The 56,548-nt window shown below is 70.7% G+C and carries 52 protein-coding genes and 1 pseudogene (1 of these 53 cut by a window edge); 40 read left to right on the top strand and 13 right to left on the bottom strand.

Features of this window, described 5'->3' with window-relative positions; all coding sequences use genetic code 11:
* The 8 genes from ACZ6CZ_RS27150 to ACZ6CZ_RS27115 all read left to right on the top strand — a co-directional run.
* Positions 1-432, top strand: the 3' portion of a protein-coding gene (locus ACZ6CZ_RS27150) for an aldose epimerase family protein (RefSeq protein WP_469026132.1). 357 nt of this gene lie to the left of the window's left edge; 432 of the gene's 789 nt are visible here — the last part of the coding sequence; its start codon lies off the left edge, out of view; the stop codon is at positions 430-432.
* A 10-nt stretch (positions 433-442) separates the two neighbouring features.
* Entirely contained in the window at positions 443-1,015 is a 573-nt protein-coding gene (gene pyrE, locus ACZ6CZ_RS27145; RefSeq protein ID WP_469026130.1) for an orotate phosphoribosyltransferase, read from the top strand.
* Between the two features lie 145 nt (positions 1,016-1,160).
* Complete coding sequence (gene fbaA / locus ACZ6CZ_RS27140) at positions 1,161-2,183, top strand: class II fructose-bisphosphate aldolase (RefSeq protein ID WP_469026127.1); 1,023 nt, start codon at positions 1,161-1,163, stop codon at positions 2,181-2,183.
* 119 nt (positions 2,184-2,302) lie between these two features.
* The gene (locus ACZ6CZ_RS27135) at positions 2,303-2,716 is read left to right on the top strand and encodes a DUF3151 domain-containing protein (RefSeq protein WP_469026125.1); all 414 of its coding nucleotides are present in this window, start codon (positions 2,303-2,305) and stop codon (positions 2,714-2,716) included.
* A gap of 149 nt (positions 2,717-2,865) precedes the next feature.
* Positions 2,866-3,714 carry a tryptophan 2,3-dioxygenase family protein gene (locus ACZ6CZ_RS27130; protein WP_469026122.1) on the top strand — a complete coding sequence of 283 codons (849 nt, stop codon included), beginning with the start codon at positions 2,866-2,868 and terminating at the stop codon, positions 3,712-3,714.
* Positions 3,707-4,930: a kynureninase gene (kynU, locus tag ACZ6CZ_RS27125; protein ID WP_469026120.1), complete on the top strand. Its 1,224-nt coding sequence runs from the start codon at positions 3,707-3,709 to the stop codon at positions 4,928-4,930. The genes ACZ6CZ_RS27130 and kynU overlap by 8 nt, the downstream gene beginning before the upstream one ends.
* A gap of 202 nt (positions 4,931-5,132) precedes the next feature.
* On the top strand, positions 5,133-6,032 hold the full coding sequence (locus ACZ6CZ_RS27120) for an alpha/beta hydrolase (protein ID WP_469026118.1): 900 nt from the start codon (positions 5,133-5,135) through the stop codon (positions 6,030-6,032).
* A gap of 52 nt (positions 6,033-6,084) precedes the next feature.
* Entirely contained in the window at positions 6,085-7,290 is a 1,206-nt protein-coding gene (locus ACZ6CZ_RS27115; RefSeq protein ID WP_469026115.1) for a cytochrome P450, read from the top strand.
* A gap of 25 nt (positions 7,291-7,315) precedes the next feature.
* Here the strand turns inward: ACZ6CZ_RS27115 and ACZ6CZ_RS27110 are convergent, their stop codons facing one another.
* Complete coding sequence (locus tag ACZ6CZ_RS27110; RefSeq protein ID WP_469026113.1) at positions 7,316-8,155, bottom strand: diacylglycerol kinase; 840 nt, start codon at positions 8,153-8,155, stop codon at positions 7,316-7,318.
* Between the two features lie 212 nt (positions 8,156-8,367).
* Here ACZ6CZ_RS27110 and ACZ6CZ_RS27105 point away from each other — a divergent pair, with 212 nt between their 5' ends.
* Both ACZ6CZ_RS27105 and ACZ6CZ_RS27100 read left to right on the top strand, forming a co-directional pair.
* On the top strand, positions 8,368-9,651 hold the full coding sequence (locus ACZ6CZ_RS27105) for an adenylosuccinate synthase (RefSeq protein WP_469026111.1): 1,284 nt from the start codon (positions 8,368-8,370) through the stop codon (positions 9,649-9,651).
* Positions 9,652-9,752: 101 nt separating this feature from the next.
* Complete coding sequence (locus ACZ6CZ_RS27100; RefSeq protein WP_469026109.1) at positions 9,753-9,965, top strand: hypothetical protein; 213 nt, start codon at positions 9,753-9,755, stop codon at positions 9,963-9,965.
* A 17-nt stretch (positions 9,966-9,982) separates the two neighbouring features.
* Here ACZ6CZ_RS27100 and ACZ6CZ_RS27095 read toward each other — a convergent pair whose 3' ends face one another.
* From ACZ6CZ_RS27095 to ACZ6CZ_RS27085, 3 genes are all read right to left on the bottom strand, one after another.
* Positions 9,983-10,633, bottom strand: coding sequence for a hypothetical protein (locus ACZ6CZ_RS27095; protein ID WP_469026106.1), 651 nt, complete (start codon positions 10,631-10,633; stop codon positions 9,983-9,985).
* A 181-nt stretch (positions 10,634-10,814) separates the two neighbouring features.
* Positions 10,815-11,507, bottom strand: coding sequence for a GntR family transcriptional regulator (locus ACZ6CZ_RS27090; RefSeq protein WP_469026104.1), 693 nt, complete (start codon positions 11,505-11,507; stop codon positions 10,815-10,817).
* Positions 11,508-11,597: 90 nt separating this feature from the next.
* Positions 11,598-12,950 carry an aminotransferase class III-fold pyridoxal phosphate-dependent enzyme gene (locus ACZ6CZ_RS27085; protein WP_469026102.1) on the bottom strand — a complete coding sequence of 451 codons (1,353 nt, stop codon included), beginning with the start codon at positions 12,948-12,950 and terminating at the stop codon, positions 11,598-11,600.
* Positions 12,951-13,172: 222 nt separating this feature from the next.
* Between ACZ6CZ_RS27085 and ACZ6CZ_RS27080 the strand changes: the two genes are divergently transcribed.
* Entirely contained in the window at positions 13,173-15,254 is a 2,082-nt protein-coding gene (locus ACZ6CZ_RS27080) for a serine/threonine-protein kinase (RefSeq protein WP_469026099.1), read from the top strand.
* Between the two features lie 104 nt (positions 15,255-15,358).
* On the opposite strand, the gene ACZ6CZ_RS27075 is transcribed toward ACZ6CZ_RS27080, so the two are convergent.
* Complete coding sequence (locus ACZ6CZ_RS27075) at positions 15,359-16,108, bottom strand: SLATT domain-containing protein (protein WP_469026097.1); 750 nt, start codon at positions 16,106-16,108, stop codon at positions 15,359-15,361.
* A gap of 401 nt (positions 16,109-16,509) precedes the next feature.
* On the opposite strand from ACZ6CZ_RS27075, the gene ACZ6CZ_RS27070 reads away from it, so the two are divergent.
* From ACZ6CZ_RS27070 to ACZ6CZ_RS27040, 7 genes are all read left to right on the top strand, one after another.
* On the top strand, positions 16,510-16,854 hold the full coding sequence (locus ACZ6CZ_RS27070) for a YbaB/EbfC family nucleoid-associated protein (protein ID WP_469026095.1): 345 nt from the start codon (positions 16,510-16,512) through the stop codon (positions 16,852-16,854).
* 119 nt (positions 16,855-16,973) lie between these two features.
* Positions 16,974-17,573, top strand: a complete 600-nt coding sequence (recR, locus tag ACZ6CZ_RS27065) for a recombination mediator RecR (protein WP_469026092.1) — start codon at positions 16,974-16,976, stop codon at positions 17,571-17,573.
* A complete protein-coding gene (locus ACZ6CZ_RS27060; protein ID WP_469026090.1) occupies positions 17,566-18,225 on the top strand; it encodes a DUF5063 domain-containing protein in 660 nt (219 codons plus the stop codon). The genes recR and ACZ6CZ_RS27060 overlap by 8 nt, the downstream gene beginning before the upstream one ends.
* A gap of 92 nt (positions 18,226-18,317) precedes the next feature.
* Positions 18,318-19,595 carry an aspartate kinase gene (locus tag ACZ6CZ_RS27055; RefSeq protein WP_469026088.1) on the top strand — a complete coding sequence of 426 codons (1,278 nt, stop codon included), beginning with the start codon at positions 18,318-18,320 and terminating at the stop codon, positions 19,593-19,595.
* On the top strand, positions 19,595-20,671 hold the full coding sequence (locus ACZ6CZ_RS27050) for an aspartate-semialdehyde dehydrogenase (protein ID WP_469026085.1): 1,077 nt from the start codon (positions 19,595-19,597) through the stop codon (positions 20,669-20,671). The genes ACZ6CZ_RS27055 and ACZ6CZ_RS27050 overlap by 1 nt, the downstream gene beginning before the upstream one ends.
* A gap of 402 nt (positions 20,672-21,073) precedes the next feature.
* A complete protein-coding gene (locus ACZ6CZ_RS27045; protein WP_469026083.1) occupies positions 21,074-21,817 on the top strand; it encodes a SigE family RNA polymerase sigma factor in 744 nt (247 codons plus the stop codon).
* Positions 21,818-21,930: 113 nt separating this feature from the next.
* Positions 21,931-22,974 (top strand): hypothetical protein, encoded by a 1,044-nt coding sequence (locus ACZ6CZ_RS27040; RefSeq protein ID WP_469026303.1) that lies wholly within the window; start codon positions 21,931-21,933, stop codon positions 22,972-22,974.
* 42 nt (positions 22,975-23,016) lie between these two features.
* Here the strand turns inward: ACZ6CZ_RS27040 and ACZ6CZ_RS27035 are convergent, their stop codons facing one another.
* Entirely contained in the window at positions 23,017-23,850 is an 834-nt protein-coding gene (locus ACZ6CZ_RS27035; RefSeq protein WP_469026080.1) for an SURF1 family protein, read from the bottom strand.
* A 133-nt stretch (positions 23,851-23,983) separates the two neighbouring features.
* Between ACZ6CZ_RS27035 and ACZ6CZ_RS27030 the strand changes: the two genes are divergently transcribed.
* On the top strand, positions 23,984-25,816 hold the full coding sequence (locus ACZ6CZ_RS27030) for a S9 family peptidase (RefSeq protein WP_469026078.1): 1,833 nt from the start codon (positions 23,984-23,986) through the stop codon (positions 25,814-25,816).
* 142 nt (positions 25,817-25,958) lie between these two features.
* Here ACZ6CZ_RS27030 and ACZ6CZ_RS27025 read toward each other — a convergent pair whose 3' ends face one another.
* On the bottom strand, positions 25,959-27,875 hold the full coding sequence (locus ACZ6CZ_RS27025; protein WP_469026075.1) for an NAD-binding protein: 1,917 nt from the start codon (positions 27,873-27,875) through the stop codon (positions 25,959-25,961).
* A gap of 420 nt (positions 27,876-28,295) precedes the next feature.
* On the opposite strand from ACZ6CZ_RS27025, the gene ACZ6CZ_RS27020 reads away from it, so the two are divergent.
* The 7 genes from ACZ6CZ_RS27020 to ACZ6CZ_RS26990 all read left to right on the top strand — a co-directional run bounded on the left by ACZ6CZ_RS27020 (position 28,296) and on the right by ACZ6CZ_RS26990 (position 36,928).
* Complete coding sequence (locus ACZ6CZ_RS27020; protein ID WP_469026073.1) at positions 28,296-28,964, top strand: Crp/Fnr family transcriptional regulator; 669 nt, start codon at positions 28,296-28,298, stop codon at positions 28,962-28,964.
* A 135-nt stretch (positions 28,965-29,099) separates the two neighbouring features.
* On the top strand, positions 29,100-29,939 hold the full coding sequence (locus ACZ6CZ_RS27015) for a hypothetical protein (RefSeq protein WP_469026070.1): 840 nt from the start codon (positions 29,100-29,102) through the stop codon (positions 29,937-29,939).
* Complete coding sequence (locus ACZ6CZ_RS27010) at positions 29,932-32,235, top strand: hypothetical protein (protein WP_469026068.1); 2,304 nt, start codon at positions 29,932-29,934, stop codon at positions 32,233-32,235. Before ACZ6CZ_RS27015 ends, ACZ6CZ_RS27010 begins: the two co-directional genes overlap by 8 nt.
* A complete protein-coding gene (locus tag ACZ6CZ_RS27005; protein ID WP_469026065.1) occupies positions 32,232-33,305 on the top strand; it encodes a hypothetical protein in 1,074 nt (357 codons plus the stop codon). The genes ACZ6CZ_RS27010 and ACZ6CZ_RS27005 overlap by 4 nt, the downstream gene beginning before the upstream one ends.
* Positions 33,298-34,863 carry a DUF4407 domain-containing protein gene (locus ACZ6CZ_RS27000; protein WP_469026063.1) on the top strand — a complete coding sequence of 522 codons (1,566 nt, stop codon included), beginning with the start codon at positions 33,298-33,300 and terminating at the stop codon, positions 34,861-34,863. The genes ACZ6CZ_RS27005 and ACZ6CZ_RS27000 overlap by 8 nt, the downstream gene beginning before the upstream one ends.
* 85 nt (positions 34,864-34,948) lie before the next feature.
* The gene (locus ACZ6CZ_RS26995) at positions 34,949-35,470 is read left to right on the top strand and encodes a Pycsar system effector family protein (RefSeq protein ID WP_469026060.1); all 522 of its coding nucleotides are present in this window, start codon (positions 34,949-34,951) and stop codon (positions 35,468-35,470) included.
* Positions 35,471-36,268: 798 nt separating this feature from the next.
* Complete coding sequence (locus ACZ6CZ_RS26990; protein ID WP_469026058.1) at positions 36,269-36,928, top strand: HAD family hydrolase; 660 nt, start codon at positions 36,269-36,271, stop codon at positions 36,926-36,928.
* On the opposite strand, the gene ACZ6CZ_RS26985 is transcribed toward ACZ6CZ_RS26990, so the two are convergent.
* Entirely contained in the window at positions 36,909-38,183 is a 1,275-nt protein-coding gene (locus ACZ6CZ_RS26985; RefSeq protein WP_469026056.1) for a transcriptional regulator, read from the bottom strand. The genes ACZ6CZ_RS26990 and ACZ6CZ_RS26985 overlap by 20 nt on opposite strands.
* Positions 38,184-38,933: 750 nt before the next feature.
* On the opposite strand from ACZ6CZ_RS26985, the gene ACZ6CZ_RS26980 reads away from it, so the two are divergent.
* The 8 genes from ACZ6CZ_RS26980 (at position 38,934) to ACZ6CZ_RS26945 (ending at position 47,397) form a co-directional block, all read left to right on the top strand.
* The gene (locus tag ACZ6CZ_RS26980) at positions 38,934-39,509 is read left to right on the top strand and encodes an HAD-IA family hydrolase (protein WP_469026053.1); all 576 of its coding nucleotides are present in this window, start codon (positions 38,934-38,936) and stop codon (positions 39,507-39,509) included.
* Complete coding sequence (locus ACZ6CZ_RS26975) at positions 39,494-40,351, top strand: hypothetical protein (RefSeq protein ID WP_469026051.1); 858 nt, start codon at positions 39,494-39,496, stop codon at positions 40,349-40,351. Before ACZ6CZ_RS26980 ends, ACZ6CZ_RS26975 begins: the two co-directional genes overlap by 16 nt.
* Positions 40,348-42,393, top strand: coding sequence for an aminotransferase class I/II-fold pyridoxal phosphate-dependent enzyme (locus tag ACZ6CZ_RS26970; protein WP_469026049.1), 2,046 nt, complete (start codon positions 40,348-40,350; stop codon positions 42,391-42,393). Before ACZ6CZ_RS26975 ends, ACZ6CZ_RS26970 begins: the two co-directional genes overlap by 4 nt.
* A gap of 11 nt (positions 42,394-42,404) precedes the next feature.
* Positions 42,405-43,451, top strand: coding sequence for a tryptophan--tRNA ligase (gene trpS, locus ACZ6CZ_RS26965; protein ID WP_469026046.1), 1,047 nt, complete (start codon positions 42,405-42,407; stop codon positions 43,449-43,451).
* A 17-nt stretch (positions 43,452-43,468) separates the two neighbouring features.
* Positions 43,469-44,557 carry a hypothetical protein gene (locus ACZ6CZ_RS26960; RefSeq protein ID WP_469026044.1) on the top strand — a complete coding sequence of 363 codons (1,089 nt, stop codon included), beginning with the start codon at positions 43,469-43,471 and terminating at the stop codon, positions 44,555-44,557.
* On the top strand, positions 44,554-45,522 hold the full coding sequence (locus tag ACZ6CZ_RS26955; RefSeq protein ID WP_469026042.1) for an LLM class flavin-dependent oxidoreductase: 969 nt from the start codon (positions 44,554-44,556) through the stop codon (positions 45,520-45,522). Before ACZ6CZ_RS26960 ends, ACZ6CZ_RS26955 begins: the two co-directional genes overlap by 4 nt.
* Positions 45,519-46,271 carry a TylF/MycF/NovP-related O-methyltransferase gene (locus tag ACZ6CZ_RS26950; RefSeq protein WP_469026039.1) on the top strand — a complete coding sequence of 251 codons (753 nt, stop codon included), beginning with the start codon at positions 45,519-45,521 and terminating at the stop codon, positions 46,269-46,271. The genes ACZ6CZ_RS26955 and ACZ6CZ_RS26950 overlap by 4 nt, the downstream gene beginning before the upstream one ends.
* 742 nt (positions 46,272-47,013) lie before the next feature.
* Positions 47,014-47,397 carry a hypothetical protein gene (locus tag ACZ6CZ_RS26945; RefSeq protein WP_469026037.1) on the top strand — a complete coding sequence of 128 codons (384 nt, stop codon included), beginning with the start codon at positions 47,014-47,016 and terminating at the stop codon, positions 47,395-47,397.
* 324 nt (positions 47,398-47,721) lie between these two features.
* Here ACZ6CZ_RS26945 and ACZ6CZ_RS26940 read toward each other — a convergent pair whose 3' ends face one another.
* From ACZ6CZ_RS26940 to ACZ6CZ_RS26930, 3 genes are all read right to left on the bottom strand, one after another.
* Entirely contained in the window at positions 47,722-48,039 is a 318-nt protein-coding gene (locus tag ACZ6CZ_RS26940) for a winged helix-turn-helix domain-containing protein (RefSeq protein WP_130336712.1), read from the bottom strand.
* Positions 48,040-48,320: 281 nt separating this feature from the next.
* Positions 48,321-48,947, bottom strand: a complete 627-nt coding sequence (locus ACZ6CZ_RS26935) for a hypothetical protein (RefSeq protein ID WP_469026034.1) — start codon at positions 48,945-48,947, stop codon at positions 48,321-48,323.
* Positions 48,948-49,315: 368 nt separating this feature from the next.
* Positions 49,316-50,134, bottom strand: a complete 819-nt coding sequence (locus ACZ6CZ_RS26930) for a DUF4365 domain-containing protein (RefSeq protein ID WP_469026031.1) — start codon at positions 50,132-50,134, stop codon at positions 49,316-49,318.
* A gap of 1,489 nt (positions 50,135-51,623) precedes the next feature.
* On the opposite strand from ACZ6CZ_RS26930, the gene ACZ6CZ_RS26925 reads away from it, so the two are divergent.
* Positions 51,624-52,430, top strand: coding sequence for an IS5 family transposase (locus tag ACZ6CZ_RS26925; protein ID WP_469026028.1), 807 nt, complete (start codon positions 51,624-51,626; stop codon positions 52,428-52,430).
* Here ACZ6CZ_RS26925 and ACZ6CZ_RS26920 read toward each other — a convergent pair.
* The gene (locus tag ACZ6CZ_RS26920) at positions 52,348-52,878 is read right to left on the bottom strand and encodes a hypothetical protein (protein ID WP_469026300.1); all 531 of its coding nucleotides are present in this window, start codon (positions 52,876-52,878) and stop codon (positions 52,348-52,350) included. The two genes, ACZ6CZ_RS26925 and ACZ6CZ_RS26920, sit on opposite strands and share 83 nt — an antisense overlap.
* A 71-nt stretch (positions 52,879-52,949) precedes the next feature.
* On the opposite strand from ACZ6CZ_RS26920, the gene ACZ6CZ_RS26915 reads away from it, so the two are divergent.
* Entirely contained in the window at positions 52,950-54,038 is a 1,089-nt protein-coding gene (locus ACZ6CZ_RS26915; protein ID WP_469026025.1) for an outer membrane protein assembly factor BamB family protein, read from the top strand.
* Here the strand turns inward: ACZ6CZ_RS26915 and ACZ6CZ_RS26910 are convergent.
* Positions 54,028-54,378: pseudogene (locus ACZ6CZ_RS26910) on the bottom strand (transposase); the annotation flags it as partial. The gene ACZ6CZ_RS26915 and the pseudogene ACZ6CZ_RS26910 overlap by 11 nt on opposite strands.
* A 97-nt stretch (positions 54,379-54,475) precedes the next feature.
* On the opposite strand from ACZ6CZ_RS26910, the gene ACZ6CZ_RS26905 reads away from it, so the two are divergent.
* The 4 genes from ACZ6CZ_RS26905 to ACZ6CZ_RS26890 form a co-directional block, all read left to right on the top strand.
* Complete coding sequence (locus tag ACZ6CZ_RS26905) at positions 54,476-54,718, top strand: hypothetical protein (RefSeq protein ID WP_469026022.1); 243 nt, start codon at positions 54,476-54,478, stop codon at positions 54,716-54,718.
* Positions 54,628-55,119 (top strand): ISL3 family transposase, encoded by a 492-nt coding sequence (locus tag ACZ6CZ_RS26900; protein WP_469026019.1) that lies wholly within the window; start codon positions 54,628-54,630, stop codon positions 55,117-55,119. The genes ACZ6CZ_RS26905 and ACZ6CZ_RS26900 overlap by 91 nt, the downstream gene beginning before the upstream one ends.
* An 83-nt stretch (positions 55,120-55,202) precedes the next feature.
* A complete protein-coding gene (locus ACZ6CZ_RS26895; protein ID WP_469026017.1) occupies positions 55,203-55,712 on the top strand; it encodes a hypothetical protein in 510 nt (169 codons plus the stop codon).
* A 339-nt stretch (positions 55,713-56,051) separates the two neighbouring features.
* Positions 56,052-56,548 (top strand): SMI1/KNR4 family protein (locus ACZ6CZ_RS26890; RefSeq protein ID WP_469026014.1); only part of this gene is annotated, 497 nt, incomplete at its 3' end.

Below are 56,548 nucleotides of genomic sequence, written 5' to 3'. Positions count from 1 at the left end.
GGGGACGCGCTGACGCTGACGATGTCCGTGGAGGCGTACGAGTCGTCGTTCCCGGCGCAGATCGGCTGGCACCCGTGGTTCAACCGCAACCTCGGCGGCGAGGACGCGCGGCTGGACTTCGAGCCCGCCTGGCAGGAGGAGCGCGGCGACGACCATCTGCCGACCGGCCGCCGCATCGACCCCCGGCCCGGCCCCTGGGACGACTGCTTCGGCATGCCCGGCGGCGTCGACGTCACCCTCACCTGGCCGGGGCAGCTGGAACTGACCGTGGCCAGCCGGGAGGAGTGGGTCGTCGTCTACGACGAGCAGGCCGAGGCCGTGTGCGTGGAGCCGCAGACCGGACCGCCCAACGGGCTGAACACGCTGCCGCGCCTGGTGACGCCGCTGGAGCCGCTGGAGGCGACGACGACCTGGGGCTGGCGGCGCCTCTAAGCTGGGCGGCATGACGGACGTCGACGAAGTAACACCGCCAGGCACACGTGGCGCGCTGCTGCACCAGATCAAGGACAAGGCCGTGGTCCACGGCAAGGTGACCCTGTCGTCGGGCCTGGAGGCCGACTACTACGTCGACCTGCGCCGCATCACGCTCGACGGGGAGGCCGCCCCGCTGGTCGGCCAGGTGCTGCTGGACCTGACCGCGGACCTGGAGTTCGACGCGGTGGGCGGGCTGACCATGGGCGCCGACCCGGTCGCCGGCGCCATGCTGCACGCCGCCGCCGCGCGGGGCCGCCGGCTGGACGCCTTCGTCGTGCGCAAGGCGGCGAAGGCGCACGGACTCCAGCGGCGCGTGGAGGGACCGGAGATCGCGGGCCGGCGGGTGCTGGTCGTCGAGGACACCTCCACCACCGGCGGTTCACCGCTGGAAGCGGTGCAGGCCGTGCGCGAGGCGGGTGCCGAGGTCGTCGCCGTCGCGACCATCGTCGACCGCGCGACCGGCGCCGCCGAGAAGATCCGGGAAGGCGCGGGCGTGCCCTACCTGTTCGCCTTCTCGAAGGACGAACTGGGCCTGGACTGACGCGCCCGGCCGGCCTGGGCCCGACCGGAGCGTGGACCACCGGTCCAGGTCTGGAAAGATGGGGCGACGACGATGACGTCGCCCCCAAGGTCTAGGTCAGGGCCGTAGCAGCAGAACGCAACCCGCACACCCAAGGAGCGGACAGATGCCCATCGCAACCCCCGAGGTCTACAACGAGATGCTCGACCGGGCGAAGGCAGGCAAGTTCGCCTACCCGGCCATCAACGTCACCTCGACCCAGACCCTGCACGCGGCCCTGCGCGGCTTCGCGGAGGCGGAGAGCGACGGCATCGTCCAGATCTCCACGGGCGGCGCCGAGTTCCTGGGCGGCCAGTACAGCAAGGACATGGTGACCGGCGCGGTCGCGCTGGCCGAGTTCGCGCACATCGTCGCCGACAAGTACCCGGTCAACATCGCGCTGCACACCGACCACTGCCCGAAGGACAAGCTCGACGGGTACGTACGGCCGCTGATCGCGCTGTCGAAGAAGCGCGTCGACGCCGGTCTCGCCCCGCTGTTCCAGTCGCACATGTGGGACGGCTCGGCCGAGACCCTCGCCGACAACCTGTCGATCGCGCAGGAGCTGCTGGAGCAGGCCCGCGCCGCCCGGATCATCCTCGAGGTCGAGATCACCCCGACCGGCGGCGAGGAGGACGGCGTCTCGCACGAGATCAACGACTCGCTGTACACCACGGTCGAGGACGCGATCCGCACCGCCGAGGCCCTCGGCCTGGGCGAGAAGGGCCGCTACCTGCTGGCCGCCTCCTTCGGCAACGTGCACGGCGTGTACAAGCCGGGCAACGTCGTGCTGCGTCCGGAGCTGCTGAAGGAGCTGAACGACGGCGTCGCCGCCAAGTACGGCAAGCAGTCGCCGTTCGACTTCGTCTTCCACGGCGGCTCCGGCTCCAGCGAGGAGGAGATCCTCACCGCGCTGGAGAACGGCGTCGTGAAGATGAACCTCGACACGGACACCCAGTACGCCTTCACCCGTCCGGTCGCCGACCACATGTTCCGCAACTACGACGGCGTCCTGAAGGTCGACGGCGAGGTCGGCAACAAGAAGGCCTACGACCCGCGGACCTGGGGCAAGCTGGCCGAGGGCAGCATGGCCGCGCGGGTCACCGAGGCCACGCGCCACCTGCGCTCCGCGGGCAACAAGATCAAGTAAGCGAGCGGTGCCCGACGGCGGGCCCGGCGGCCGTGCGTGCCACCGGGGCCGCCGTCGCGTGCCCGGGCTTCCCGTGCCCCTCGGGGCGCGCACCCGGGTGCCTGCGACAGACTGACCCCATGACGATTCACGAGAACCTCCTCGGCGGCCCGCCCCCCACCCATCTGCCCGACGACCCCGAGCCGCGCGAGCTGCTCGCCGCGGGCACCGCGCCCGCCGACGTCGCCGGCAGGTACCCCACCTCCTCGCTCGCCTGGGCCCAGCTGGCCGACGACGCGTTCGAGCGGGGCGCGGTCGTCGAGTCGTACGCCTACGCCCGTACGGGCTACCACCGCGGCCTGGACGCGCTGCGCCGCAGCGGCTGGAAGGGCCACGGCCCGGTGCCCTGGGAGCACGAGCCGAACCGCGGCTTCCTGCGCGCCCTGCACGCCCTCGCCCGCGCCGCGCAGGCGATCGGCGAGCAGGAGGAGTACGCGCGCTGCACGCAGTTCCTGAAGGACTCCTCGCCGGCGGCGGCCCAGACGCTGGGCTGAGCGGAGCGGACCGTTCCGGTGGGCCCGTCCGGGCGGGCGGGCCTTGCCGGAACCGGCCCGATTGCGGAGGATGCCTGGTGGGGACCGGGGCCCCCGTGCCGGAATCGGCAGGGGCGGACCGCTACCCGGAGCACCAACAGGAGACAGCGATGTCGCAACAGGCTCGCCCCCTGCCCGAGGCAGCTGAGCCCGAGACCCCGCATCTCGATTTCGCGGGTACGACGCCGTACGAGGACTACGTCAAGGCGGACGTGCTCACCCATCTCCAGCACACCCTCTCCGACGACCCCGGAGAGATGGTCTTCCTGGTCACCACCCAGGTGATGGAGCTGTGGTTCACGTGCATCGTGCACGAGTGGGAGACCGCGTCCCGCGCCCTGCGCGCCGACGACATCCCCACGGCGATCGCCGCGCTGAAGCGCTCGGTGCGTGAGCTGGAGGCGCTGAACGCCTCCTGGAAGCCGCTCGGCCAGCTCACCCCGGCCCAGTTCAACTCCTACCGCGGCGCCCTGGGCGAGGGCTCGGGCTTCCAGTCGGCGATGTACCGGCGCCTGGAGTTCCTGCTCGGCGAGAAGTCCGCGTCCATGCTCGTCCCGCACCGCGGCGCCCCGCGCGTCCACGCCGAGCTGGAGAAGGCGCTGCACGAGCCCAGCCTCTACGACGAGGTGCTGCGGCTGCTGGCGCGGCGCGGACACGAGATCCCGGCGTCCGTGCTCGACCGCGACGTGGCCCTGCGCCACGAGCCCTCCCCGGCCGTCGAGGCCGCCTGGACGGCCGTCTACGCCGGTGACCAGAACGGCGAACTCGCCCGCCTCGGCGAGGCGCTGACGGACGTGGCCGAGCTGGTGTGGCGCTGGCGCAACGACCACCTGGTCGCCACCCGCCGCGCGATGGGCGCCAAGACCGGCACCGGCGGCTCGGCCGGCGTGGCCTGGCTGGAGAAGCGCGCCCGCAACAACGTCTTCCCGGAGCTGTGGACGGCGAGGTCCCATGTCTGAGCGGACCGAACGAGCCGAGCGGACCGGACCGGACGAACTCACCGAGCGGGCACGGCGGCTGGACGCGGCGGACGAACTGGCCGACTGCCGCGCCCGGTTCGCCCTCGACGACGTCGTGTACCTGGACGGGAACTCGCTGGGCGCCCTCCCGGCACACGTCCCCGCCCGCCTCGAGGACGTGGTGCGCCGCCAGTGGGGCGAGCTGCGCATCCGCTCCTGGGAGGAGAGCGGCTGGTGGACGGCGCCGGAGCGGATCGGCGACCGGATCGCCCCGCTGGTCGGCGCCGCCCCGGGCCAGATCGTGGTCGGCGACTCCACCAGCGTCAACGTGTTCAAGGCGCTGGTCGGCGCGGTGCGGCTGGCGGGGGAGGAGCGCGACGAGATCCTGGTGGACGCCACCACCTTCCCCACGGACGGCTACATCGCCGCGTCGGCGGCCCGCCTCACCGGCCGCACCCTGCGGCCGGTGGCCCCGGACGAGGTGCCCGCGGCGCTGGGCCCGCGCACCGCGGCGGTCCTGCTCAACCACGTCGACTACCGCACCGGCCGGCTGCACGACCTGCCCGCCCTCACCGCCCGCGTCCACGCCCACGGCGCCCTCGCGGTCTGGGACCTGTGCCACAGCGCGGGCGCCCTGCCGGTGGGCCTGGACGAGCACGGGGTGGACCTGGCGGTCGGCTGCACCTACAAGTACCTCAACGGCGGTCCGGGCGCCCCGGCGTACCTGTACGTCCGCCGGGAGCTGCAGGACCGCTTCGACTCCCCGCTGCCCGGCTGGAACTCGCACGCCGAGCCGTTCGGGATGGACGCCGCCTACACGCCCGCGCCCGGCGCCCGGCGCGGCCGCGTCGGCACCCCGGACATCCTGTCCATGCTGGCCCTGGAAGCGGCCCTGGAGGTCTGGGACGGCGTCCGCGTCGACGCCGTGCGCCGCAAGTCCCTGGCCCTGACGGACTTCTTCCTGGAGTGCGTCGCCGCCCAGGCGCCGGCGGGCCGGGTGGAGTCGCTGACACCGGTCGCGCACGAGCGGCGCGGCAGCCAGGTCGCCCTGCGCTGCGACGACGCCGGTGAGGTGATGAAGCGGCTGGTGGAGCGCGGGGTGGTCGGGGACTTCCGCCGTCCCGACGTGCTCCGCTTCGGCTTCACGCCGCTGTACGTGGGCTTCGCGGACGTGGAGCGCGCGGCCCGGGTCCTGGGCGAGGTACTGACCGGCTGACCCCGCGCCCGCACCGCGGGACCCGGGCGGCGCCCTGCCCCGCCCGGGTCCCGCGGTGCTCTGCGCCGGCAGTGGACCGGTTGGCCCCGCCGTGGGTGACATCGGCATGTCGCCGCACGTCATGGGGCTGGTACCGTCCCGCCGGCGGCCGAATCCCCCACCGGGTCCGCCGATCCACGTCACGCCCCCTGAGAGGTTGAGCATGCCGGACGACGCCGCCGCAGCCCGGGCAGCCGCCGAGGAGGAATCGGCCTTCTCGCACCCGCCGGTCGCCCCCGACGCCACCGCGGCCTACGGCGGCCGTCCCGACCAGGTGATCGACTTCTACGCCCCGCGCGGCCCGCGGGCCTCCGCCGCCGAGGCCGCCTCCGCGCCGCTGGTCGTGGTCCTGCACGGCGGCGCCTGGCGGGCCCGCTACGACCGGCTGCACATCACCCCGTTCGCCGGCCACCTGGCCCGCCGCGGCTTCGCCGTCGCCAACGTCGAGTACCGCCGCGGCGGCACCCCGGCCGACGCCGCCGGCACCGGTGCCGTCCCGCCCGCCGGCCGCTGGCCCGACACCTTCGACGACGTCGCGGCCGCCCTGGACGCCCTCCCCGCCCTGGCCCGCGAGGCGCTCCCGCAGGCCGACCCGCGCCGCACGGTGCTCACCGGGCACTCGGCGGGCGGTCACCTGGCCCTGTGGGCGGCGGCCCGGCACGTGCTGCCCGCCGACGCCCCCTGGCGCACCGCCGGCGCCCCCGCGCTGCGCGGTGTGGTCGCCCTGGCCCCCATCGCCGACCTCACGGTGGCCCGGAAGCTGGCCGTCTGCGAGGACGCGGCGGTGCAGCTGCTCGGCGGTGAGCACACCTTCGCCGAGCGCCTGCCGTACGCCGACCCGGCCCTGCTGCTGCCCACCGGCATCGCCACCACCCTCGTCCAGGGCGGCGCCGACCGGGACGTCCCGCCGGCGGTCGCCGAGGCGTACGCGGACGCAGCGGCCCGGGCCGGTGAGGTGGTGGGCGTGACGCTGCTGGCGGACGTGGGCCACTTCCCGCTGATCGATCCGGCGGCGGACGCCTGCGCGGTCGTGGCCGAGGAGATCGCCCAGCTGGCCTGGTGAGCGGCGCCCGGGCCTGGTCAGCGGGGCGGGCGGCGGGTTAGCGTCCCTGTCCATGGCAGCCTTCGACCCGTGGGACCCGGCCTTCCTCGCCGACCCCTGTCCCGCCTACGCCGAGCTGCGCGCGCGGGGGCGCGTGCACTGGTTCGAGCCCACGAACCAGTGGCTGGTGCCGCACCACGCCGACGTCTCGGCGCTGCTGCGCGACCGGCGGCTGGGGCGGAGTTACCGACACCGGTTCAGCCACGAGGAGTTCGGGCGGACGGCGCCGCCCGCGGAGCACGAGCCGTTCCACGTGCTCAACGACCACGGGATGCTCGACCTGGAGCCGCCGGACCACACCCGCATCCGGCGGCTGGTGTCGAAGGCGTTCACGCCGCGGACCGTCGAGCGGCTGAAACCGTACGTGCGGACGCTGGCGCGGGACCTGGTCTGCGGGCTCGTCGCGGCGGGCGGCGGTGACCTGCTGACGGACGTGGCCGAGCCGCTGCCGGTCGCGGTGATCGCCGAGATGCTGGGCATCCCGGAGTCCGACCGGGCCCCGCTGCGGCCCTGGTCGGCGGACATCTGCGCGATGTACGAGCTGAACCCGTCCGAGCGGACGGCGGCGCGGGCGGTACGGGCGTCGGTGGAGTTCTCGGACTACCTGCGCGAGCTGATCGCCGAGCGCCGCGGGCGGCCGGGCGACGACCTGATCTCCGGGCTCGTCGCCGCGCACGACGAGGGCGACCGGCTCACCGAGCAGGAGATGATCTCGACCTGCGTACTGCTGCTCAACGCCGGTCACGAGGCCACCGTCAACGCCACGGTCAACGGCTGGTGGGCGCTGCTGCGCAACCCCGGCCAGCTGGCCGCCCTGCGCGCGGACCACTCCCTGGTTCCGTCGGCCGTCGAGGAGCTGATGCGCTACGACACCCCGCTCCAGCTGTTCGAGCGCTGGGTGCTGGACGACATCGAGATCGACGGCACGGTCCTGCCGCGGGGCGCGGAGGTCGCCCTGCTGTTCGGCTCCGCCAACCACGACCCGGCCGTCTTCACCGACCCCGGCCGGCTGGACCTGGCCCGCGCGGACAACCCGCACATCTCCTTCAGCGCCGGCATCCACTACTGCATCGGCGCCCCGCTGGCCCGCCTGGAGCTGGCCGCCTCCATGACCGCCCTGCTGGAGCTGGCCCCGGACCTGGCCCTGGCGGCGGAACCGGAGCGCAAGCCGAACTTCGTCATCCGGGGACTGGAAGGGCTGGCCGTGACGACGGGCTGAGCCGGTGTGAGCGTGCCGGCCGGGCTCACGGGGAGGGCACCGTGAGCCCCCAGGCGCCCTCCATCACGCGCCAGGTGCGTCTGCGGACCGGGCCCGACACGGCCGCGTCGGCCCGGTAGCGGAAGTCGGCCCCGGTGACGGTCACCGTCCGCCCCGACGCCAGCAGCGGTGCGGCCTCCGCGCCGAGCGACACCGGCCGGACCTCCACCTCGGCCACACCGGCCGTGCCCGCGGTCACCGAGACGCCCTCCACGGGCCGGTCCAGGCCGATGACCGTCTCCCCGTCGACCTCCACCCGCAGCCGGGTCGGCCCGGGCGCCGGCACGGCCGTCAGGAGCCGGGTGGGGCGCGGGGCGAGGGTGCGGACGAGGGAGCGGCAGCGCGTGCGCAGCCCCGGGCGGCCGGAAACCGCCCCCGCCGGCTCCAGCACCGCCGCCTCCCGCGCGGACACCGGCGGGATGCACAGCGCGCCCAGCACCACCCCGTCGCTGTCGTCCACGAGCAGGTCCGCCCGGCGCTCGACCCCGTCGAGGACCGCCCGCGCCGCCGCCACCGCGCCCGTCGGCACCCCGAGGGCCGCCGCCAGCGCCGCCTCGCCCACCGGCACCACCGACAGCACGCATCCGGCCAGCTCCCGCTGCCGGTGCAACAGGGTCACCGCACGCACCAGCGCCCGGTCGTCACCGATCACCACGGGCCGCCGGGAACCCCGCCGGCCCAGTGCGCGGGCGAATTCCTCGGGCGTGTCCGGGAGACACAGTTTCGTGGCCGCACCCGCGCTGAGCACGTCTTTCGCGATCCGTACGGACTCCCCGTCCGTCTGCCGGGCCACCGGATCGACGATCACCAGCAGCTGATCGGACATCGCGAAGGTCGCCACCTCGGTCCTGCCTCGCTTCCTCGGGTAGCATCTTTGTGCAAGAGCCCCTTGCGCTATTGCGCCAGGGGCTTCGTCTATTCCGGGGCATCCGGTCCAACGGTTGTGCGGCCAGCGACGGTCGCGGTGGCACGCGGCGGTGAACCTTACGCCCATGCCCCTGGCCTTGGACATGCCCCGCCCGGAAGGGGTGTACGCGCGTGCCCGCACTTGTGCTGCTCGGTGCTCAGTGGGGTGACGAAGGCAAGGGGAAGGCCACCGACCTGCTCGGTGGCTCGGTGGATTATGTCGTCCGCTACCAGGGCGGCAACAACGCCGGCCACACGGTGGTCGTCGGTGACCAGAAGTATGCACTTCACCTCCTCCCGTCCGGAATCCTCTCGCCCGGATGTACGCCGGTCATCGGAAACGGCGTCGTCGTCGACCCGTCGGTCCTGCTCTCCGAGCTGAGCGGTCTGAACGAGCGCGGCGTCGACACGTCGAAGCTCCTCATCAGCGGAAACGCGCACATCATCACGCCGTACAACGTGACCGTCGACAAGGTGACGGAACGCTTCCTCGGCAAGCGCAAGATCGGCACGACCGGCCGCGGCATCGGCCCGACCTACGCGGACAAGATCAACCGCGTGGGCATCCGGGTGCAGGACCTCTACGACGAGTCGATCCTGACCCAGAAGGTCGAGGCGGCCCTCGACGCCAAGAACCAGATCCTCACCAAGCTCTACAACCGGCGCGCGATCGCCGTGGAGCAGGTGGTCGAGGAACTGCTCGGCTACGCCGACAAGCTCGCCCCGTACGTCGCCGACACGGTCCTGCTGCTCAACCAGGCCCTGGAGGACGACAAGGTCGTGCTGTTCGAGGGCGGCCAGGGCACGCTCCTCGACATCGACCACGGCACGTATCCCTTCGTCACCTCGTCGAACCCGACCGCGGGCGGCGCCTGCACCGGCGCCGGCGTGGGCCCGACGAAGATCAGCCGGGTCATCGGCATCCTGAAGGCGTACACGACCCGGGTCGGCGCCGGGCCCTTCCCGACCGAGCTGTTCGACGCGGACGGCGAGGCGCTGCGCCGCATCGGCGGCGAGCGGGGCGTGACGACCGGCCGGGACCGCCGCTGCGGCTGGTTCGACGCGGTGATCGCCCGGTACGCGACCCGGGTGAACGGCCTGACGGACTTCTTCCTCACCAAGCTGGACGTGCTGACCGGCTGGGAGGAGATCCCGGTCTGCGTGGCGTACGAGATCGACGGCAGGCGCGTCGAGGAACTCCCGTACTCGCAGACGGACTTCCACCACGCCAAGCCGGTCTACGAGACGCTGCCCGGCTGGTCGGAGGACATCACGAAGGCCAAGTCGTTCGCCGACCTGCCGAAGAACGCGCAGAACTACGTCAAGGCGCTGGAGGAGATGTCCGGCGCCCCGATCTCCGCGATCGGCGTGGGCCCGGGCCGGGACGAGACGATCGAGATCAACTCGTTCATCTAGTCCGCGGGCACCCTTGCCGCGCGTGCGTCACGAGCGCCCGCCGGTCCGCCCGAGGGCGTGATCGGCGGGCGGTCCCGCGTCGTGCGCGGTGCAATCGGACTATGGACGTCCACCGGAACGCGCGGTGCCGGGGGCCCTACGGCGGCGAGGGCGGCGCGGCCCGGGGCACGGACTGCCCGGACCCGGCCGTCTTCGAGGTCGTCCGGCACGGCCGGGACCCGCTGGAGGTGTGCCCGGTGCACCTCGGGCCCTCGCTGCTGCTGGCGAGCGGGGTGCTGTGGCCCCCGGTGATCAGGTTGATCGGCCGCCCCTGACGGACGGGCGCCCAGGGTCAGCTGAAGACGATCATCGAGCCCTGCGCCAGGCTCCGGGTCGCCGCCGCGTGCAGCCCGAGCCACACGTGCCGCTCCCGCGCGAACGGACTGGGGTCGTACGGCGGCGGGACCGCCGGTTCCTCCAGCTCGGTCGGGCCGGCCGGGGGCCGGGGCGCGGCCGGGGGGCTCGCCGGGTCGATGCCGAGCGAGGGCGCCACGTACTCCAGTTCCCGCAGCAGCGTCCGGGAGGAGCCCAGCGGGCCGCCGCCGGCCAGGAGTTCGTCGTTGGACAGCGGGTGCGGGAAGTCGACGGGGACGTACGCGCCGGCGTGGTCGTAGTGCCAGACCAGGTGCGACTGCTGGGCCGTCGACTCGAACATCTCCAGCAACTGCTCGTAGTCGCCGCCCAGGTCGTCCACCGGGGTCACCGGCAGGCCGCAGACCTGGAGCAGGTAGGCCCGGCGCAGGAAGTGCAGCGCGTCGTAGTCGAAGCCGGCCACCGGGGCCACCTCGCCGGACAGGCCCGGCATGTACTGGTACACCGGCACCGGCCCGAGCCCCGCCTCGGCCAGCGCCTTGTTGTATTGCGCGAGTTCCTCGGCGAACGGGTTGTCGGGGGTGTGGCACAACACGTCGACGAGCGGTACCAGCCAGAGGTCACAGGCCAAAAGAGGGCTCCTCGAAGAATCGTCAGCGGCGCGGCGGCCGGTGATCGGTGGTCAGGAAGAGTAGCCGTGGAGCAGCCGGGAAGCAGTCGGAGGGTAGCCGGTGCGCAGCCCGCCCGGCTTCCCCGTGCCCCACCCATACCCAGCCCCCGCGCCCTGAGACGTCACCGTCCGGGGCCGGCGTTCACCGCGCCGCCAGCCGCTCGATCAGCTCGACGCAGTAGGTGTGGTACGCGGCGACGGTCGCGCGGGCCTCCTCGGCGTCCCGGCGGGCCAGCGCGTCGACCAGTCCGGTGTGCCCGGACCACAGGTGTCCGCGCAGGTCGGACAGGCGGCGCAGGTGCTGGACGGTGCACACCCAGGACTGCACGCGCAGCCGGTGCAGGAACCCGGCCAGGTAGGGGTTGCCGTACAGGTCGCTCAGTTCGCGCCAGAAGCGCAGGTCGTAGCCGATGAGGATGGCGAGGTCGCCGGCGGCCGCGGCGCGCTGGGCCTCCTCGCCGCGGCGCCGGACGGTGGCGATGGCGGCCGCGGTGCGCGGGTCCTCGGGGCCCTGGAAGACCGGGTGGCCGTCGAGCAGCGCCCGGAACATGCCGTCGGTGACCAGGGTCCGGGCCTCGACCATGCGGCGGAAGTCGTCGAGGGAGTACTCCGGGACGCGGAAGCCGCGGTGCTGGTCGGCCTCCAGGATGCCCTGCGCGGACAGGTCGACCAGCGCCTCGCGGACCGGGGTGGCCGAGACGCCGTACTGCTCGGCGATCTCCTTGACGGTGAACTCCCGGCCGGGCCGCAGCCGGCCGGCCAGCACCTCGTCCCGCAGCGCGTCCGCGATCTGCTGTCGCAGGGTGCTGCGGGTCACGGCGCCGTTGCCGGGCATGGTCTCGGCTCTCCTCACGCGTGCGGGTGACGTACTCGCACATAATCGCCTATCTGTGCGAGCACGCCACCTTACGCGCGGCGGCGCGGGTCAGACCGTGTACTCGTCCGCGACTCCCAGGGCGGCGTCCAGGGCGGCGAAGCCCTCCTTCAGCTCGGCCTCGGACACGTTGCAGGGCGGCACCACGTGGGTGCGGTTCATGTTGACGAAGGGCCACAGGCCGTGCCGCTTGGCCGCGGCGGCGAAGGCGGCCATGGGCGCGTTGGCCTCGCCGGCCGCGTTGTACGGCACCAGCGGCTCGCGCGTCTCGCGGTCCCGGACCAGCTCCAGCGCCCAGAACATGCCGGTCCCGCGCACCTCGCCGACGCTCGGGTGCCGCTCGGCCAGCTCGCGCAGCGCGGGCCCCACGACCTCGGCGCCCAGCCGGCGGGCGTTGCCGACGACGTCCTCCTCGGCCATGACGCCGATCGTCGCGACGGCGGCGGCGCAGGCCAGCGGGTGCCCGGAGTACGTCAGCCCGCCCGGGTAGGGGCGCTTGGCGAAGGTCTCCGCGACGGCGCCGCAGATCGCGACACCGCCCAGCGGCACGTACCCGGAGTTCACCCCCTTGGCGAAGGTCATCAGGTCGGGCACCACACCGGACAGGTCGGCCGCGAACCACTCACCGGTGCGCCCGAACCCGGCCATCACCTCGTCCAGGACGAAGACGATCCCGTGCCTGTCGCACAGCTCGCGCACCCCGGCCAGGTAACCGGGCGGCGGGACCATGATCCCGGCCGTGCCGGGAATGGTCTCCAGGACGATCGCGGCGATCGTGCCGGGCCCTTCGAAGGCGATGGTCGTCTCCAGGTGCTCCAGCGCCCGCGCGCACTCCTGCTCCTCCGTCTCGGCGTAGAAGCGGGAGCGGTACAGGAAGGGCGCCCAGAAGTGCACCACCCCGGCACTGCCGCTGTCGGAGGCCCAGCGGCGCGGGTCACCGGTGATGTTCACAGCCTGCTGGGTGCCGCCGTGGTAGGAGCGGTACGCCGAGAGCACCTTGGGGCGGCCGGTGTGCAGCCGGGCCATCCGCACGGCGTGCTCGACGGCGTCGGCGCCGCCGTTGGTGAAGAAGATCTTGTCGAGGTCGCCGGGGGTCCGCTCGGCGATCAGCCGGGCCGCTTCCGAGCGGGCCTCCACGGCGAAGGCGGGCGCGAAGGTGGACAGGGTCGCGGCCTGCTCCTGGATCGCGGCGACGACCTTGGGGTGCTGGTGGCCGATGTTGGTGAAGACGAGCCCGCTGGTGAAGTCGAGGTACCGGTTGCCGTCGTAGTCCCAGAAGTACGACCCCTCGGCGCCGGCGACGGCGAGCGGGTCGATCAGCTCCTGCGCTGACCAGGAGTGGAAGACGTGGGCGCGGTCCGCGGCCTTGACGGCGGCGCCGGTCCGAGGGGTCTGAGGGGTCATGCGGGCGAGCGTAGGTGCCCGCGGGACCCGCGCGGTATCGGCGTCCTGTTCCGTGACCGGGGCTCTCGGGCGACAGGGTGTCGACGTCAGACGGCCGGCCGGGTGCCGTTACGCAACCGTAGGGCGGCCGGGACCGGGCGTCGAACCACGCCCGCCGGCGCCGCACTATTCTCGGGACGTTCTTGGTCTGTGCCACGGCTACGGGGGGAAGGCGACGCGGCCATGGAGAAGCTGGGACCTGCGGACCCGCAGCGGATCGGTGCCTACCGGCTGCTGGCGCGGCTGGGCGCGGGCGGCATGGGACAGGTGTACCTGGCCCGGTCGGACCGGGGCCGTACGGTCGCGGTCAAGCTGGTGCACGGGGAACTGGCCGCGCGCGAGGAGTTCCGGGCGCGGTTCCGGCTGGAGGTGCGGGCCGCGCGGCAGGTCGGCGGGGACTGGACGGCGCCGGTGCTGGACGCCGACACCGAGGCGCCCGTGCCCTGGGTGGCCACCGGTTACGTCGCCGGGCCCAGCCTGGAGCGGGTCGTCGGACGTGACCACGGGGCGCTGCCCGAGCGGTCGGTGCGCATCCTGGCCGCCGGGCTCGCGCACGCCCTGCGCGACATCCACGCCGCCGGGATCGTCCACCGCGACCTCAAGCCGTCCAACGTGCTGGTGACCATCGACGGCCCGCGCGTCATCGACTTCGGTATCGCGCGCGCCCTCGAGGCCCCGGCCGGGGACGGGCTCACCCGCACCGGCTCCCTGGTCGGCTCGCCCGGTTTCATGGCGCCCGAGCAGGTGCGCGGCGACCGGATCACCCCGGCCTGCGACGTCTTCTGCCTCGGCTCGGTCCTCGCCTACGCCGCCACCGGCGCGCTGCCCTTCGGCACCGCCGACAGCGGGGTGCACGCGCTGATGTTCCGCATCGCCCAGGAGGAGCCCGACCTCACGGGGGTGCCCGAGGGCGTCGCCGACCTCGTCCGCGACTGCCTGCGCAAGGACCCGGGCGCGCGTCCCTCCCTCGAACAGATCCTGGAGCGCACCGGAGCGCAGGACACCGTGTGCGACGGCCGCTCCCGGGACCCCTGGCTGCCGGGCGCGCTGGTGGCCCAGCTGGGCCGGCACGCGGTGCGGCTGCTGGAGACGGAGGACCCGCAGGAGGGCGCCGCCTCCTCCGCGGCTGACGAGGCGGGCGCGGCGGCCGGGGCGGGGGAGTCCGGGGAGCGGGCCGCCGGGGCTGGTGGTGCCGGGGACCGGGTGCCCGTGCCCAGGCCCGCCCCGGCTCCTCGGCCCGGGTCCCAGCTGCCCGTGCCCGCCGTGCCCGGCCGGCCCGGGGTGGCGTCCGGCGGCGGCTCGCCCGAGCATGCCGCCGCCTCCGAGGACGCCGGCCCGCGCGCGCTGCCGCCCGCGCTCCCCGCGCCCGCCGGCCGGGCGGATCAGGTGCCGGCGCCGCCCGCACCCGCGGGGCAGCCGGGCGCGGCACCGCTGCACCACCTGCCGACGACGGCCGACCCCCGCACGCCCCCGCCCTGGCCGCCGGGCACACCGGCCGGCCCCGTCGCGCCCGCGGCCCCTCCCGGGTACGGCTACCCCCAGCACCCGCAGGCCCCCCGGGCGAACCCCTACCAGTCGCAGCCGCCGGGCCCGTACCGGTCCGATCCGCGGCAGCAGCCCTACCCGCCCTATCAGCCGCCCTACGGCGGCCCCGGCGCCACCCCGCCGTACGGTCCCGGGGCGGTGCCGCAGCCCGAACGAGGGAACCGGCGGTCCACCGCGCTGCTCGTCGTGATCGCCCTGATCGTGGCGCTCGCCGCGGGCGGCTCGGTGTACGCGCTGCTCAACGGCGGCGGTGAGCAGGGGCAGGGCGGCACGGTCAGCCCGGCCCCGGTGACCGGCACGCCCGTCACCTCGGCGCCGCCCGGCCCGACGACCCCGGCGCCGACCTCCTCGGCGCCCGCGGCCGGCGCGGTCCCGGACGGTTACCTGGGCACCTGGGAGGCGTCGATCGACAGCGCGAGCGGCCACAGCACCCGTGAACTGACCCTGGTACAGGGCGAGGTGGGGGACACGGTCCTGACCATGGTCGCCGAGGGCCCGGTGGACGGCGGCGGCAGCTACCACTGCGTCTTCGAGGCACAGCTGGCGGAGCGGCCCGGCGCGGGCGGCCCGCTGGAGATCGGCCCGTCCACCGTCCGCAGCGGTGAGCCGAGTTCGGCGTGCACGCCCGGTGCGGCCACCGAGGTGACGCTGCTGCCCGACGGCAGGCTGAAGCGGGTGAAGAACGACACCGGGGAGAGCCTGACCTACACGAAGCGGTGAGGCGTATTGGGCGGTAGGCGCACCGGGCGGTCAGGCGCCGGGCTGCTGCTGCGGGTGGCGGCCCGGGCAGGTCCGCCCGCGCGCAGCTCCCGTCGCGGGTGCGCTCAGCGCGGCTCGGGCGGCCGCTGGCGGGGCATGTTCGGCCGGGCGCCCGCTCCCGGCGGCAGGGGGAAGCGGCCGCCCAGGCCCGAGGTGTCCGGCCGGGGGCCCGACGCCACCGCCGTCTGGATGCCGAGCGGCGCCGGGCCGGTGCGGAACTCCACCATCCAGTCCGTCGTCTCCACCCGCACCAGCTCGGTGACGTCCTCGGAGAACCGCCGCAGCACCCCCAGGCAGCGCTCGGCGGCCTCGCTCGCCGTCCCCTCGGCCGGCCCCAGGATCTCCCGCACGCTCTCCGACGCCCAGTCGAACTGGAGCACCTGAAGGCGCCGCTGCACGGCCTGCGCGGTGGCCACGTCCCGCATCCAGCCGGAGGTCACCCCGAAGAACCGGTCCACCGCGACGCAGGACACCGCCAGCAGCAGCGCCAGATAGCCCCAGGGCGCGACCCCGCCGACGAACCCGGTCAGGTCCAGCAGCGGCAGCGCCGCCCCGCACACCGCCCCCGCGGCCGCCCCGGTGCGCAGCGCCCGCGCCGTCCGCCGCTTCCACACCCGGTCCGCGAGGTACCAGCACGCCGTCTGCAGCGCCCCCCGCTCCACCCACCGGTACAGCTCGTCGAGCCGTTCGGCCGGCTCCCCCCAGTTGCCGAGCGGGAAGGCCCGCCCGGTCAGATCGCCCGGCCGCAGCCCGGCCGCGCCCTCGCCCCGCCCGTCCTGTGGCGGACCCTCGGGCTGCATCTCCGGCTGAGCCACCCGGCACTCCCTACTCGTCCCGACCGAAACCGTTCCCGACCCGCTCACCTGGCGTCACGGTGCGTGACATCGTGACGTCTGATGCTGATGCGCCGGACCCTTCCTACCGCCCAACGGGTGGCGGAGCCGTGGCTTTCCCGGCCTTTCCGCCCAGAAGGGGGTCTTGATCAGGTATAGGGCTCCCGGCGTTCTCACTCGAAAGAGTGGCGGAGCGATGGCTGGGGGGACCACGTAGGCTCGTGCACAGCAGCAGTGCGTGAAACGTGACACAGGGAACGTCGAGTGCGGTGCGGCATGCGGCGGGCCGCAGGAGGTAGGCGGAACGCGGTAAGCAGTACGCGGAAACACAGCACGCGAGAACACGGCACGCGCGCGACGTCGAACCGACCCAGGAGCTGATCGTGATCCCCGGTGGTGGCCAGCCCAACATGCAGCAGTTGCTCCAGCAGGCCCAGAAGATGCAGGAAGACCTGGCCAGGGCCCAGGAGGAACTGGCGAACACGGAGGTCGACGGACAGGCGGGCGGCGGCCTGGTGCGGGCCACCGTGACCGGCGCCGGCGAGCTGCGCGCGCTGAAGATCGACCCGAAGGCGGTGGACCCCGAGGACACCGACACCCTCGCGGACCTGGTCGTCGCGGCCGTCCAGGCGGCCAACGACAACGCCCGCACCCTCCAGCAGCAGAAGCTCGGCCCGCTGGCCCAGGGCCTGGGCGGCGGCAGCGGCATCCCGGGGCTGCCGTTCTGACCCCGGCCCGCGACCTGGCGTTCTGAAGTTCGCCGCCCGCGCGAACCCCGCACCGCCTTCCTAGGACGGGCGGCAGCCAACTACCGTACGTACCGAAAGACTCCAGGAAAGGCAGTCCGTTGTACGAAGGCGTGGTCCAGGACCTCATCGACGAGCTGGGGCGGCTGCCCGGCGTCGGTCCCAAGAGTGCGCAGCGGATCGCCTTCCACATCCTGCAGGCCGAGCCCACCGACGTGAAGCGGCTCGCGCACGCGCTCCTGGAGGTGAAGGCGAAGGTCCGCTTCTGCGCGACCTGCGGCAACGTCGCGCAGGAGGAGCTGTGCAACATCTGCCGTGACACCCGGCGCGACCGCGCGGTCATCTGCGTGGTCGAGGAGCCGAAGGACGTCGTGGCGATCGAGCGCACCCGCGAGTTCCGGGGTTTCTACCACGTCCTGGGCGGCGCGATCAGCCCGATCGAGGGAGTGGGCCCGGACGACCTGCGCATCCGGGAACTCCTGGCCCGGCTGGCCGACGGCACGGTCACCGAGCTGATCCTGGCCACGGACCCCAACCTCGAGGGCGAGGCGACGGCGACGTACCTCGCCCGGATGATCAAACCCATGGGCCTGAAGGTCACCCGCCTGGCCAGCGGCCTCCCGGTGGGTGGCGACCTGGAATACGCGGACGAGGTCACCCTCGGCCGCGCCTTCGAGGGGAGACGACTCCTAGATGTCTGACGCCACGCTGTACGACCCGACCCGCGACCCGGGCGACTTCGCGGTCCAGATCGCGGACCAGGTGGAGAGCTTCCTGGTGGCCGTCGCCGAGGTGGCGAAGGGCGACGAACCCGACTCGGCCGTGCCCTTCCTGCTGCTGGAGGTCTCCCAGCTGCTGCTGGCCGGCGGCCGGCTGGGCGCCCACGAGGACATCGTCCCGGACGAGCGCTACGAGCCGGACCTGGGCCCCGAGCCGGACATCGACGGACTGCGCGAGAACCTCGCCCGGCTGCTGGACCCGATCGACGTGTACTCCGAGGTCTTCGACCCCTACGAGCCCCGCAAGGCGCCCGTACCGGCCCGGATCTCCGACGACCTCGCCGACGTCGTCGCCGACCTGCGGCACGGCATGGCCCACTACCGGGCCGGCCGCACCACGGAGGCGATGTGGTGGTGGCAGTTCTCCTACTTCTCCAACTGGGGAGGCACCGCCTCCGCCGCCCTGCGCGCGCTGCAGTCCCTGGTGGCCCACGTCCGGCTGAACCAGCCGCTGGAGGCGCTGGACGGCCTGGACACCGACCAGGACCTCGGCGACGAGGCGCTGGAGCGGGAAGCGGGCCGGGTGATGGCCGAGGAGATCGGCGGACCGCTGGGGATGCGCCCCGGGCCCTGAGCGGGACATCTCACGATGCGGTACCCCGAAGGGGAGAACCGGACGCTCGATAGACTGGGCGCACCAGACGACGGACTGAGCGAGGAGCGCACGTGGGCCTTGTCGTGCAGAAGTACGGAGGCTCCTCCGTAGCCGATGCCGAGGGCATCAAGCGCGTCGCCAAGCGGATCGTGGAAGCCAAGAAGAACGGCAACCAGGTGGTTGTCGTGGTCTCCGCGATGGGCGACACGACGGACGAGCTGATCGATCTCGCCGAGCAGGTCTCTCCCATGCCTGCCGGCCGGGAGTTCGACATGCTGCTGACCGCCGGGGAGCGGATCTCCATGGCCCTGCTGGCGATGGCGATCAAGAACCTGGGCCACGAGGCGCAGTCCTTCACGGGCAGCCAGGCGGGTGTCATCACCGACTCGGTCCACAACAAGGCCCGGATCATCGACGTCACGCCCGGTCGGATCCGGACGGCGCTGGACGAGGGCAACATCGCCATCGTCGCCGGGTTCCAGGGCGTCAGCCAGGACAAGAAGGACATCACGACCCTGGGTCGCGGTGGCTCCGACACCACCGCCGTGGCCCTGGCCGCCGCCCTCGACGCCGAGGTCTGCGAGATCTACACCGACGTCGACGGGGTGTTCACCGCCGACCCGCGCGTGGTGAAGAAGGCCCGGAAGATCGACTGGATCTCGTTCGAGGACATGCTCGAACTGGCCGCGTCCGGGTCCAAGGTGCTGCTCCACCGCTGCGTGGAGTACGCCCGCCGCTACAACATCCCGATCCACGTCCGCTCGTCCTTCAGCGGGCTCCAGGGCACGTGGGTCAGCAGCGAGCCGATCGAGCAAGGGGACAAGCAGGTGGAGCAGGCCATCATCTCCGGTGTCGCGCACGACACCTCCGAGGCCAAGGTCACGGTCGTCGGCGTGCCGGACAAGCCGGGTGAGGCCGCCGCCATCTTCCGGACCATCGCCGATGCCGAGATCAACATCGACATGGTCGTGCAGAACGTGTCCGCCGCCTCCACGGGCCTGACGGACATCTCCTTCACCCTCCCGAAGACCGAGGGCCGCCGGGCCATCGACGCGCTGGAGCGCAACCGCTCCGGCATCGGCTTCGACTCGCTGCGCTACGACGACCAGATCGGCAAGATCTCCCTCGTCGGCGCCGGCATGAAGACCAACCCGGGCGTGACCGCGTCCTTCTTCGAGGCGCTGTCCGACGCGGGCGTGAACATCGAGCTGATCTCGACCTCCGAGATCCGCATCTCGGTCGTCACCCGCGCCGACGACGTCGCGGAGGCCGTCCGCGCCGTGCACAGCGCCTTCGGACTCGACTCCGACAGCGACGAGGCCGTCGTCTACGGAGGCACCGGCCGCTGATGGCCGCGACCGCACCGGCCTCACCGACCGTACGCCCGACGCTCGCGGTCGTGGGAGCGACCGGGACCGTCGGTGCGGTCATGCTCCAGATCCTGTCCCAGCGCAAGGACGTCTGGGGCGAGATCCGCCTGATCGCCTCCCCGCGCTCGGCCGGCCGCAAGCTGGCCGTGCGCGGCGTCGAGGCCGAGGTGCTGGCGCTGTCCGAGGAGGCCCTCGACGGCGTCGACGTCGCCGTGTTCGACGTCCCCGACGAGGTCGCCGCCCGGTGGGCGCCCGTCGCCGCCGCCCGGGGCGCGGTGGTCGTCGACAACTCCGGCGCCTTCCGGCCGGACCCGGACGTGCCCCTGGTGGTGCCCGAGGTCAATCCGCACGCGGTGCGCAACCGCCCGCGCGGCATCGTCGCCAGCCCCAGCTGCACGACCCTGTCGATGATCGTCGCCCTGGGCGCGCTGCACGCCGAGTTCGGGCTGCGCGAGCTGGTGGCGTCGTCGTACCAGGCGGTCAGCGGGGCCGGGCGGGCCGGCGTGCAGGCGCTGCGGGCCCAGCTGTCCCTGGTCGCCGGCACCGAGCTGGGCACCTGCCCCGGCGACGTCCGGCGGGCCGTGGGGGACGACACGGGGCCGTTCCCGGAGCCGGTGGCGCTGAACGTGGTGCCGTGGGCCGGGTCACTGCGCGAGGACGGCTGGTCCTCGCAGGAGATGACGGTGCGGCACGAGTCCCGCAAGATCCTCGGACTGCCGGGGCTGCCGGTCGCCGTGACCTGTGTGCAGGTCCCGGTGGTCACCACGCACTCCCTGACCGTCCACGCCCGCTTCCAGGGCGAGGTCACCGTCGACGGCGCCCGCGAGATCCTCGCCCAGGCGCCCGGGGTCGTGCTGTTCGACAACCCGGCCGCCGGTGAGTTCCCGACCCCTGCCGACGTCGTCGGCACCGACCCCACCTGGGTCGGCCGGGTGCGGCGGGCTCTGGACGACCCGACCGCGCTGGAGCTGTTCGTGTGCGGGGACAACCTGCGCAAGGGCGCGGCGCTCAACACCGTCCAGATCGCCGAGCTGGTGGCCGCCGAGCTGTCGTGAGGCCGGGGGGCCGCGGGAAAAGCAGTGGAGGAAAGCGGCTGCCTTCGTAGGATCTCCGTAAGAATGTGTCCGGGAGCATGGTCCGGACCACTTGAACCGGGCCCCTTCGGCGTTCGAAGATTTTCCTCCCCGCCCTCCGCAACCGCGCGCAGGGCGGGGAGCGTCTTTGCGGTCGCCTTCCGGGGGCGAAAGGACGCGCGGCCGCCGGTGTGGGAACACCGGGGACCAGGGCGTGGGGGCGCCCGTTCATATGGGACACAGGGGAAGAGCGGGACGCATGACGGCATGTGAGGCTCCGTCGGAGGTGCTGCCGGACGCCACGTCGTCGCCGGCCGGGCCGTCCGGTGCAAAAGTGACGCCCGGCGCGTACAACCCTGGAGGGGGGAAACGTGTCCAACTGGCGTGGCAGACGTTCTCGAAATCTCCCCGGCTCTCGGCTCCGCTCGGGCGGGGGGATACCCATCGGCGGCGCGCGGTACGGCCCTTCGGCCTCCCGCGGCGCTCCGACCGCGTAGGCCCGGGGCGCCCGGCGGCCTGCCGGTGATCGCGCCGATGCCCGCAGCGCGGCCCACCCGCATCCCCAGCCAGCGTGACGGCTCCGGCGAGCCCGCGGCCGGCGCCGCCCCGGCGGCCCCGGTGGCCGGTGCGGCGGCCGGCACGACCGTCGACCACCTCACCGAGACCTACCGGGCGCACTACCGCTCGCTGCTCGGGCTCGCCGCGCTCCTCCTCGACGACACCGCCTCCTGCGAGGACGTCGTCCAGGAGGCCTTCATCCGCGTCCACTCGGCCCGCAAACGGGTCCGGGACCCCGAGAAGACCCTGGCCTACCTGCGCCAGACGGTCGTCAACCTCTCGCGCTCGGCGCTGCGCCGCCGCATCCTCGGCCTGAAGCTGCTCTCCAAGCCGATGCCCGACATGGCCAGCGCGGAGGAGGGCGCCTACGACCAGCTGGAGCGCGACTCCCTGATCAAGGCCATGAAGGGCCTCCAGCGCCGCCAGCGCGAGGTCCTGGTGCTGCGCTACTTCGCCGACATGACCGAGGCCCAGGTCGCCGAGACGCTCGGCATATCACTGGGATCGGTCAAGGCCTACGGTTCGCGCGGCATCGCGGCGCTGCGCGTCTCCATGGGGGCGACCGCATGAACGACCGCGTCGAGGGAGGCGGTTCCCATGAACGCCACGAGCCCTACGCCTGGCACGAGCCGACACCGCCGGACGAGCACACCAACACGCCATCGCACGCTGGGAACGCAACTGTGAACGACGGCCCCGACGAAAAGGGCCCCGAGGGGCTCGAATCGGACGAGCTGGCTCTGCGCCGGATGCTCCGTTCGGCGGTCGAGGAGATCGAACCGCGCGACGGCACCCTCGACCGGCTGCGGCGCGCGGTGCCCGCCCGGCGGGCGCGCAAGCGGCAGGCCGCCGTCGGCATGGCGGCCGCGGCCCTGTTCATCGGCACCGCCGTCCCGGCCCTGGTGCACGTCTCCGGCTCCGGCGGACTCGACCCCAACACCTCCATGGCCGGCCAGGCCGCGCAGGCGCAGGGCGGCGCCGGCCGGGGCAAGAGCCCCGACCGCGGCTCCGGCACCGTGGACAAGGACGACACCCCGACCGCCGGGCAGAGCAAGGGCGGCAAGAAGGAGGACCGGCCCGGCAGGAGCGGCACCGGCGGCACCGGCACCGGCGACTCCGCCGACCCCTCCGCCACCCTCTCCACCGGCACCCCGCTGTGCACGGCTGATCAGCTGGGCTCCACCTCCGGTACCGCCGGCGCCCCCGACTCCACGGGCGTCGTCTACGGCGTCTTCCGCGTCGCCAACATCTCCGGCACCAGCTGCACCGTCGGCGGCGCCGGCACGGTGGGCGTCCTGGCGCAGGGCGCCGCGGACCCGGCCAAGGTCGCCGCCGCCCGCCATGTGGCGGGGGACGCGGCGGCGGGCCTGCCCGACCCGTCCCAGGAGAGCACCGCCCTGGTGCTCCAGCCCGGCGCGGCGTACGAGGAGAAGTTCGCCTTCGTGCCGTCCGAGACCTGCCCCACCACCGGTACCGGCGACGGCGGTACGGACACCGGAGGCACCACGCCCACGCCGACCCCGACCGAGGGCGCGGGCGTCACGGGCAGTACCGACAGCGGCACCTCCTCCGAGGCCACCACCCAGCTGCTCACCGAGGACGGCACGGCCGACGGCAGTGTCGTCGTCTCCCACACGCCGCAGCCGGGCTCACCGACGGTCTCCGCGACCGTGCCGGGCGCGTGCGCGGGGACGGTGTACTACACCGGGGTGCTGGCGGGGGCGTAGACCGTCTCACCGGGCTCGGCCCGGGCGCGGCGGCCGGGGCGGTCACCCGGCCGTGGAACCGGCGACGCTCTCGCGGTCCCCGGGGCCGCCCTGCGGCCCCTCGGGCCCCTGAGCTTCCTCCGGCAGCAGACCGAGCGCCGCGTCGCGGAGGAACTCCACCTCGCGGCGCAGCAGCCGGAACCACATGAACACCACGAAGCCCGCGAAGACGAACCACTCACCGGTGTAGCCGAGGTTCTGGAACGCCTTCAGGTCAAGACCGGTGCCGCCGGGCGCGGTAGCGGGCACGGCCGTCATCCCCGGGTCGGCCCTGTCCAGCGTGATCCAGGCGTCGTACAGGCGGTACGGCACCAGGTTCACCAGCGCCGCCGAGCTGATCGCCGCGGTCTGCCCCGGCGGCAGCCCGCCCCGGTTGCTGACGCCGGCGTCGCCGGGCGTCTCGGAGGCCTGGAGGGCACCGGTGACGGTCACCTCACCGGTGGGCGGCGCGGGCGCCTTCGCCGCGTCGGCGGTGCCGGGCAGCCAGCCCCGCACCACCGGCAGGGCCCGGCCGGAACCGGTGCGCAGCAGCGTCAGCACGTAGAAGCCGCGCCGGCCGTCCAGCTCCCGGTCGGGCACGAGGAACTGCTTGTCGTACCGGCCGGTCGCGGTGGCGGGGAGGCCCGAGGTGCGCTGGTCGACCGGCAGCAGCCCGGCCAGCGGCCGCGCCGCCTCGCGGCGGGCGGAGGCGGCCTGCTCGGTCGCGCTGCGGTGGGTCTCCACCCGCGCCTCGAACCGGCTCAGCTGCCAGGACCCCATGAACACGCAGAACGGGATGGCGAGCAGCACGAAGACGTTGATGCCCCACCAGCGGGGTGTCAGCAGAAACCGGTACACGCCTCAACGGTACGGGTCCGCCGGCCGTGTCCCGGTCCGGGGGTGCGGCGGGCGCGCCCACGAAGGGAAAGTTATCCACAGGCTGGGGGTTCCGGTCGGCGGGACACCGGCCGGGCCAGGCAGTATGGGGGCCATGAGCGAGAGCGAGGGGCCGGGGATGCCGGACACGGGGAACACGCCGGAGATGCCGGACTGGGAGAAGCGCTTCCGGGCGCCGCGGGTGTCACTGCCCGACTGGGCGCAGGACGCGCCGGACCACTCCCTGTTCGTGTCGAACGCCACCGGGACGTACGAGCTGTACGCCTGGGACCGGGCGACCGGGAAGCAGCGCCAGGTGACCGACCGGCCGAACGGCACGACGGACGGCCTGCTGTCCCCGGACGGCGCCTGGATCTGGTGGTTCGACGACACGGACGGCGACGAGTTCGGCATCTGGCGCCGCCAGCCCTTCGAGGGCGGCCCGGACGAGCCGGCCGCGCCCGGCCTGGAGCCGTCCTACCCGGCGGGCCTGGCCCTGGCCCGCGACGGCCGCACGGCGGTCGTCGGCCGCTCGACGGACGAGGAGGGCACCACCGTCCACCTCAGCCGCGAGGGCGAGGAGCCCGTCGTGATCTACCGGCACCGCGAGTCCGCGGGCGTCGGCGACCTCTCCCACGACGGCACCCTGATCGCCCTGGAGCACACCGAGCACGGCGACGCGATGCACGCCGCGCTGCGCGTGCTGCGCCCGGACGGCACCACGGTCGCCGAGCTGGACGACACCCAGGGCGGCACCGAGGAGCTGGGCCTGGAGGTGCTGGGCTTCGCCCCGGTCGACGGCGACACCCGGCTGCTCATCGGCCACCAGCGCCGCGGCCGCTGGGAACCCCTGGTGTGGGACGTGGCCACCGGCGAGCAGAGCGACCTGGCGCTGGACCTGCCGGGCGACGTCGGCGCCGAGTGGTACCCGGACGGCTCCGGGCTGCTCGTCTCCCACAGCTTCGAGGCGCGCAGCGAACTGTTCCGCTACGACCTGGCGACCCGCGAGCTGACCCGTGTGCCCACCCCGCCCGGCACGGTGTCCGGGGCGACCGCCCGCCCGGACGGCAGCGTGGAGTACCTGTGGTCCTCCGCCGCCGAGCCGCCGGTGGTCCGCTCCACCGACGGCGGTGTGGTCCTGGACCCGCCCGGCATGACCTGCCCGCCGTCGGTGCCCGTGGAGGACGTGTGGGTCGACGGCCCCGGCGGCCGCATCCACGCCCTGGTCCAGAAGCCGGCCGGCGCCACCGGCCCGCTGCCCACCGTGTTCGACCTGCACGGCGGCCCGACCTGGCACGACAGCGACTCCTTCGCCGCCGGCCCGGCCGCATGGATCGACCACGGCTACGCGGTCGTCCGCGTCAACTACCGCGGCTCCACCGGATACGGCCGCGCCTGGACGGACGCCCTCAAGCACCGGGTGGGCCTGATCGAGCTGGAGGACGTCGCCGCGGTCCGCGACTGGGCGGTCTCCTCGGGCCTGGCCGACCCCGGGCGCCTGGTCCTCACCGGCGGCTCCTGGGGCGGCTACCTCACCCTGCTCGGCGTCGGCACCCAGCCCGACGCCTGGACGGTGGGCATCGCGGTCGTACCCGTCGCCGACTACGTCACCGCGTACCACGACGAGATGGAAGCTCTGAAGGCCATGGACCGCACCCTGCTGGGCGGCACGCCCGAGGAGGTCCCCGAGCGCTTCGAGGCGTCGTCCCCGCTGACGTACGTCGACAAGGTCACGGCGCCGGTGTACATCTCCGCGGGCGTGAACGACCCGCGCTGTCCCATCCGCCAGATCGACAACTACGTCGGGCGGCTGGCGGACCGGGGCGCGGTGCACGAGGTCTACCGCTACGACGCCGGGCACGGGTCGCTGGTGGTCGACGAGCGGATCAAGCAGGTGAGACTGGAGATGGAGTTCGCGGAGCGCCACCTCCCGCGCACGGACGCCTGACACGACGGCCGGCGCGCGGGCCGGCCGACGGGTGAGAGGCGGCCGACGGGTGAGGGGCGACCGACGGGGCGAGGAGGTCCTGGGATTGTCCTGGGGTTGCCTTGGGGTGTCCTGGGGGGCCTGAGGTGTCCTGGGGTTGTCCTCACCCCGCGGTTCCGGCCGGGCGGCGGCCCAGCAGCTCGGCCAGGCCCCGCCGGGTGGCGGCCAGCACCACCCGGTCCGTCCCGCGCAGCACGTACGCCCCGTCGACGTCCCGCCGCCCCTCCAGGGCCAGCACCCGCCAGGCGCCGGCCCGGAACGCGCCCTCCAGCGTCCGCCCCTCCAGCTGCGGGTGCCCGCCCACGTCCACCGCGGCGAACAGCAGCACCCGCCGCTCCACGGGGATCGCCCCGAGGATCTGCCGCCCCAGCATGGCTCCCGCGAAGGCGGGCGCGGCCAGGTGCGACACGCTGCGGCTGCGGGTCTGGGCCCCGGGGTGGGCGGCGCGCAGGGTCCGGTACACCGCGGTGGCGAAGTCGTCGTCGTACAGCCGCAGCACCACCCGCAGGTCGGGCCGCACCGACCGCGCGTACAGCACGGCCTCCAGGTTGGTGGTGTCCCCGCTGGTCACCGCCAGCAGGGCCTGCGCCCGATGGATCTTGGCGGCCTCCAGCACCCCTTCCTGGGTGACGTCACCCAGCACCACCGGCACCCGCAGCCGCCGCGCGGTCGCCAGCCCCCGGGCCTCCGGGTCGGCCTCCACGCACACCACCGGGATGTGCAGTTCCCGCAGCCGGGTCAGCACCCGGGTGCCGATCTTCCCCAGCCCGAGCAGCACCACGTGCCCGCCGAGGCCGCGCGGTGGCTTGCGCAGCGCGGAGGCGGTCCGGAAGGTGCCCAGCGCCTCGAGGACGGCCGCCAGCAGCACCGGCAGCAGCAGCAACCCCACCAGCCCGGACAGCAGTTGCAGGATCTGCCGGCCCAGCGAGGCCCCGATGGCCGGGTCGTCGATGGCGAACAGGTCGAGCAGCGTCAGATAGAAGGCGCTGAGGGGGTGGATGCCGGTGACGATCCACAGCGCCACGGCGAGCGCGATCACACACCCCGCCATCCCGGCCAGCGACCACCGCAGCCGCCGGGAGAACAGGGAGGCGAACGGCGGTACGCCGCCCACCCCGCGTCCGCTCCCCGCCGCCGACGCCCCGGTGGAGGACGACACCTGCTCCAGCACCACCGCCGCCCGCCCCGTCGCGCGGCGCACCTCGTCCTCGTCCGGCAGCAGCCGCGGCCCGTGCTCCCCGCTGCCCTCGGAGCCGTCGGCCCCGGCGGGATCGCTGCTGGTCGCCGAGAGCAGCGCCAGCGTGCACAGCCCCGGGTCGGCGACCTGCCCGGCGACGGGCGGCGGCCGTTCCACCGCCCGCAGCAGCAGCCCGTCCGTCTGCACGACCTTGCTGGTACCGGCGAGGGCGGTCGCGGCGAGCGCGGGCGCGGCGGTGTCGGCGTCGGACAGCACGGTCGTGGAGGCGTCGCCCTCCGAGCCGTACGCCCGGCCGCCGTCCACGTTTGCGTCCCCGCCCCCGCCCCCGTCCCCGGCGGCCAAGGCGGCCGCCTGGTCGAGGAGTTCCTCGATGTGCTGGCCCAACCGGCGGTTGTACAGGCGCAGAACGAGGCGCAGCCGGGGGTTGAGGCGGCGTGCCGTGAGGGCGGCACGGATGTTGGTCTCGTCGTCGTCGTACACGAGGGCCAGCGCGGTGGCACGTTCCACCCCGGCCTCGGCGAGCACGGCCTCGGTGAGGTCGGAGACCTCCAGCACGCGTTCGCCCCGCACGCCGTCCCCACCGGCGGGGACACCGCTGCCGCCCTGGACACCACCGCCGGCACCGGCGCCGTTGGCCCGTCCGACCGCGGCGTTGACCATGCGGTCGAGCAGCGCGGCGGAGGCGGCGCGGGCGCGCCCGACGACCGGCGGCCGGGCCGTACGCCCGTCCGCGGGCACGACGAGGGTCACCTGCTCGCCGTACACCCCGCGCAACTCGGCCGCCAGCCGCTGCGCGAGCCCGTCGTCCCCGCACACCACCATGTGTGCCGGCCCGGCACTGTGCCCACCCTGATTCGGAACGCTCCCCACGAGGAAAGAGAGTGCCCCACCGGGACGGACGGTTCCAGGAACCGGCCGGCGAGATCGGCGGCGCCGTGACCGAAGGACTCGAAAGAACTCGAAAGAACCCGGAGGGACTCGAAAGGAAGCGAAAGGACTAGACAAATGCTCCACGCGTGCTCTGCAAGATCGTCACTAGCTCACGCGGTCCATTGGCGAATAGCAGTTCGGTCAATTCCGGCTGAGAAGCAAGAGAACAGGCCACATTCCCGTCCGTCCGTTTGCCCGCTCTCCACAGGGCGTCAGCATGGTCGGGCATGAAACGGCGAACCGCGCCGCGGAGCGAGATCATCGGGGGTGCTGATGCATCACGCGTGGCCGCCGACCACCTTTCTCGGCCGGTTGCGGAACACGACGCGGGAGGAGATCCTGCGCCAGGGCACCCCGATGACCTATCCGCCGCACCGCGCGCTGCTCCAGCAGGGCGACGAAAGCCGGCACGTCCTGCTGATCACCAGCGGTGTCGTGAAGGTCGTCGCCAGCGCGGAGAGCGGCTACGACATGCTGCTCGCCGTGCGCGTGGCGGGCGACCTGGTCGGTGAGATGGCGGCCTTCGAGGAGCGCCCCCGCTCCGGCACGGTCGTCGCGTGCGGTGACGTGGGCGCGCGGATCATCCAGGTGCAGGCGCTGGAGACCTTCCTCTCCCGCCACCCGGACGCCATGCGGGCCGTCCTGCACATGCTGTGCGCCCGGCTGCGCTGGGCCAACAGGCGCCGTATCGACTTCCAGGCCTACGACTCGCTGACCCGGCTGGCCCGGGTGCTGGCCGAGCTGTGCCAGGCCTATGCCCAGCCCGCGCCGGACAGCGACGGCAAGCGCTGCGACCTCGGCGTGACGCTGACCCAGCGGGAAATCGCCTCCCTGGCCGGCCTGAAGCTGAACACGGCCGAAAAGAGCCTGGCCGCACTGACAGCACTGGGACTGGTGGAACGCAGTTACCGAAACATAACCGTCTGTGACGTTCCGAAGCTGCTCGAATTCGCCAAAGTCGTGGCCGACAACCCGTACTGATACGGGATCACTTCGCGCGCTCTCTCCTAGCCTCTCGGGCAGCACTTCACGGGCAGTGTCTGCCCGTCGCCGGCCCAGAGAGGACATGACCGGGTGGCTGCGTGGCCTGATTTCCATCCCTGCACCTGCATAGCCGTGGACGCACAGTCCTACGGGAGCAACAACGACCGCCGACAGTCCGAGATCCAGCACGATCTGCCGCGGATTCTCGACCGCGCCGCCAGGGGCGCCGGCCTGGACCGCGCTCAGTGGCACATCCAGTGCAAGGGCGACGAGCAACTGGCCGTGCGGCCCCTCGACGGCAAGGAACCGCGGCTGGTCGACGACTACGTCCGCCATGTCGTCGCCGAGCTGAGGGAGTACAACGCCCGGCGGGTTCCCGAGGCCCGGATGCGGCTGCGGGCCGTCATCCACCAGGGCCTGGTGGAGCTGGCCGACAACGGCTTCGCGGGCACGGCCGTGGTGGCCACGGCCCGCCTGCTCAACTCCCGCCCGCTGTACGACGCCCTGGCCGCGCACCCCGCGGCCGACCTGGCGCTGCTGCTGTCCGACGACGCCTTCCGCTTCACGGTGGCCGGCCACCACACGACCCTGACCCCGGCCGACTTCACCCGTGTCACCGTCCAGGTGAAGGAGTACGAGGCCACGGCCTGGCTGTGGGTGCCCGAGCCCGGCACGCCGGCCGCCGCCGCACAAGCGCCCGGGACCGCGGAGAGGGAGGGGGTCGCGGCCCCGGTGCCGGGGGAGCCCGCGGCGGTCCGGTCGGGGCCGGCCGCCGCGGGCGGAGCCGGAGCGACCGGAGCCGGAGTGACCGGAGCCGAAGCGACCGGGACCGCGGCGGGCTCCCCCGGCACCGGGACCGCGGTGACCGGGATCAGCAACGAGTACCGGGCCGAGCGCATCAACGTCACCAACGTCGCCGGACCCGTGGACGCCCGGGGCGCCGTCTTCGGCTTCGGGAGCACCGGTGGCTGACCGACCGAACCCGGCCGACGGGTCGGCCCTGCCGCCCGAACCCCCGCTCGACGCGGAGATCACCCCGCCCGTGCCGTCCGACGAGGGCACCGGACCCGGGGCGGGGGAGCAGGACGTCCCCACCCCGGACGCCCCGGGCGACGCCCCGGACGCGGCGCGGGAAGGGCGTCAGGAGTCGGACGAACGCCAGGAGGACGACCGGGGCTACGACGACCTGCGCCGTGTCCACCAGCTCGTCCACAACAACTTCTACGGCGTCGTCGACGCCTCCGGGGCGGCGTTCGGCTTCGGCACCCCCGCCTCACCCGGTCTCGCCCCCGGCACCATCGAGCCCGCGGAGACGGACCGCGCCCTGCGGTTCTACGTCCCCCCGCCCTGCTTCGAGGAGGCGCTCGGCAAGCTGCGCGACAACGCCCTCGTGGTGCTGACCGGCGAGGACAACTGCGGCCGGGGTGCGGGCGCCCTCGCCCTGATCAGAGAGGTCCTGGGAGAGGAGGCGAGGCTGCGCAGCCTGTCCCCCGCCGACGCCCTCGGCGAGCTGGCCGCGTCGCGCGACCTCAAGCCCGGCCAGGGGTACGTCATCCTCGACTACGTCGGTGAGCTGCACGGCGAGGCCGTACAGGCGTACGAGATCGGGCGGCTCGGCGAGGAGCTGCGCCGCAAGGGGTCGTACCTGGTGATCACCGCGGGCGGTGCCACCCGGCGGCGGCTCGCGCTGCGGGACCACTGCGTGACCTGGCGGGCCCCGGACCCCCTGGAACTGTTCGAGCGGTGCGAGGAGCAGCTGCCGCACGCCCCGCTCCCCCCGGACACCGAGCGGGAACTTCGGGAGCGGGTCGGTGAGCAGCGGCGGCCGGCGGACGTCGTCGCCGCGGCCGTGGCGCTGTCCCGGGAGGGCCCGGAGAAGGCGCTCGACACCCTGCGGGACCGGTGCCGGGAACTGGTCCGGGAGCTGTTCCGCAAGCAGCCGTCCGCCGAGGACCTGATCCCGCTCGCGGCGCTGGCCTTCCTGGAGGGCATCCCGGAGCGGACGTTCGAGAAGGAGTGCGCCGCACTCGTCGTCCATGTGCGCGGCTGGGAGCTGAGCGGCGGGACCCCGGTCACGGAAGGGGACGGCGAGACCAGGCCGGCACCGCCCGGCTCGGTGGCCCAGCAGTCCCGGGCCCGCTGGAAGGAGCGGGCGGCCGGACTGGTGACGGCCGGCCACCGGCCCGGTCCCGGTCGCGACTCGGGGCGCAGCGAACGGTGCCTGGTCTTCACCGAGCCCCGGGTCCGCGAGTTCGTCATCGCCGAGCTGCACGACCTGTACGGCTACGAGCTGTGGTACCCGCTGCGCCAGTGGCTGGGCGAACTCGCCCTGCTGGGCGACCTGGACACCCGTACGGAGGTGGCCCGCGGCGTCGCGCTGCTGGCCCGGCACGCGCTCGTCGAGGTCGACGAGAACATGCTGAAGGTGTGGTCCGACGGGCTCACCAGCCAGCGGGTGACCGCCGCGCTGGCGCTGCAGTTCATGTGCGACGACGAGCACCTCGCGCCGCAGGCCCTGAACATCGCCCTGGGCTGGACCGACAACAGCGGACAGGGCCGGGCCGTGACCGCTGCCATGGCGCTGACCGGCCGCCTCGGCTCCCTCTACCGCCTGGAGGCGCTCAACTGGCTGTGGTTCCTGACGCAGCGCGGGGAGCGGATCGCGTTCTCGGCCCACCGCTCGCTGGTGCTGCTGGCGCAGAGCGCCGAACAGGACCCGGAGCGCGCGCTGTTCATCCTTCGCTACGTACGCACCCGCATCGCCAAGGCACCACCGGGCTCCAGGGAACGCACGATCGCGCTGCGCACCGCCGTCCAGCTCCTGGAAGCGACCCGGCTGGAGACCTCCGAACCCTTCACCGCGGCGCTCCTGCGCACCGTCCCCGGCAGCGCCCGGCACCTCGGCTTCCTCTGGGCGGACACCCTGCACAGCGGCTACCGGGGCCGGGCGGTGAGCGCGCTGTGCCGGACGCTGGTGCAGCTGCGCGACGACCCGTCCGTCACCGGCGCCGTACGCGAACTCGGCGAGGCCATGCGGAGCGCCATGACCGGGCGCCGGTGGACCGCGGTCTCCCGCCACCTGTCCAGCGCCCTGAACCACCCCGACTACGCGATCCCCGGCGCCCGGCGACTCGCCCAGGTGCTCATCGGTTCCCTGCGCGGCCGCCCGCCGGCGGACCCCCGGCGCCCCACGTCACCCGACCCCCGGCGCGACACCGCGCCCCTCATACCCACCCTCACTTCCTCCCGAGGAGGCCGAAGAACGTGAACTACCCGGTCATCGCCGAGCACATCCTGGCCACGGTCCAGGGCACCTGGTGGACTCGGCGCCGCCGCCGCGACGACGTACCGCAGCTGCCGTCCGGCGCGGTCTACGTCTTCCGGGTCGGCGGGAACTACCGCCCGTTCCCCGAGGGCATGGTGTTCGACCCCTCCCACCCCGACGTGCTCGACGCCTCCTCGGTGAGCCTGGTCGACACCCGGGCCCGTTTGGTCGAGGTGGAGCGCACGCTCCCGTCAGTGAGCGAGGCGGACAACTTCACGGTCCGGGCCTCCTTCACCTGCCAGGTGAGCGACCCGGCCGTCATCGCCCGGCAGGGCGTCCTCGACGTCACCGTGCCGCTGCGCGCCTACCTGATGGGCGACGGCGACCTGCCCAGGGTGAGCGCCGGGCACCGCGTGGAGGAGGTCAACGCGGTACGGACCGAGGTCAGCCACCGCATGACCGCCTACAGCGCGATCGTGCCGCCGCGGATCGCGGGCATGAGCGTGGAGTTCGTCAGCGCCGAGGTGCACGCCTCGGACGACCTGCGCGACTGGGAGCAGAAACTGCGCGACGAGCGGCGTGCCTGGGAACTCCAACGGGGCCAGCGCGACTTCGAGACGCAGGACGCCCTCCGGATAGCGGAACTGCTCGCCCAGGGGTCCGACCACGTGGACGCCTTCGGCATCGCCCGCCGGGAGATCGACGTCACCGAGGTCGCGGCCCGCATCCATCGGATCACCTCGGAGGAGTCGGCCAACCGGCGCGCCGCCGAGACCTCCGACCGGGCCCACGCGCAGGCACGGGAGGCGGCGGAGGCGCAGATGCGCCGCGACATGGTGCTGACGCTGCTGCGGCAGATGGGCGGCAGCGAGTACGTCGACTACCAGCAGGTCCTGGAACAGGTGCTGCGCGAGACGGGCGGCCGGCCCGCGCCCGGTGTCGGCCCCGCCGCCGACCCCGCCCGCATGGTCGAGCCGGGACCGGCCCGCCCCGGTCGCGGCGGCATGGGCGGCGACGGTACGCGCGACCCGCAGAGCGGCTTCGTCAAGGACGAGGACGATCTCCTTGACTGACATCCTGACGGACCTCATACCGGCCCCCGGCACCCCGGCCGGCCACGACCCGGCCGACGACACCACCGAGCACGCCGCGCACACTCCGCACGCCCCGCACGCCCGGACCGCTCCGCACGCCACGCGGAACGGCCCCGCGCCCCGGGCCCCGGAAGGCGGACCCGGCGTATGGACCACGGAAGGCGGACCCGGCCCCCGGGCCACCGCCGACCGGCCGGCGTGGCCGACGGGCGACACCCACCGCCACCGCAGCAATGATCACCGTGGCCGCCGCTCCTCCCGCCACGCCGGTCTCGACGCCGCACGACTCCTGCGCACCCTGACGGGCGTCGACGAGGAACTGCTGGCCAGGGTCAGGTACGAGCGGAGCAAGTACACGGCCCTCGGCGGAGTGGTGCTCGGTACGTCCGTCATCGCCGCGTTCTCCATGTGGAACTTCGCCACGGAGGCGATCGGCAGGATCTCCCTGTTCGCGCTCGTCCCGACGCTCATCTGGATGCTGTTCGTCCTCAACCTCGACCGCTGGCTGGTCACCCCGCAGCCGAACGCGCGGCGACGGGTCGGCCCGCTCCTCATGCGCCTGCTGATCGCCCTCATGCTCGGCGCGGTGATCGCCGAACCGCTGGTACTGCGCATCTTCCAGACGGCCATCGAAGAACGCGTCGCCGACGAACGCACGGACACCATCGACCGGTTGCGCGCGAACCTGGTCCGCTGCAACCCCGTACCGTCCACGACGCGGACCGTCACCCCGGAGGGCTGCGCGGGCTCGTACGTCCTCTCCTTCGGCGCGACACCCGGCGAGCGGGCCGCGGAACTCACCGCCCTGCGCTCGGACGCCGCCGCCCTGCAGAAGCGGGTGGACCGGGACAGCGACAAGCTGGAGACCATCGACTCCGACGTGCGGGACGAGTGCCGCCGGCTGATCCGCATGGCCGCCACCGGCCTGTACCAGCGGTCGTCCGAGTGCGTGCGCCTGCGGGCCAAGGCCCACGACTACCGCGCCACGCACCGCACGGAGGCGAACGAGAAGCGCCTCGCCCGCATGAACAGCCGCATCTCCACGATCGAGGCCCAGCAGACGGTGTCCCGCGGGACCTTCCTCAAGGCCCGGGCCGACGGCATCACGCGGCGCGTGGCGCAGGAGCGCGCCAAGCAGAAGGAGGTGGGCGTCCTGGAGCGGATGAGGGCGCTCGACCGGCTGGCGGTCGGCAACCCGGTGCTGTTCGTGGGCATCTGGCTGGTCCGCCTGCTGTTCGTCCTGCTCGACGTCCTGCCCGTGCTGGTGAAGTACCTCAGCGGCGAGTCCGCGTACGACCGGATGCTCACCAGCGCCAGCAACAGCGCGGTCAGGGTCCACGACGAGGAGGTCAAGCTCGCCGAGCGCCGGGCCCTGGCCGACCTGGAGATGACCCAGGAGACCATCGAACAGGAAGTCCGGCGGCACCGCGCCGAGTCGGAGGCGGCGCTGCGGGAGCACACGGCGGCGATGAACATCCGCGTCCGGCAGGCGGTGAACGCCCTGGAGGACGAGATCCGCCGCTCATCGGTGGTCTGACGCAGCCGCCGCACCAGAAGGACAGCACCACGGCCGCCCCGGACACCGGGGCGGCCGCCCCGCACCGACGGAACGGAGGAGACACATGACCACACAGGGAGACGGCGCCGATGCCGCGACCGGTGGAGGCGCGGAACTCGCCCGGGTCCTGCTGTCCGAGGTCCGCGAAGAGCTGGCGAAGGCCGACCACAAGGCAGGCCTGATCCTGGCGTCCCTGGGCGCGGCCCTGACCGCCCTGCTCGGCGCGATCGGCAGCGGGGCCATCGCCCCGCGGCAGTACGCCGTCGTCCCGCAGCTCCTGCTGTGGGTGGGCTGCGCCGCCTGCGCACCGGCACTCGTCCTGCTGGGCCTGGCCGTCACCCCGCGTCTCGGCGACCCCCGCGCCTCCTGCACCCACTACTTCGGGGACACGAGGCTCGCGCCCTCACTCGCCCACCTGGCCCAGACCCTCCGAGCCACCGACCCCGCCTCCCGCGACGTCAGCCAGCTGGCCGCCCTGTCCCACATCGCCTGGACCAAGTACCGCTGCATCCAACACGCCCTGGCCTGGGGCGCCGCCTTCCTGATCCTGACGCTGCTGGGCATCACGGCGGGGGCGTGGAGCTGACGGGGGCCGGGCGCCGGGCGCCTGCATCGCCCTGGGCCAGTCACACCGCTGCCTGTGGACGGTGCTCTGCCATCGCGCCAGAACGCCGAGTAGCACCTCGTAGCGTGCTTGGCCTACAGCATCGCCGCGGATCCATCGGCCGCGGAGCTACACGCCAGAGAACGTGGCGAGTGTGTCCTCGCGGCTGAAGGACCGGTTCATCGCCGCCTCGACCACCGGCTCGGCCAGGCTGATCGCCGTCCTGGGCCGCAGTGCTGGGTGCGGGATCCACTCACCGTCCAGCGCACAGCTCGACAGTCGCCGTGGCGCTCCTTATATCGGGCCTCCTCCGCCTCGTGCTCGGCCCGCTCTTCAGGCGTCATCTGCAGCAGTGGTGGCCGGTCGCCGAGGCCGTCCAGGATCGGCTCGCCGCAGCCGCGGCAGGGATGGCCCGCTTTGAGCTCCTCACGGCTCAGGTACATGCCTTCCCGTTGCCACTGCTCGCGCTTCTCCTCCCGGCGCCGATCGTCCTCCTCAGCCTGCAGTGCTTTCCTGCGGGCCCCCGCTCGGGCCCGCTGCTGCCGCTGTTCCTCCGTCGGTTTGCCCATGGTGGCCTCCGCCTTGTCGCTCGCGGGCCAAGTGTGAAACAGGCGCTGCGCTGACTCGGCGCCTTGACCGCCCTCCACTTCCGCATGTCTGGAGGTGACTGATCGGGGAAGAGAAATGACCGGAAGTGCGAAGTTGTGGCGGCGCGCAGCGGCTACTCTGAGACCGAAAGGGTTGCTTCTTCCTCGCGCTGGACCGTCTAACCTGCCGAACATGATTCGTGCTGTGGTGTTCGATGTCGGTGAGTGCCTTGTTGACGAGACCCGGGAGTACGGGACATGGGCGGATTGGCTGGAGGTGCCACGGCACACCTTTGCGGCCATGTTCGGAGCGGTCGTCGCTCAGGGGCGCGACTACCGCGAGACATTCCAGGAGTTCCGGCCCGGGTTCGACCTGACCGAAGAGCGGGAGAAGCGCGCGGCCGCCGGGAAGCCGGAGTGGTTTGGCGAGGATGACCTGTACCCGGACGTTCGGCCCACGCTGGCTGCCCTACGTGAGGCGGGGCTGTGGGTGGGCATCGCCGGCAACCAGACTGTGAGGGCCGGCGGCCTGCTGCGGGGGTTGGACCTCCCTTCCGACATGATCGCCACCAGTGACGACTGGGGCGTGGCGAAGCCGGATGTGAAGTTCTTCGAGAGCGTCATCGAGGCAACGCCTGCCGAGCCGGGCGAGATTCTGTATGTCGGTGACCGGCTCGACAACGACATCCGCCCGGCCGTGCAAGCGGGTCTTCTGACTGCCCTGATCCGGCGCGGCCCCTGGGGCACGATCCAGCAGCGTGACCCGGACGCGGATGCGATCACGACGATGCGCATCGACTCGCTTGCGGAGCTGCCGGAGAAGATCGCCAAGTTCAACGCTGAAGGGCGCTGACCGTCGTGCTCCAGTCGTAAAGACGATCATCGAGGTCCCGGACGCATTGCTCGTTCTGCCAGGGGGCGAGCATGCGCCGGACTTCGCGGATACGGTCCATGCCCGTGGCGTACCAAGTGATCGTCAGCTGGTCGAGAGCCTGGATGGCGTATCTGCATGCCTCCTCCGGCCTTCCGTCGGCAGCCTCGACTGCGGCGAGATCACCGAGGACGACGGTGCGCTGTTTGTCTGACTCGGGTGGCAGCCCGTCGAGCACGTCGTGGAGTGTCTGACGCGCTTGCGGCAGGTGGCCGGCCTTCAATTGCGTGTTGCCTTTGAACGCGGCCAAACGGACAGTGCTGAACCAGTCCAGCCACTCGGGAGTGGCGTGTGCGGAGCCTGTGGAGAGTACGTCCTCGGCATGGTGGATCAAGCGCAGCGCTGCGTGTGGATCTCCGCAGCGGGTCTCGCATTCCGCTTCGACAGCATCCAGCCATGCCCAGAACTCCGCTGACGCCCGTCCGCGGCGAGCATAGGTACGGGCGGCAATCATGCGTTCGACTGCAGCCTCCCGGTCCTCTGCCCAGCCCGGGATGAAGGCCATGTGTGCGAGGACGGCTGCTCCGAGCAGCGGATCGTCGGTTTCTGCTGCTGCCTGCAGAGCCCGCAGTAGGGTCTCAGAAGCCTGCTCCGTTTGCCGCAGGTCGAAGAACTCGATACGACCGACGAGAAGGTAGGACTCGGCCAGTGCGGCCGCGAGGGTCCGGCGGGCTGGGTTGGCGGTCTCCGGGAGGAGGACGCAGCCGAGGCGTGCGTGTTCCAAGACCGCTGGGTGCAGCACGGCAGGGGCGACGGACCAGTACAAGTGCCGATGTGAACGCGTTACAGCCTCGAAGTCCCTGCCGACAGTTGCTGGTTGCGTCGCGGTCCCACCTTGAGCGGGGACAGTCGCCAGGCGGGCTCCGGACAGGAGCGGGCGAGGGGTGTTGTCGACCGCTCCGCCAGGCTGGGGCCGCGTACTTCCCCACGGAGGGGTGAATCCGAGGTCCTCCATACTCTGGCCCAGGAGATGGGTCAGGAGTCTGTGTACATCGGGCTGCGGCCAGGGCGGCGTGGCGGACTCCCAGCGTCGGATCTGCCGGACGCCGACAGCAAGACCTCTGATGCCAAGTGTGGGCGCCACCTTGGTGATGGCGTCGGCCAACGCCTGCTGGGAGTTGTATCCGGCTGCCATGCGGGCGGCCTTGAGTCTGGTATTGCCTGCGCGTCGAGACATGGATCCCCTCCGGAGCGAGCTCTCGTCAGAGAGTGACACGCGATGTCCTCCGGTAGTGAAAAGTCATCCTGTGGGTAGCACCAAAGACCTGTATGAGTCCTATTGATGACCTGTCAGAGTCCTCGAATAGGACCTCATGGGTCAGCATGATGTCACTGCGTCACAACGAGGCCAGGTCCCACCAGGCTGATGCGCACACCGCAGCAGCGCCGGGGCTGGCAACGGGGCTGACGCCACCGTGTCCGGTTGTCGCAGAACTGCTCAGTGCCGTCGCACCCAAACTCCCCGAGCGGGACGGCACTCACCGTTCTCCGGTAGCCGGACGGGTTGGTCCAGCACACCCAGCCGGAGAGTTCGCTTCTGCTCCGGATCACCGATCTACTGATGGAGCCTCACCATGCGTTTTCCGCCGACGTGCACCCCTTTATCGATGGGGCCGTCCGCGATCGCTACACGCCCAGTGGGTGACGCACTGATTGCAGCCCCACCGACTGTTCTCAGCGATGTCTCCCCTGACGTCGCCGAGGCGTGGAGCCACAGCGATCCGGCGGCCCACTTCGACGCCGTCTTGTTCAGATGCCGGGCGGATGCGGCGAAGACTCACGGCCGACTCGTCCAGGCGGCCCGGCCAGAAGTCGGTGCCGCCCCGTGGCAGACCCACTCCTGCAGCGATCTCGGCGGTGACGAGCTGGCCCGGAGGAAGCCGTGAGGAGCCAATCGCGGTTGCACCCCGGCTCGCCGGAACGGACGTTGCTGCTGGATGCCTGCGGGGTCCTGCTGGGCGAGCCCATGGAGCCGTTGTTCCGCGCCGTCGCGGCTTCCAGCGGTCTGCGCCCGGCTGCGGTCGCCGAGCTGTTCCGGCAACGGTTCCGCGATGATCTGTGGGCTGGCCGCATGGATGAGGCTTCCTTCTGGACCGCCCTGGCCACGGCCTGCGGGCTGGAGCGTGCTCCAGCGGTGTGGCGCACGGTCGTCGGCCAGTCCATGCGGGCCACGCCTGCAGTCCGCCGACTCCCGTCCTGGCGGCGGCGGGCCCGACTGATCCTAGTCTCGAACCATCGGCACGAGTGGCTCGTCCCGAGGCTGGAGGCGCTCGCCCTGGCCGGCCATTTCTCGGACGTGTGGATCTCCAGCCTCACGGGAGTGGTCAAGCCGGATCAGGCGGTCTACGACCGTGTGCTCGGCAGTGCTGACCCGCACCAAACCCTCTACGTGGACGACAAGCCGGCGAACGTCGCTGCCGCCAGGTCGCTTGGTGTCACGAGCCTGCTGGCCGATGCCGACGGCCGATGGTCGGAGGAGGTAGACGCGTGGCTGGGATGCTGATCGGTCCGGTGGACGAGGTGATCAACCAGGACTTCGTCGACAGGATCCCCGATCTCATCGCCCTGCTGGAACCTGCCGTGGCTGACATCCCGCGCGAGGGCCGGCAGTGGGTCTTCTACGGCAGCCTGCCGCTCGGCCAAGGGCGCGAGGGCAGCGACCTCGATGCGTTTCTCCTCCATGACGGCAGCCTCAGTAGTGCTCCGCACAGGCGAAGTGCCTCGTGGGGTGCGACACCCGTGACGATCTACGTGCTGTCGCACGGAGATCTGGCAGACGACGGACTGAGGCGCCAGTTCGGCGGGTACTTCACGCTGAAGCTCTTCGGCCCCTTCGTTACCGACCGGCCCGAGCGTGACCTGTTGCTTTCGCAGCACACCGCCCGGTTCCTGGCGCCCCTTGCTGAATTGCTCGCCCTGGGACAGCCGGACACGGCCTGGAACGCGGACCAGCTGCTCGCCCACGCCCATCTGGCGTTCCTCGACCTCTACCCGGACGCTGCGGGCTACCTGGCCAGGCTCCTGCGCAACCCCCCGCTGATGACCCGCGTATGGGGGTACCAGCGCCACACGTACCTCGAAGCACTCCGGGCTGACGGGTACATCGCACCCGTGGGCACCCACGGGGGGTGGGTGTACACCGGGCTCACACCAGTCGATGACGCCGACCGGGAACGCGCCCGCTGCACGGCCCGGTTCTGGGCCTTCGGAGCCGTGTGCCATGAAGCGGACCCCGGCTTCCCGGATGTGTACTTCGGCAAAACGGAAGCTCATGCAACGCCACACGAACAGCACTCGGCCTTGGAGTTCCTCCACGGCATCGCCGAGGGGGGAGGCGCACCGTGATCTCGACCCTGGCGGCGTGGCACGCGGCATGCAACCGGCAGACCGCCGCGCGCGAAGAGCATCGCTCACGGCAGTTCGGCCTCCGGCCGGTCGTCTGTTCCGATGACCGGGCGCAGGAGACGGGAAAGCCGATGCTCCCAGGCGAAGTCTGGGCGACCCAGACGCTCGGTGCCTCGCAACCGTCACCCCGCTCGGCCGCCTCTCCGATCCGCGTAGGGTTCGCCGGTCGGCGCCTGCACCTGGGCCATCTCGGGCTGGCACGGACGGCAGCTCAGATGGCCGACGGCGGTGCGCACCTTCTGCTATTCGACGCCTCGGTCGATTCCACGTCCATCGTCGATCGCTTCCGGAACGCGGTCTGTCACTATGCCGGAGCCTCGGTGTCCGACCAGCTCATCGAGTATGCCCCCGACCTACGACGGTGGCAGCACCAGGCGCTGTCCGGGCTGCGGCTGTCCAGGATGCGCCGCCTCTACGGCTGGGACAGCAGTACACCAGCGAGCGCACTGACCGACCTGGAAGCCATGATCAGCTTCTTCCTCTACACCCCGGCAGGCATCGAGGAGGGAGGTATCGCCCTGGTCGACGCCATGCAAGCACCGCACTCGGCCCTGCTTCCCCAAGCCGCACGGGCTGTCGACGCCAAGGTTCCGGAGCTGCTCTACCGCCGGCTCTTCCCAAGTCTTCGGCGAGAAGGTGAGCGGGGCAGTGTCCGCGAGCCGTCCTCCGTGGTCTTCGCGGACGACGACGAGGCGACGGTCCAGCGTAAGTTTCTGCGCTCACGGACCGGTGGCCGGAGCAGTGTCGAGGAGCAGCGTGCCCTGGGTGGGGACGCGACGCGATGCTCGGCGTTCGCCATGATCGAGCTGCTGTGTCCACCGGAGACCGCCCAGCGGGCGCTGGACGGCTGCCTGTCAGGTCGGAGCTGCGGGGACTGCAAGGCGGAGCACGTGACAGGGGTGGTCTCCGGGCTCCGCGCCGCCACCAGGACGCCGTCCCTTCGCGCAGGGACCTCCTCGCAGGTGGGTCCAGCCGTCAGCCGGGCCGCCGACGGACTGCACTGTCCGTCACCCCGCGACGCCACCGATCTGGAGGCTGCCATCGCGGAACGCTCCGGAGTACACCCTGACCAGGTTGTGGTGGGCCACGGCTCCACGGAGGTCATGGACTGGCTTTTCCGCATCCAAGCCCGCCCCGGTGGAAAGGTGGTCGCAACAGAGCCGACGTTCGAGCTGTACCAAGAGCTCGCCGAGCGCCACCACCTGCGGTACGCGGCTGCCCCGTGGGACCCGTGCACCTTCACCCATGACGCCGCGGCCTTGGTCCGTCTGACCGACCAGGACACGGCACTCTGCGTCATCGACGTCCCGCACTCCGTTTCCGGAGCCGTCAGCAAGGCCACCGAGCTGCTCGACCGCCTCTTCGAGGTTCTGCCTGATGACGCCGTCGTACTGCTCGACCTCGTCTACGCCGACTTCATACGCACGCCCATCGAACCCGCCTCGCTGTTGCTCAACCGGTATCCGCGGACCGTGCTGTTCGGGTCGATGTCCAAGGCTCACTGCCTGCTCGGCGCCCGAGTCGGTTATGCACTCGCAGCCACCCCCATGGCCGATCGGCTGCGCTCGCAGCGGCTCCCCTACATGATGGACTCGCTAGCGCTCGCCGCGGCGCACAGCGCGCTGAGGGACGACCAGTCCCGTCAGCGCACCGTACAGGCAAGCCACGAAGCCCGAGCACGGCTCACGGCAACCCTCCAGAACCTCGGCATCACCTACGTACACACCGAGGCGAACTTCATCCTGATGGATCTCGGCACGCGCCACGCATCGGTCACCGGGCGCCTGCGATCCAGTGGGACGCCGTTCCGAGACGGCCGGCGCTGGTCGATGCCCGGCTGGATACAGCTCCATCTGATCGACGTGCCCTTCGTCGAACCACTTATCGAGGCGCTTCAGCAGGACACGGCCGACGAGAATGGGACCCCATCTCACCCACCGTCGTTGCACGACAAAAGCTTTGAAGGGTCATCAGTTCTATGACAGCCCAGCGCATGCTCACTGGAGACCGACCCACCGGCAAGCTGCACCTCGGGCACTACGTGGGCAGCATCGCCAACCGTGTGCAGCTCCAGCACAAGTACGAGACCTTCCTGATCATCGCCGACCTGCACATGCTCACCACCAAGAACACCCGGGAGGACATCGCCAAGGTCTCCACCAACGCCCGGGACATGGTCCTGGACTCCCTCGCGGCCGGCATCGACCCGACCCGGGCCACCTTCTACCTGCAATCGGCCATCCCCGAGGTCACCGAGCTCAACGCCCTGTTCCAGAACCTGGTGACCGTGCCGCGTCTGGAGCGCGTGCCCAGCCTGAAGGACATGGCTCGGGACGCGGGCAAGGAAGAGATGCCGTACGGCCTGCTCGGCTACCCGGTGCTCCAGGCGGCCGACATCCTCTGCGTCAAGGCGCACGTCGTCCCCGTCGGTAAGGACAACCACGCCCACGTGGAGGTCACCCGGGAGATCGCCCGCCGGTTCAACTACCTCTACGGGGAGACCTTCCCCGTCCCCGAACTCGTCGAGAGCGAGGTGCCCACCCTGGTGGGCACCGATGGCCAGGGCAAGATGAGCAAGTCCATCGGCAACGTCATCTACCTCTCCGACAGCGCCGCGGATGTCCGCAAGCGGGTCGCCGGCATGTACACCGACCCCAACCGGATCCGTGCCGACATTCCCGGCACGGTGGAAGGCAACCCCGTCTTCATCTACCACGACGTCTTCAACGACAACCCCGCGGAGGTCGCCGACCTCAAGGAACGCTACCGAGCGGGCAAGGTCGGCGACGTGGAGGTCAAGGACAAGCTGGCTGCCGCCATCAACCGCTTCCTCGACCCGATGCGGGAGCGCCGCGCACGCTACGAGGAGCAGAGCGGCCTCGTCGACGAGATCATCGTCGAAGGCACCGAACGTACTCGCCGCGAAGTGCAGCAGGTGGTCTTTGAAGCCCGCAAGGCGATGGGCCTGACCGCCGCCTACAACCAGCTGCGCCGCAAGGCTGAGCGAGCCCGCAAGAGCAGGGAAGACACAGCACCCTGAAGGACACCGGGAGACCCATGCCTTCTGGCACGTCGGTGCGGGAGCGGTCCTTAAGCTCCCGCACCGCCCACACCATTCGTATCGTCCGCACCGGCTCCTCGGGAGCCCTTGTCCGCATCGTCCAACGCCCCGACGGCACGCTCGTGGCCGTCAAGACCGCCCGCAACCCGCGAGTGCCCGCCATCCAGCAGGCCCGTGCCCGGGACACCATCGCCCCCTACTTCGGCGCCAGGCTTCCCGAGGTCCTCTTCGCCGGCCACCACCACGGCAGCGACACGCTGATCACTCGCTGTCCCTCGATAACCACCCTGGCAGACGCCGCCCTCCGTCCTGGGCCCACCACCCAGGCAGCCGCGGTATGGACCGAGGTGACCGAGGCACTCTGCCAGGTATGGCTCCGGTCCGCACGGCCCGGCTTCGAGCCTGCGCTGGCCACCAGAAAACACGCCCTGCGACTGGAACGTGGCCGCCACGGCTTACACCACGCCGCGCACCACTTGCGAATACCGATCGACGGCCAGCACCACATCATCGTCAACGGCACGGACCACGGATCCCTGGACCGGATGCTGCATCGGCTGGCAGCCCTCCGACCACCCACTATTCGCGTCGCCTGCCACGGAGACCCACAACCTCGCAACATCCTGCTCGACCATGCGAAGCAGTGGCACCTGGTGGACTGGGAGTGGTCCGGCCGCCATCAGGACTGGCGCATGATGACAAGCCACCTCGTCGGCTGGTGGTACGTCGAGAGCCTCCTGGCCGGCACGGACGGCGGTATCACGTCTACACGGTCCGCACTCGCGCTCAGTTACAGCAGCACACCCCCGGCCGTTCTCTCCAAGTGGACCGCCCCGGCGGTGCGCGCCTTCCGGCGGATGAGTCGGCCCGCCGAACTGGAAGAGGACTTCGGTGCGCTCGCTGTTCACACCGCGATGCTCCTGCTCCGGGAAATACCCAAGGTCATCGTGGAGGGAAGGCACCACCTGTTCGCTCCACTCCTGGGCGAGGCGGCCCGGATCCTCGACTCCGCGTACTCCGACTGTCCGCACCCGCTGCTGGAAGCCTTCACCCACCCGCAGCAGACCGAGGGGAGCCTGGGGTGATCACGATCGGCCTGGCACTGCCCCATTACGACGGCTTCTTCCCCAACCCAGGGGTCACTGGAGCACACCGGACGCGCAGGGCACTCGCCTACGCCCAAAGAGCGGAGCAGGCCGGACTGCACCAGCTCTGGGTGTCCGACCATCTCTGGCTTGACGTCGCCCCCCAGGACCGTCGCCGCTCCCCGGACTGCTGGACTCTCTTGGCCGCGATCGCCGCGACCACCCGTCGGATCCGGCTCGGATCTCTGGTCACCCCCGCATCGCTGCGGGAACCCGCACTCCTCATCCACCAGATCGCAACGGTTGCCGATCTCGCCGGAGAACGCCTCGACATCGGCCTCGGCGCCGGCTGGAACGCCGCGGAATTCGCAGCGGCAGGCCGCCGGTTCTCCGCAGCCGCCGACCGGCTCGCCGACGTGGAACGGACTGCTGCGCTGATCCGCACCGAGCTGGGCCCTACGGCACCGCCGGTTTGGGTCGGGGGCAAACGCAGCGGCATTCTGAGCGTCGCCGCACGCATCGCCGATGGTTGGAACCTGGCCTGGGACCCCACCCCTGCCGGCTACTGGCAGCGTCTCGCACGGCTGAACGCAGCGCAGTCGTCGGCAAGAGAAACCGCCCCCATCCTGCGCTCTGTCGGGCTCACCACCGTCATCGGAACGGACGAAGACGATCTCCACCAGCGGTGGACCAGGCTGCGCCGTTGGGTACCTGGCGGTCACCTCGACGGGCTCAGCTTCGAAACGTGGCGCAAACGGGGGCTGATCGGCACTCCTGACGAGGTGCACAGCCGGCTCACCGCATGGGAGAGCCTCGGGGTCGACCACGTCGTGTGCGCCCTCGGCATGCCCTTCGGTCTGTTCGACGACGAGCAGATCGACCTGCTCACGGCCGCAGCGCGCCGGGCCGGAGCCACTACCACCGCTAAGCCACTCATCCAGGAAGAAAGGTTTGGACCAGCATGATCGACCTTCCCGATCCGGCCACAGCATTCCAGCACGAAGAGGACTTCCTCCTGACCTGTGGCCCCAGCCGCATCGGCAAGATACTCGCGCTTTATGACCTCTACCAGCGGATCCGCACGGTCCCTGGTGCGATCGTCGAGTGCGGTGTCTTCCGCGGGGGATCCTTCACCATGTGGGCGATGCTGCGGCACCTGCTGGAGTCCGAGCACACCCGACCCCTCATTGGTTTCGACACGTTCGGGGAATTCCCCCACACCAGCGCCGAATCCGACCAGCGCATCGTCGACCACATCCAGCAGGTCGCCGGCCTCAACTGCATCGGAGCAGACCAGCTGCTTGAGACCCTGGGGCAACGGAGGCGCGGGCTCGAAGCGAACACGGTCCTGGTCCCTGGCGACGTGTGCGAGACGGTTCCGCAGTACGTCGCCAACCACCCCGAGCTCGCCATCTCGCTGCTCGTGATCGACACCGACCTCTACGAGCCAGCCGTCACCTGCCTCACCGAACTCGTTCCCCTCGTGTCCCCGGGCGGCATCGTGATCGTGGACAACTACGGGGTCTTCCCCGGCGAGACCCAGGCGTTCCGCGAGTACCTGGCTTCCCATCCGGGCACACGGCTGGAGCAGCCCGCTCACACCGGGCATCTCATGCACTTCTCCCCGTCCGCAGCAGTCGCTCCGCCGAACCAGCCACTTTCCGAGAAACAGGCTGCCACGGAAGCAATGGGGCACGTCCGAGTCGGTCGATAACCCCGAGTACTCACGCCTTGGTACCCGCAAACTAACCAGCTCGTTGACGCGTCCGCCCGATCGAGCGCGATGACCATCGTCGAACAGGCTCGGTCACCCGGAGGCCGTGGCCATCCACCTCGCCGAGCGGCTCTCCCGGGCTTCGCCACACCGTCAGGCGCTTCGGTGCCATGCTGCACCACGGCTTCGGCGAGCTCGCCGCTCTCTGCGCTGCGAGCGAGGTGAAGCACGGCGTCGGCAGACGACCGCTCTGGTGTCGGGCGCTTGTACCACCCTCGGGGCGAGCTGCTGCGTAACGGTGACCAAACCGGGTTCCAGGGAAAGCCCCCCGCGTCATCACAGGAGGTCCACAGTCCATGTTCAGCGCCCCGTCACTCGCTCGCGGCATCGATAGCTCTGGACCAATCGCCTCCGAGTGTACGGTCCGCCGGCACGCCCGCTACGGCCAGCTGAGGATGGGCGGGAACAAGAAAGGATGAGAACCCGCGAGCCCCTCGACACACACCCGGCACGGCGTGACGAAGCACTGCGGCGGGCCTTGGAAGACGCCTCCATGGGCCGCTGGGAGGGCCCGCAGCAGATGCTGGCCTCTACCGGCGCGGACTGGGACCGGCGGATCTTCCGCCTCTAGGTTCTCGCCGAGGCGGGTGCGCGGCTGCGGTTCGCCGACACCTGGGCGAAGGCGGAACCGCGCTCGCCGCACGCACTGGCCCTCCTCGCGAACGTACAAGCCCTTCGCGCGATGATCGCCGGGCAGAGCGGCGGCCAGTCACTGATGCACGAAGCGTGGGCCACCTGCCGCACCGCGCTGGGAGTGTGGCCGCACGACGTTGCGCCCCTTGTGGTGATGCTCGCGTTGCTGCGGACGCACGCACCGGATCGGTCAACCTTGCGGCATGTGTGGGCGGAGATCAAGCAGCGTGACCCGTGGAACCGCGAAGCCCACCACGAAGTCGTCACCTACCTGTTCCAGCGCAACCACGGCAGGCCGGGGGAGGCGATGTGGTGGGCGGAGGAGCAGGCGTCCATCGCGCCGCAGGGGCTGCCGATCTCGGTCTGCCATGTCTTGCTCACCACTCACGGTCGAGGGAGAACTGTCCTCAGCGACGGTAGCGGCAGGCACTGACAACGAAGGGAGCCCGATGCTGGGAGCCGGATTCCGAAGTTGGCTCCCAACTGGCTCCCAGAATGGTCCCCGGAACCACTCAGGGGCCCGACCCGCTCTGCGGATCAGGCCCCTGACCTGGTGTTTCTCTGTCGGGGTGGCGGGATTTGAACCCACGACCTCTTCGTCCCGAAGCAACTTGGGTGGGCGCCTGGCCTTGGGCTGATGTGCCGTCCACCTGCGCTGATGATCCGGCGGCGTCCGCGCTCGTCCGCCGATGTACGTTGGCGTTGTCACGCAGTTAGACACTCACCCTTGCCGCGGCAGCCCCTTCCGCTGGACCTCTTAAGAGGATCCCCCCTGACCGGGTACAAGGGCACGATGAGCCGCCCAGCCTGCCTCGGTGAGCGCCCAAGGATCACCGCGCCTCTCGTAAGGCTTGAGAAGCCCTGCCTTGACCATCCGGTTCCGCTGCCAAGCGGTTCGGTTCTCCCACTTGACTTCTCCGTTGGAAGGCTGCGGAAGGTGGTCGGTGCCGGTGAGCTGGGAGCCGTATCGCTCCTCGATTCTCCGAAGCACGGCCTGCTTGGAACCCGCGCCGCCCATCTCGCCAAGCGTTATGAGAAGCCAACGGCCGAGTACCTCGTGGGGGGTCAGCTGCATGTTGGCGATCGTAGGAGCCGATCTGGCCCGTGTGGCGCCCTCTGCTGAGAAAGTGGCTTGAAGTTAGACGGAGTTGGGGCACCGCACTCCGCTGGGAAGAAACACCCCATCTTGCCCGACCGCCACCCCTGGGCGGAAACCCGTATCATCACGTGCCCCTGACCTGGGGCTTTGCCGCTGGCGTCTGAGGCTCGATTGTCACTGTCGGTCGCCGTTGGTCGGCCTCGGGCACCCTCGCACGGCCCACAGACGGCCCAGGATTCAGTCGCCTCGCCGTCTGATCACTCAAGCGGCTGGGGAGCGACCGGGAGCCGTTCGCTGTGCAGCCAGTCGAAGGTGCGGTCGGGTTCGAGGTGGGCTTGCCCCCAGTACATGGCGTGGATGCCGCTCTCGACGTCGGCCGTGAAGAACAGGCACACCAGCTTCGTCGACGCCCCCAGCTCCTCGAACGCTTCGTGCAGCTGTAGGTACTCGCCGGTCGTCAGGTCGTCCTCGAGCTCGAACAACGCGTCCCGCGGCTCCGGCCCATGCGCCCGGAACATCCGGCGTCGTGTCGTGGACGTCTTGGAGGGCAACCGGGCACGGTCAAGCGGCCTCGGCCTGTCCGCGTACTTGAAGGGGAAGAGAGCGTGATCATTGATCACGGCGTACTCGTACCCCAGTACCTCCCGCACGGGCTCGCCCAGCTCGCGCGCCATGTCGGCCAGGTACTCACGCACGGCCTGGGCGAGGGTCACGCCGTAGGGACTCCGCTTCTTCAGCCCGGCTGCACGATGCGCCGCATGAGCCTTCGCGTGAGCCTTGGCGAGCTGCACCGGAACCGCCTCCGCGAGTCCGCCGGCATGCCTCCCGAACCGCTCGACCGCCCAAGCCGACGGCACTACCGGATTGCCACCCAGCGTCGACATGCAGCGTCCCCCTCCCCCGTTACCCCCTCCTCTCAACTGTGTGACACGTACACGAAGGGGACACAAGGGAGCGTTTTGGCCATGGCTTGACCCAGCGACGTCTCTTCCTCAGAAGCCGGTCTACTGATCACTGGTCCCGCTGACCAGCGAGGCTGACGAAGCCCACGCCTCTGAGCTGCTCGGATGCCGTGGGCCTCTGTCGTTGTCGGTCGGCGTCGGCTGACCTCGGACGGCCCGGACGCGGCCCGGCCATCGCAGCGAGCCTCTCCGCGGGGTGGGCCCGGGTTCCGGTGCTAAAAGGTGCGCACCTCTTGGAGGTCCGACCTGATGACATCGAACGCCACCGTGCCTGGCTGAGGCGTGCTCACTTAAGACTGGTCGGCACGCCCAGAACGAGCCCATTGCGTTGAGCTGAAGCATGCTGCCAGCCACATCGCTTCATCAAAATCAAGGATGACGTCTCCAATAGTTGGAACATTGGCCATGATTCCTGGAATTCTGCCGGAGTGTCCATCAGAGGTTTGGACGCCGAATCTCATCATCCCAGGGCTGACGCGTTGAGGATCCCAATCCAGATCACTGTGTAGCAGAGTTGCAAAATCCTGGCCTCTGCGCTGCCAAAAAATCAAATCTTCACCGCACCCATTGATGAAATGCATCACCAGGTCAGATTTTTCAAACTCGATGCCCGCCATTTCGGCTAGCTCGGTGCGGAGGGCTTGATTGCCCCGGTAACGACCTACATAGCGACGTACACGCGTGACAAATTCTGCCACACACTCGTCGTCAAGTACGGAACTAGTGCTGACCAGGATGGTCCTCAACTTTTGCCGATTGCGGCGGGCCTGTAGCAGCTGCTCTGTAGCATTCGCCCAATAAAGCCCGTCGGTCTGTAGGTCGTGAACTACGCATAGTACGGGCGCATTGCTATCGGCCCATGTATCCGCGTGCTGAGCCACGGGAACTCCGTACCCATTGGCGCGGCGCCAGGACTTACCGCCTTTTACCTGAATCTTTATCAGATCGCCGGTTGTTTGTCCATGCTCGGTAAACGTAACATACAGATCCTCGCCGAAGTCGTTCTGCCCGTCGATCTCCTGGACGATGTGGTCATGCCGCTCCAACAGTGCACGAAGTTTGTTGACTGCGGCTCGCCCTGCACGCCTGTTGCTAGGTACCCCGGCCATGTCCCCCTCTTTTCAATCTGAGTTGCCATTTGAAGATATGAGCGAATGTTGGCAGTGGAGTACCGCTCACCTCCTGCCTGTAGCCCCCCGGCTTACTCGAGTTGACTGACTAGTCAATGATTAGTTGACACTGCCAGGCTCCATGATCGACTAGGTCAGCCCTGCAAGCTGAATGTTTCGAGTAACTTAGGAGGGCCTTGCCTCGGATATCTTTTCACTGTCCTCCGCGGCATGGCGGGGACTTCGGCAAGCTAGTGGCATCAGCTTTCCGAGGGGGCGAAATGACATCCGTCGTACAGTCGATCCGACGCGCAGTGCTGCGTGTAGCACACGTGGTGCGGAGTGATTATTATTGCCAGATCGGCTTTTTGATCATCTGCGCCCGCTTCGTTAGCGCGGAGCAAATGACCGCCTTGGCCGGCGTCCTGCTGGCGCGGCAGCGTGCTGCAGATTTAGGTGAGGGGGAAGGGGTTATGACCCCTCAGAGTGGGGTGGGTCGGTCCGCTGGAAATGAAGCCACCTGAACGCCAACTGAAGGTTCTCATCGTGGTTATCTAGTCGATGTTGGGCATCGACTAGATAACCGAATCGATCTCGCCTTCTCCGATTCATGAAGTCACGTTCCGCCTCGCTGGAACCTCCCGCTAGGCGCAAGAACCTCTGCTCTGCGGCCTGGCGGCTTCGCATCCCCATTGCGCTCGCTATCTCTCGAAAAGTGATATCACGCTTCCGTGCTTCTCTTAACAAGCTTTCCTCGATCGATTCGAGAAGCACCTTACCTTCACTTATGAGGGTGAGCCCGTCGAGAATATCTTGGCGGGTTCTTCTCATCCCCTTAGGGGGTTGGGCGAGCAATGAGAGGAAGATTGCCACGTCGACAAGGAAGTGCTTTGCTTCGTCAGCTCTGTCCCAGTACCTCTTGCCCAGCCTTGAGCACGAGCGGATGGCTTGGTGAGGCAGCCTGACATAACGGTCGGGAAAGAATTTCCAACGCGAGGTCACAGGCACACGGTAGGGCAAGCGGCAGTGCCGCGTCACCAGTTCGGCTCATCGGTGCATCCACGCGCTAGGTCGGCGGAACGGCTTTGGGCTGGAGCTGCTTTGGGGCGAGTGATCATGGCCCCGTAAGCTTCCGGCGAGTCGGGCAGTCTGTGGACCTGCCCGTTAAAGCACGACGTTGGGGCCATGATCTTAGAGGCTCGCCCCAAAGTGGCTGCCTAACTGCCTGTTCTCTATCCGCTCGCGCGGTCGGACAGGTTCGAACGGGAGCCTGGTTCGGGTGAGTTGTCCGGGGCGAGTGCATGAAGGGAGGGCCTCTTGGTAGCTCGCGGATGTCGAGTCCAGCGAGAAGCAAGAGGCCCTGTTGTCGAAGTGTCGCGTGGTCGTGGTCGCCGAGTCCAGTTCGTCCACTCGTGGGTGTGACTGCCTCGCCCACAGGTTCGGGAACGCGGTCGACCGGCCGCAGCGCCGGCCCCGATACGGCTCGGACATGAGCGATGCCGAGTGGGCTGTGGTCAGGAACCTGCTGCCGGTTCCGGGCTGGCTTTCGGGCCGCGGCGGGCGTCCGGAGGGCTACTGCCACCGGCAGATGATCGACGCAGTGCGCTATCTCGTCGACAACGGCATCAAGTGGCGGGCGATGCCCGCGGACTTCCCGCCCTGGCCGCGCGTCTATGCATTCTTCGCCCGCTGGCGGGACACGGGACTGGTAACCGAGCTGCACGACCGGCTGCGGGAAGCCGTCCGCGCCGGTGAAGGCCGCAGCGCCGAGCCGAGCGCGGGGGTCGTGGACTCGCAGTCGGTGAAGGCGGACGCCACCGTCACCTTCGGCTCACGGGGCTTCGACGCGGGCAAGAAGATCAACGGTCGTAAGCGGCACCTGCTCACCGACACGCTCGGACTTCTCCTGGCCGTGCTGGTCACACCGGCGTCCGTGACCGACCGGGACGGCGCCCGGTCCCTTCTGCCAGCGGCGGCCGGCCGCTTCCGGCGGCTGGCGCGGGTCTGGGCCGACGGCGGTTACACCGGCCACCTCACCGACTGGACCAGCCAGCATTTCCGGCTCGTCCTCGACATCGTCCGCCGCAGCGAGGATGTCCGCGGGTTCCAGCCACTGCCCCGCCGCTGGGTCGTCGAACGGTCCTTCGCCTGGTTTCTGCGCAGCCGCCGCCTGGTCCGGGACTACGAACGACGCACCGACACGAGCGAAGCCGTCATCCGCTGGTCGATGATCGCCCTGATGAGCCGCCGCCTGGCCGCACAGCCTCATCAGTGCGCTGTTTTGCAGGCAGGGTGAACCTCCCGGGCTTTGCCTCCACCAGCCAGCCCCGTTCCACCAGCCTCTTCAACCGTGCTCTCGCACCCTCGACGCGTGAGGCCGAGGCGCTGTCCCAGCCGAGTACCACGGCCGCCCGCCGGGCACCCAGCCCGTCACCCCCGGCCCCGGCCGCGGCTGCCATCACCGCCTGGTAGTCCACCGACAGGTCTTCGACCCCGGCCGCGTTCTGGCGATGCGGCACCGCACGGCGCGGACCCACCGGCTTCCTCGGCGACGGGCCAGCGACCGTCTCGGTCGGCTGTTCCTCCTCGGCGAGCGCTTCCAGATACTGCTCGAGGCCGATCGTCCGAAGCCTGAGAACCTCCTCGGCCTCCACCAAGTCTGCCCGCACCCTCTCCAGTTCGGCTTCGAGCTCCTCCACCCGCACGGCAGCAGCCTTTCGCCGCGTTTCCAGGACCGCCCGCATCGACGGCATCCGCCACCCCCACGCCGACTCGATCAGCAACGAGTCGAGACTCCCGCCACAGCCGCAATCGCATGCCTGACCAGCGGAATCCGCACACGGTATTCGGAAAGCGAACGACCTCTAAGTCAACCGCCTTCGTTGCGACCACAACCCAGATGCAAGCCATGGACACCGCAACAGGTCGGATAACCGCTACGGTGACGCCTGATCTAACGCCCGTCGAAACAGGCAACGGATGGAACGACACCAACCACGCCGATGCCCCGTTGCTCGTCACCGCCCACGGTACTCCGACTGTCATTGCTCCCTTTGTTGTGAAGCAGACCGGCACCGGGACACAGGCAAGCCACACGGTGGTAGAGGTCACTGGTACCAGCGCGGACACCGGCAAAGCCATCTGGCACCTGACGCTGCGGCTGCCTGAATGGGCGACGGAGAATGACCCCGAGGCCTCAGCCATCGGCGCGGACAACGGCATCGCCGTCATCCGCGTTTCCACCCTCCACCACGACCACGCTGCCGCCTATGGCATCGACCTGAACGGTCCGCGCCAGGTATGGAGCGCTGATAAGTTCCAGGCGAGCGCAGTCACCGATCAAACCGTGGCGGGAGCACTGCTGGAAGACGACATCGGCATCGACCAGCGACCCGCCGGATTCGACCTCGCCACCGGCAAACGACTCTGGCAGGGCTCTCTCGGCGATTCCGCGAGTACAGACTCGGCCGGCCCGCACCAACTCCGCGTCCACGGCAAGGACTACGACAACGGACACTACGACCGGCTCGCCGACCCCCGCACCGGCCGTACTCTGCAAACCCTCCCGGCCGACCTCGCCGGCTCCACCTGCACCTACGACGACCGGAGCATGCTCATCTGCTACGGCATGGGCGCCGCCTCCTACGTCGTCTACGGCCTAAACCCCTCCACCGGCAAGGTGGCGTGGCGGCTTCCGGACAAGCAAGCCGACCGTATCGCTCCCGAGATCACCACGGCCTGGCACGGCCGTATCTACGGCACTACCGACAACGGTGCGGTCGCCCTTGACGCCCGCACGGGCAAGGACTTGCCAAGCCCGCGGGTCGCCCCGCTCCTCGTCGACGAATCGGCGGGCATCGTCCTGGGTGACTCCAGCCTGCTTGCCTACCCCTCTAGCGGCTGACCAACGACGTGAGTTGTCGGTGGGTGATGAGGCAGCAGGCCAGTTTGAGGAATGCTTCGTGTATGTCGGCCCTGCGTTCCCAACGGACACGCAGGCGCCGGAAGCCGTGCAACCAGGCAAACGTCCTCTCGACCACCCAGCGGTAGGTGCCCAGCCCGGTGCCGTGCCGAGTACCACGGCGGGCGATCGCCGGCACGATGCCTCGCTCGCGGACCTGGTCACGGTAGGCGTCGTGGTCGTAGCCGCGATCGGCGAACAGCGAGTCCGGCCTGCGACGAGGCCGTCCGACGCGGCCACGGACGGGCGGGATGGCGTCGAGCAGCGGCAGTAGTTGGGTAACGTACCGATTCGCCGATCGGACCCGGGCCCGGCATGCCGTTGTCCACGCCCTGCTGACGGCGGGACACAGCCGGCGTTCAGTACAGCGGCAGCTCGGGATGACCTACCGCACCGTCAAGCAGTTCGCCGACGCCGCGATGCCGGAAGACCTGTTCACGGGCCAGTGGCAGAACCGGCCCTCCGTCCTTGACGACTACAAGCCCTACCTGGACGACCGCTGGAGCGAGGGCTGCACCAACGCCTGGAAGCTGTGGGAGGAGATCGTCCACTCGGCTACAAGGGCAGCTGCCAGCGCGTTCGCGCCTACCTGCACGACAAGCGCACCTCACCGCGACCGGTGACCGCCAGGCCGCCCTCGCCCCGGACCGCCGCCGGGTGGATCCTCCGCCACCCGGACACCCTCATCGAGACCGAACGGCTCCAGCTCAAAACAGTCCGGGCCCACTGCCCCGAACTCGACGCCCTCACCGGGCACGTCCGCTCCTTCGCGACCATGCTCACCGAGCGTCAGGGAGAGCGCCTGCCGGACTGGCTCGACGCCGTCCGGCAGGACAACCTGCCCAGCCTCCACATCCTCGCCACAGGCATCGACCGAGACCGCGACGCCGTCATCGCCGGCCTGGCCCTGCCCTGGAACTCCGGCGTCGTCGAAGGACACGTCAACCGGATCAAGATGCTCAAGCGCCAGATGTTCGGCCGGGCAGGCATCGCCCTCCTGCGGAAGCGCGTCCTCATGTCCTGATCACCGACGGGAGGAACTCGATGGCAGCGGCGTCGGCGGATGTGTCAGCCTTCCCCTCCCAGATGCCGACGGAGAACACTTTGATGACCAGCGACGACGCCCTCGATCAGCTCAGACACATCGCGCGCGAGAGGGCATTCGGCAGGCATGTCGGGTCGGACCGGCTCATTCAGGCAGGTCTGGACGCACTGATAGCAGGGGTCGAGAGCCCGTCCCTCGCCATGCTGGCTGGACTCCTTCGGAGCGAAGAGCCCGAAGCGCCAGAGCTCTTCGACCAAGTACTGGAGGAACTGGGACTGCTCTTCCACCCACCCGCGGACCCCCGGGCCGCAAAGTGGGCGATGGCCTACTGGATCGCCGGTCAGATCGCCGACGGATCCCTGGATCCCGCCGCCGGCACTCACCTCATCTGGGCAGACATTGCCTACGACCTCGGCTACCCCGAAGAGCTAGCACCCCTTGTGCACTGCGCGCACAACCTAGACGGCTGGGAGGAGAGCTGGGGAGTCTCCGTCGAGGAACTCAACGGAGAAGCGGTTGAGGCAGCGAAGCAGTTCCTTAGCAAGAGGTCTGCAGCCGAGGCGGGGGACTAACCCGAGCCTCGTTCTCGCCATCGGGATCGGTCAACCGCGGGCTGATCCACTCACTCAACGTGGCCGCACCACAGAACCTGAGCCAGAACCATTTCTCGTGAACATCCGCAGCCCCGCCGACCGGCCACCGCCATCCAAACCGATGGACAAACGCACAGGGTTGTCGCTAGCTCCTGGACCTTCAACGCAACCGCCTGGGACAAGAACGGAAAGCAGTCTGTACTGTTCAATGGTGGTGTGGTGCACAACGAAATCGGCGGAAGAAACCTCGGTCTGCAAAACGATGAAGAGGGAAATCCCGCGCCGGTCCGGTAGGCAATCGAAAGGAGCACAGCGGTCATGACAGTCCAAAACAGTTTCGAGACATTGAGGGAACTGCTACCCCCACACCCGGGCGCCGCCCTAGACGTGGATTGGGCAGCGGTTGAGGAGGCTTGGGGGCTGGAGTTCCCCTCCGACTACAAGGATCTCATCACCCACTACGGCGATGTGCTCCTCGGGGACTACCTACAGGTCATCGCCCCCACCAGCGCCACACCGGACACCTGCGATGAGCCCAGCGCGCCCCGGGGTGGCATGGGCTTCATCACTGCGGACACCCGCGACACCTGGATGGACACCGAGCCAACCGACATTGACGCCGAGCCCGAAGAACTGGTGACCTGGGGAGCGGCGAGCAGCGCCGACCTCTTCTGCTGGCTTACCCGTGGTGAACCGGACAAGTGGCCGGTTCTAGTCTTTAGAGGTCATCTCATTTGGCTGAGTAGGCTGTCGGTTGTGGTGGGGATCGTTGAACGGCTGGTGCCGGACGAGTTGTGGGATCTGTTCCAGCGGGT

The sequence above is a fragment of the Streptomyces sp. NPDC041135 genome (assembly GCF_055592085.1).
The sequence above is the reverse complement of the archived record's forward strand: the minus strand, read 5'-3'. Positions and strand labels throughout refer to the sequence as shown.

Coding starts and splice junctions, on each gene's coding strand:
- ACZ6CZ_RS27120 (WP_469026118.1), top strand. CDS start 5,133: ATGCCGGACGACGCCGCCGCAGCCCGGGCAGCCGCCGAGGAGGAATCG.
- pyrE (WP_469026130.1), top strand. CDS start 443: ATGACGGACGTCGACGAAGTAACACCGCCAGGCACACGTGGCGCGCTG.
- ACZ6CZ_RS27110 (WP_469026113.1), bottom strand. CDS start 8,155: ATGTCCGATCAGCTGCTGGTGATCGTCGATCCGGTGGCCCGGCAGACG.
- ACZ6CZ_RS26915 (WP_469026025.1), top strand. CDS start 52,950: ATGCCTGACCAGCGGAATCCGCACACGGTATTCGGAAAGCGAACGACC.
- ACZ6CZ_RS27135 (WP_469026125.1), top strand. CDS start 2,303: ATGACGATTCACGAGAACCTCCTCGGCGGCCCGCCCCCCACCCATCTG.
- ACZ6CZ_RS27090 (WP_469026104.1), bottom strand. CDS start 11,507: ATGCCCGGCAACGGCGCCGTGACCCGCAGCACCCTGCGACAGCAGATC.
- ACZ6CZ_RS26930 (WP_469026031.1), bottom strand. CDS start 50,134: ATGGCCGGGGTACCTAGCAACAGGCGTGCAGGGCGAGCCGCAGTCAAC.
- ACZ6CZ_RS27025 (WP_469026075.1), bottom strand. CDS start 27,875: ATGGTGGTGTGCGGGGACGACGGGCTCGCGCAGCGGCTGGCGGCCGAG.
- ACZ6CZ_RS26925 (WP_469026028.1), top strand. CDS start 51,624: ATGAGCGATGCCGAGTGGGCTGTGGTCAGGAACCTGCTGCCGGTTCCG.
- ACZ6CZ_RS27115 (WP_469026115.1), top strand. CDS start 6,085: ATGGCAGCCTTCGACCCGTGGGACCCGGCCTTCCTCGCCGACCCCTGT.
- ACZ6CZ_RS26950 (WP_469026039.1), top strand. CDS start 45,519: ATGATCGACCTTCCCGATCCGGCCACAGCATTCCAGCACGAAGAGGAC.
- ACZ6CZ_RS27080 (WP_469026099.1), top strand. CDS start 13,173: ATGGAGAAGCTGGGACCTGCGGACCCGCAGCGGATCGGTGCCTACCGG.
- ACZ6CZ_RS26920 (WP_469026300.1), bottom strand. CDS start 52,878: ATGCGGGCGGTCCTGGAAACGCGGCGAAAGGCTGCTGCCGTGCGGGTG.
- ACZ6CZ_RS26940 (WP_130336712.1), bottom strand. CDS start 48,039: ATGCAGCTGACCCCCCACGAGGTACTCGGCCGTTGGCTTCTCATAACG.
- ACZ6CZ_RS26895 (WP_469026017.1), top strand. CDS start 55,203: ATGACCAGCGACGACGCCCTCGATCAGCTCAGACACATCGCGCGCGAG.
- ACZ6CZ_RS26995 (WP_469026060.1), top strand. CDS start 34,949: ATGACCACACAGGGAGACGGCGCCGATGCCGCGACCGGTGGAGGCGCG.
- ACZ6CZ_RS27050 (WP_469026085.1), top strand. CDS start 19,595: ATGGCCGCGACCGCACCGGCCTCACCGACCGTACGCCCGACGCTCGCG.
- ACZ6CZ_RS27100 (WP_469026109.1), top strand. CDS start 9,753: ATGGACGTCCACCGGAACGCGCGGTGCCGGGGGCCCTACGGCGGCGAG.
- ACZ6CZ_RS26990 (WP_469026058.1), top strand. CDS start 36,269: ATGATTCGTGCTGTGGTGTTCGATGTCGGTGAGTGCCTTGTTGACGAG.
- fbaA (WP_469026127.1), top strand. CDS start 1,161: ATGCCCATCGCAACCCCCGAGGTCTACAACGAGATGCTCGACCGGGCG.
- ACZ6CZ_RS26960 (WP_469026044.1), top strand. CDS start 43,469: ATGCCTTCTGGCACGTCGGTGCGGGAGCGGTCCTTAAGCTCCCGCACC.
- ACZ6CZ_RS26945 (WP_469026037.1), top strand. CDS start 47,014: ATGATCGCCGGGCAGAGCGGCGGCCAGTCACTGATGCACGAAGCGTGG.
- ACZ6CZ_RS26985 (WP_469026056.1), bottom strand. CDS start 38,183: ATGTCTCGACGCGCAGGCAATACCAGACTCAAGGCCGCCCGCATGGCA.
- ACZ6CZ_RS27060 (WP_469026090.1), top strand. CDS start 17,566: ATGTCTGACGCCACGCTGTACGACCCGACCCGCGACCCGGGCGACTTC.
- ACZ6CZ_RS27030 (WP_469026078.1), top strand. CDS start 23,984: ATGAGCGAGAGCGAGGGGCCGGGGATGCCGGACACGGGGAACACGCCG.
- ACZ6CZ_RS26905 (WP_469026022.1), top strand. CDS start 54,476: ATGACCTACCGCACCGTCAAGCAGTTCGCCGACGCCGCGATGCCGGAA.
- trpS (WP_469026046.1), top strand. CDS start 42,405: ATGCTCACTGGAGACCGACCCACCGGCAAGCTGCACCTCGGGCACTAC.
- ACZ6CZ_RS26935 (WP_469026034.1), bottom strand. CDS start 48,947: ATGTCGACGCTGGGTGGCAATCCGGTAGTGCCGTCGGCTTGGGCGGTC.
- kynU (WP_469026120.1), top strand. CDS start 3,707: ATGTCTGAGCGGACCGAACGAGCCGAGCGGACCGGACCGGACGAACTC.
- ACZ6CZ_RS27085 (WP_469026102.1), bottom strand. CDS start 12,950: ATGACCCCTCAGACCCCTCGGACCGGCGCCGCCGTCAAGGCCGCGGAC.
- ACZ6CZ_RS27130 (WP_469026122.1), top strand. CDS start 2,866: ATGTCGCAACAGGCTCGCCCCCTGCCCGAGGCAGCTGAGCCCGAGACC.